49 protein-coding genes, 2 tRNA genes and 2 pseudogenes (2 of these 53 running past the window's edge) are annotated in these 57,671 nt (G+C 33.3%); 27 read left to right on the plus strand and 26 right to left on the minus strand.

Features of this window, described 5'->3' with window-relative positions; translation table 11 throughout:
* Positions 1–56, plus strand: the end of a protein-coding gene (locus QLQ94_RS08550; RefSeq protein WP_271336786.1) for a gamma carbonic anhydrase family protein. Its footprint begins 463 nt before the window's first position; only the last 56 of its 519 coding nucleotides appear in the window; the start codon falls outside the window, past its left edge; it ends in the stop codon at positions 54–56.
* A gap of 93 nt (positions 57–149) precedes the next feature.
* Here QLQ94_RS08550 and QLQ94_RS08555 read toward each other — a convergent pair whose 3' ends face one another.
* The 6 genes from QLQ94_RS08555 to QLQ94_RS08580 form a co-directional block, all read right to left on the minus strand.
* Positions 150–866, minus strand: a complete 717-nt coding sequence (locus QLQ94_RS08555; protein ID WP_271336785.1) for a LytR/AlgR family response regulator transcription factor — start codon at positions 864–866, stop codon at positions 150–152.
* A gap of 102 nt (positions 867–968) precedes the next feature.
* The gene (locus QLQ94_RS08560) at positions 969–1,679 is read right to left on the minus strand and encodes a dioxygenase family protein (protein ID WP_482499517.1); all 711 of its coding nucleotides are present in this window, start codon (positions 1,677–1,679) and stop codon (positions 969–971) included.
* Between the two features lie 11 nt (positions 1,680–1,690).
* A complete protein-coding gene (locus QLQ94_RS08565) occupies positions 1,691–2,797 on the minus strand; it encodes a sensor histidine kinase (RefSeq protein WP_271336783.1) in 1,107 nt (368 codons plus the stop codon).
* Complete coding sequence (locus tag QLQ94_RS08570) at positions 2,798–3,130, minus strand: DUF4907 domain-containing protein (RefSeq protein WP_271336782.1); 333 nt, start codon at positions 3,128–3,130, stop codon at positions 2,798–2,800.
* Positions 3,120–4,127, minus strand: coding sequence for a Kelch repeat-containing protein (locus tag QLQ94_RS08575; protein ID WP_271336781.1), 1,008 nt, complete (start codon positions 4,125–4,127; stop codon positions 3,120–3,122). Before QLQ94_RS08575 ends, QLQ94_RS08570 begins: the two co-directional genes overlap by 11 nt.
* A 16-nt stretch (positions 4,128–4,143) precedes the next feature.
* A complete protein-coding gene (locus QLQ94_RS08580) occupies positions 4,144–4,989 on the minus strand; it encodes a DUF6268 family outer membrane beta-barrel protein (protein ID WP_482499518.1) in 846 nt (281 codons plus the stop codon).
* A gap of 230 nt (positions 4,990–5,219) precedes the next feature.
* Here QLQ94_RS08580 and QLQ94_RS08585 point away from each other — a divergent pair, with 230 nt between their 5' ends.
* Positions 5,220–6,548 (plus strand): DUF4270 family protein, encoded by a 1,329-nt coding sequence (locus tag QLQ94_RS08585; RefSeq protein ID WP_271336779.1) that lies wholly within the window; start codon positions 5,220–5,222, stop codon positions 6,546–6,548.
* Positions 6,549–7,784 (plus strand): BamG family beta-barrel-assembly machinery protein, encoded by a 1,236-nt coding sequence (gene bamG, locus QLQ94_RS08590; RefSeq protein WP_271336778.1) that lies wholly within the window; start codon positions 6,549–6,551, stop codon positions 7,782–7,784.
* A gap of 12 nt (positions 7,785–7,796) precedes the next feature.
* On the opposite strand, the gene murI is transcribed toward bamG, so the two are convergent.
* The 8 genes from murI to QLQ94_RS08630 form a co-directional block, all read right to left on the minus strand.
* Positions 7,797–8,573 (minus strand): glutamate racemase, encoded by a 777-nt coding sequence (gene murI, locus QLQ94_RS08595; protein ID WP_271336776.1) that lies wholly within the window; start codon positions 8,571–8,573, stop codon positions 7,797–7,799.
* Between the two features lie 156 nt (positions 8,574–8,729).
* Positions 8,730–9,233, minus strand: a complete 504-nt coding sequence (locus QLQ94_RS08600; protein WP_271336775.1) for an OmpH/Skp family outer membrane protein — start codon at positions 9,231–9,233, stop codon at positions 8,730–8,732.
* A gap of 14 nt (positions 9,234–9,247) precedes the next feature.
* Positions 9,248–10,249, minus strand: a complete 1,002-nt coding sequence (locus tag QLQ94_RS08605; protein WP_271336774.1) for an OmpH/Skp family outer membrane protein — start codon at positions 10,247–10,249, stop codon at positions 9,248–9,250.
* A gap of 47 nt (positions 10,250–10,296) precedes the next feature.
* Positions 10,297–13,044, minus strand: coding sequence for a BamA/OMP85 family outer membrane protein (locus QLQ94_RS08610; RefSeq protein ID WP_482499520.1), 2,748 nt, complete (start codon positions 13,042–13,044; stop codon positions 10,297–10,299).
* On the minus strand, positions 12,977–13,717 hold the full coding sequence (locus QLQ94_RS08615; protein WP_271336772.1) for an isoprenyl transferase: 741 nt from the start codon (positions 13,715–13,717) through the stop codon (positions 12,977–12,979). The genes QLQ94_RS08610 and QLQ94_RS08615 overlap by 68 nt, the downstream gene beginning before the upstream one ends.
* 4 nt (positions 13,718–13,721) lie before the next feature.
* Positions 13,722–14,405 carry a type IX secretion system protein PorG gene (porG, locus tag QLQ94_RS08620; RefSeq protein ID WP_271336771.1) on the minus strand — a complete coding sequence of 228 codons (684 nt, stop codon included), beginning with the start codon at positions 14,403–14,405 and terminating at the stop codon, positions 13,722–13,724.
* 173 nt (positions 14,406–14,578) lie between these two features.
* Positions 14,579–15,466 carry an NAD kinase gene (locus QLQ94_RS08625; protein ID WP_271336770.1) on the minus strand — a complete coding sequence of 296 codons (888 nt, stop codon included), beginning with the start codon at positions 15,464–15,466 and terminating at the stop codon, positions 14,579–14,581.
* A 136-nt stretch (positions 15,467–15,602) separates the two neighbouring features.
* Positions 15,603–16,262 (minus strand): CBS domain-containing protein, encoded by a 660-nt coding sequence (locus QLQ94_RS08630; RefSeq protein ID WP_271336769.1) that lies wholly within the window; start codon positions 16,260–16,262, stop codon positions 15,603–15,605.
* 116 nt (positions 16,263–16,378) lie between these two features.
* Here QLQ94_RS08630 and QLQ94_RS08635 point away from each other — a divergent pair, with 116 nt between their 5' ends.
* From QLQ94_RS08635 to QLQ94_RS08645, 3 genes are all read left to right on the plus strand, one after another.
* Entirely contained in the window at positions 16,379–17,092 is a 714-nt protein-coding gene (locus tag QLQ94_RS08635; RefSeq protein WP_271336768.1) for a pyridoxine 5'-phosphate synthase, read from the plus strand.
* A 343-nt stretch (positions 17,093–17,435) separates the two neighbouring features.
* Positions 17,436–19,712 carry a TonB-dependent receptor plug domain-containing protein gene (locus QLQ94_RS08640; protein WP_482499521.1) on the plus strand — a complete coding sequence of 759 codons (2,277 nt, stop codon included), beginning with the start codon at positions 17,436–17,438 and terminating at the stop codon, positions 19,710–19,712.
* Positions 19,713–19,715: 3 nt separating this feature from the next.
* Positions 19,716–20,567 carry a DUF4249 domain-containing protein gene (locus QLQ94_RS08645; RefSeq protein ID WP_271336766.1) on the plus strand — a complete coding sequence of 284 codons (852 nt, stop codon included), beginning with the start codon at positions 19,716–19,718 and terminating at the stop codon, positions 20,565–20,567.
* A 51-nt stretch (positions 20,568–20,618) separates the two neighbouring features.
* Here QLQ94_RS08645 and QLQ94_RS08650 read toward each other — a convergent pair whose 3' ends face one another.
* Entirely contained in the window at positions 20,619–22,028 is a 1,410-nt protein-coding gene (locus QLQ94_RS08650) for a hypothetical protein (RefSeq protein WP_271336765.1), read from the minus strand.
* Positions 22,029–22,243: 215 nt separating this feature from the next.
* Here QLQ94_RS08650 and QLQ94_RS08655 point away from each other — a divergent pair, with 215 nt between their 5' ends.
* The 8 genes and pseudogenes from QLQ94_RS08655 (at position 22,244) to QLQ94_RS08690 (ending at position 30,320) form a co-directional block, all read left to right on the plus strand.
* The gene (locus tag QLQ94_RS08655; protein ID WP_271336764.1) at positions 22,244–23,008 is read left to right on the plus strand and encodes an alpha/beta fold hydrolase; all 765 of its coding nucleotides are present in this window, start codon (positions 22,244–22,246) and stop codon (positions 23,006–23,008) included.
* A gap of 132 nt (positions 23,009–23,140) precedes the next feature.
* Entirely contained in the window at positions 23,141–23,485 is a 345-nt protein-coding gene (locus QLQ94_RS08660) for a phage holin family protein (RefSeq protein ID WP_271336763.1), read from the plus strand.
* Positions 23,486–23,603: 118 nt separating this feature from the next.
* Positions 23,604–24,926 (plus strand): trigger factor, encoded by a 1,323-nt coding sequence (locus QLQ94_RS08665; protein ID WP_482499523.1) that lies wholly within the window; start codon positions 23,604–23,606, stop codon positions 24,924–24,926.
* A gap of 248 nt (positions 24,927–25,174) precedes the next feature.
* On the plus strand, positions 25,175–25,849 hold the full coding sequence (gene clpP / locus QLQ94_RS08670) for an ATP-dependent Clp endopeptidase proteolytic subunit ClpP (RefSeq protein WP_271336761.1): 675 nt from the start codon (positions 25,175–25,177) through the stop codon (positions 25,847–25,849).
* Between the two features lie 188 nt (positions 25,850–26,037).
* Entirely contained in the window at positions 26,038–27,270 is a 1,233-nt protein-coding gene (gene clpX / locus QLQ94_RS08675; RefSeq protein ID WP_271336760.1) for an ATP-dependent Clp protease ATP-binding subunit ClpX, read from the plus strand.
* Positions 27,271–27,418: 148 nt separating this feature from the next.
* Positions 27,419–29,023, plus strand: coding sequence for a hypothetical protein (locus tag QLQ94_RS08680; RefSeq protein WP_271336759.1), 1,605 nt, complete (start codon positions 27,419–27,421; stop codon positions 29,021–29,023).
* Positions 29,024–29,124: 101 nt separating this feature from the next.
* Positions 29,125–29,343 (plus strand): annotated as a pseudogene (locus QLQ94_RS08685) (ATP-dependent Clp protease ATP-binding subunit ClpX); the annotation flags it as partial.
* Positions 29,344–29,654: 311 nt separating this feature from the next.
* Positions 29,655–30,320 (plus strand): murein L,D-transpeptidase catalytic domain-containing protein, encoded by a 666-nt coding sequence (locus QLQ94_RS08690; protein ID WP_271336758.1) that lies wholly within the window; start codon positions 29,655–29,657, stop codon positions 30,318–30,320.
* Positions 30,321–30,484: 164 nt separating this feature from the next.
* Here the strand turns inward: QLQ94_RS08690 and QLQ94_RS08695 are convergent, their stop codons facing one another.
* Positions 30,485–31,450 (minus strand): GlxA family transcriptional regulator, encoded by a 966-nt coding sequence (locus tag QLQ94_RS08695; RefSeq protein WP_271336757.1) that lies wholly within the window; start codon positions 31,448–31,450, stop codon positions 30,485–30,487.
* Positions 31,451–31,593: 143 nt separating this feature from the next.
* Here QLQ94_RS08695 and QLQ94_RS08700 point away from each other — a divergent pair, with 143 nt between their 5' ends.
* From QLQ94_RS08700 to serB, 6 genes and pseudogenes are all read left to right on the plus strand, one after another.
* On the plus strand, positions 31,594–32,004 hold the full coding sequence (locus QLQ94_RS08700; protein ID WP_271336756.1) for a VOC family protein: 411 nt from the start codon (positions 31,594–31,596) through the stop codon (positions 32,002–32,004).
* Between the two features lie 11 nt (positions 32,005–32,015).
* Complete coding sequence (locus QLQ94_RS08705) at positions 32,016–32,420, plus strand: SRPBCC domain-containing protein (RefSeq protein ID WP_271336755.1); 405 nt, start codon at positions 32,016–32,018, stop codon at positions 32,418–32,420.
* A 42-nt stretch (positions 32,421–32,462) separates the two neighbouring features.
* Positions 32,463–32,867 (plus strand): annotated as a pseudogene (locus tag QLQ94_RS08710) (SRPBCC family protein).
* Between the two features lie 175 nt (positions 32,868–33,042).
* The gene (locus QLQ94_RS08715; protein WP_271336753.1) at positions 33,043–33,450 is read left to right on the plus strand and encodes a VOC family protein; all 408 of its coding nucleotides are present in this window, start codon (positions 33,043–33,045) and stop codon (positions 33,448–33,450) included.
* Between the two features lie 57 nt (positions 33,451–33,507).
* Positions 33,508–33,954: a VOC family protein gene (locus tag QLQ94_RS08720; protein ID WP_271336752.1), complete on the plus strand. Its 447-nt coding sequence runs from the start codon at positions 33,508–33,510 to the stop codon at positions 33,952–33,954.
* Between the two features lie 276 nt (positions 33,955–34,230).
* The gene (gene serB / locus QLQ94_RS08725) at positions 34,231–35,460 is read left to right on the plus strand and encodes a phosphoserine phosphatase SerB (RefSeq protein WP_271336751.1); all 1,230 of its coding nucleotides are present in this window, start codon (positions 34,231–34,233) and stop codon (positions 35,458–35,460) included.
* Positions 35,461–36,140: 680 nt separating this feature from the next.
* On the opposite strand, the gene QLQ94_RS08730 is transcribed toward serB, so the two are convergent.
* A complete protein-coding gene (locus QLQ94_RS08730; RefSeq protein WP_271336750.1) occupies positions 36,141–37,649 on the minus strand; it encodes a GH3 auxin-responsive promoter family protein in 1,509 nt (502 codons plus the stop codon).
* Between the two features lie 247 nt (positions 37,650–37,896).
* Here QLQ94_RS08730 and QLQ94_RS08735 point away from each other — a divergent pair, with 247 nt between their 5' ends.
* The gene (locus QLQ94_RS08735) at positions 37,897–38,691 is read left to right on the plus strand and encodes a DUF2797 domain-containing protein (RefSeq protein ID WP_271336749.1); all 795 of its coding nucleotides are present in this window, start codon (positions 37,897–37,899) and stop codon (positions 38,689–38,691) included.
* 257 nt (positions 38,692–38,948) lie between these two features.
* Entirely contained in the window at positions 38,949–40,028 is a 1,080-nt protein-coding gene (locus tag QLQ94_RS08740) for a glycosyltransferase family 9 protein (protein WP_271336748.1), read from the plus strand.
* Positions 40,029–40,103: 75 nt separating this feature from the next.
* Here QLQ94_RS08740 and QLQ94_RS08745 read toward each other — a convergent pair whose 3' ends face one another.
* From QLQ94_RS08745 to sppA, 4 genes are all read right to left on the minus strand, one after another.
* A complete protein-coding gene (locus tag QLQ94_RS08745) occupies positions 40,104–41,738 on the minus strand; it encodes an IS1182 family transposase (RefSeq protein ID WP_072959494.1) in 1,635 nt (544 codons plus the stop codon).
* 106 nt (positions 41,739–41,844) lie between these two features.
* Entirely contained in the window at positions 41,845–44,472 is a 2,628-nt protein-coding gene (locus tag QLQ94_RS08750; protein ID WP_271338245.1) for an AsmA family protein, read from the minus strand.
* Positions 44,473–44,646: 174 nt separating this feature from the next.
* A complete protein-coding gene (locus QLQ94_RS08755) occupies positions 44,647–45,594 on the minus strand; it encodes an alpha/beta hydrolase (RefSeq protein ID WP_271338244.1) in 948 nt (315 codons plus the stop codon).
* A 13-nt stretch (positions 45,595–45,607) separates the two neighbouring features.
* Positions 45,608–47,365, minus strand: coding sequence for a signal peptide peptidase SppA (sppA, locus tag QLQ94_RS08760; protein WP_271338243.1), 1,758 nt, complete (start codon positions 47,363–47,365; stop codon positions 45,608–45,610).
* Between the two features lie 270 nt (positions 47,366–47,635).
* Here sppA and folK point away from each other — a divergent pair, with 270 nt between their 5' ends.
* Positions 47,636–48,769 (plus strand): 2-amino-4-hydroxy-6-hydroxymethyldihydropteridine diphosphokinase, encoded by a 1,134-nt coding sequence (gene folK, locus QLQ94_RS08765; RefSeq protein WP_271338242.1) that lies wholly within the window; start codon positions 47,636–47,638, stop codon positions 48,767–48,769.
* 91 nt (positions 48,770–48,860) lie between these two features.
* Here the strand turns inward: folK and QLQ94_RS08770 are convergent, their stop codons facing one another.
* The 3 genes from QLQ94_RS08770 to QLQ94_RS08780 all read right to left on the minus strand — a co-directional run bounded on the left by QLQ94_RS08770 (position 48,861) and on the right by QLQ94_RS08780 (position 52,202).
* Positions 48,861–51,047, minus strand: a complete 2,187-nt coding sequence (locus QLQ94_RS08770; protein WP_482499527.1) for a T9SS type B sorting domain-containing protein — start codon at positions 51,045–51,047, stop codon at positions 48,861–48,863.
* 107 nt (positions 51,048–51,154) lie between these two features.
* Positions 51,155–51,697, minus strand: coding sequence for an RNA methyltransferase (locus tag QLQ94_RS08775; RefSeq protein WP_271338240.1), 543 nt, complete (start codon positions 51,695–51,697; stop codon positions 51,155–51,157).
* 79 nt (positions 51,698–51,776) lie between these two features.
* Positions 51,777–52,202, minus strand: coding sequence for a DUF1573 domain-containing protein (locus tag QLQ94_RS08780; RefSeq protein ID WP_199002571.1), 426 nt, complete (start codon positions 52,200–52,202; stop codon positions 51,777–51,779).
* A gap of 158 nt (positions 52,203–52,360) precedes the next feature.
* On the opposite strand from QLQ94_RS08780, the gene mutS reads away from it, so the two are divergent.
* The 4 genes from mutS to QLQ94_RS08800 all read left to right on the plus strand — a co-directional run bounded on the left by mutS (position 52,361) and on the right by QLQ94_RS08800 (position 55,814).
* Positions 52,361–54,967 (plus strand): DNA mismatch repair protein MutS, encoded by a 2,607-nt coding sequence (gene mutS / locus QLQ94_RS08785; protein WP_482499529.1) that lies wholly within the window; start codon positions 52,361–52,363, stop codon positions 54,965–54,967.
* Between the two features lie 148 nt (positions 54,968–55,115).
* Positions 55,116–55,188: transfer RNA gene (locus QLQ94_RS08790), tRNA-Gly, on the plus strand.
* Between the two features lie 14 nt (positions 55,189–55,202).
* Positions 55,203–55,288: transfer RNA gene (locus QLQ94_RS08795), tRNA-Leu, on the plus strand.
* A gap of 139 nt (positions 55,289–55,427) precedes the next feature.
* Complete coding sequence (locus tag QLQ94_RS08800; protein WP_271338238.1) at positions 55,428–55,814, plus strand: DUF1508 domain-containing protein; 387 nt, start codon at positions 55,428–55,430, stop codon at positions 55,812–55,814.
* Between the two features lie 119 nt (positions 55,815–55,933).
* On the opposite strand, the gene QLQ94_RS08805 is transcribed toward QLQ94_RS08800, so the two are convergent.
* Together QLQ94_RS08805 and QLQ94_RS08810 are read right to left on the minus strand one after the other, a co-directional pair.
* On the minus strand, positions 55,934–56,146 hold the full coding sequence (locus tag QLQ94_RS08805; protein WP_055095081.1) for a PG1828 family lipoprotein: 213 nt from the start codon (positions 56,144–56,146) through the stop codon (positions 55,934–55,936).
* Positions 56,147–56,495: 349 nt separating this feature from the next.
* Positions 56,496–57,671, minus strand: partial view of a 3-deoxy-D-manno-octulosonic acid transferase gene (locus QLQ94_RS08810; protein ID WP_427401947.1) — the 3' portion only. It continues 54 nt past the right edge of the window; only the last 1,176 of its 1,230 coding nucleotides appear in the window; its start codon lies beyond the right edge, outside the window — the gene reads right to left on this strand; its stop codon occupies positions 56,496–56,498.

Below are 57,671 nucleotides of genomic sequence, written 5' to 3' on the forward strand. Positions count from 1 at the left end.
AACGTATTTCGAACAATTATGTCATGTATTCAGGTTGGTTTAAAAACGAAGAATAAGCTAAAATCTCCAAAATAAAAAAATCCCAAATTCCAAAGATGTTTGACTTCTTATTGGAATTTGGGATTTTTTGTTTATTGGAATTTGACGATTTATAAATTGATTCTTTCGAAAAAAGAATTTTTATAGCTTTCGCTTATCGGAATTCGTTTGTCGCTAATCAAAACTTTATTTTTTTGTATTGATTTTACGTGTTTTATATTAATGATATAAGACCTGTGAATTCGGGAGAACCCTTTGCTTGAAAGTAAATTTTCCAGCTTTATTAAACTAATTAAAGTTAATGTGAATTTATTATCTGTGGTGTAAATTTTGACGTAATCTTTTAAACCTTCGATAAATAAAATATCCGAAAAATTCATTTTTACATTTTCGTATTCAGCCCTTACAAACATAAAATCCTGTTCCAGTTCAGGTGCAGTAGTACTTTCAGAAATGGCTTGGATGTTTGTTGACGGATTTAAAACCTGCTGCGCTCTGACAACTGATTTTAAGAAGCGGTGAAATGGAATTGGTTTTACCAGATAATCAACAGCTCCAAGATTAAAACCTTCAACGGCATAATCAGAATAAGCTGTTGTAAAAATTACTAAAGGTTTTTTCTCGATTGTATTCAGGAAATCAATTCCTGAAAAATGAGGCATCTCAATGTCAAGAAAAATCAAATCGACACTGTTCTGATTGATAAAGGAAACAGCATCAATAGCATTATTAAAAGTACTTATCAGTTCAAGTGAATCTACCTTTCGAACAAAATCTTCTAATAATTCAACTGCTAAAGGCTCATCGTCTATAATTACACATTTCATTTGCTAAGGTTTTGAATTTAAATTTTGCTTTGGCAGTCAAAAGTAGTTTTAAACCAGTAAATTAAGTTTTAAAATTATCATAAAATACTGATTAAGCCTTAATTATGTGTTTACCGTGATGGTTTTGCTTAGTGTGTAACCGTCTGTAAGATTGCCTGTTAGCGTCGCTAATTCATCGGCTAAACTATCTGAGAAAACATTGTCTCTTGTGTTTGATGTGTCAGCCTGACCGTGTGCAACATAGTTTTCGCTCGAATAAACAGTACTCGAAACGGTTTCAGGAAAAGCAATTTGTGTTACTAAAAGTGATGTGCCGTTAGTGCTTAGAACTTCAATATGCACATGAGGTGCCCTGCCCTGATACCAACCCGGGAAAATCGAAATAAACGAAACTTCTCCTTTTGAATTGGTGGTTTGTCTTCCTCTCAAAAAATGAACCGATGTATAATCTTTTGGCTGCATTGATGTCCCGCCATATTCAGAATAATTACCATCTTTATCACAATGCCAAACGTCAACTAAAACGCCTGATAGTGGTGAACAGTTATTATTTTTATTCTCGATTACTAAGTTTATAAGTAAAGCAACTCCAATTCGGTCTGATTTTATATTTTCTAGAACCAACTGACTTGGGGTTTTGATAGGGAATGGGCCTTTTGTTTCTGATGGGGAAACAGTGCAGCTTCCGTCTTCTGAAGAGCTGGAGCCGCTATCATCATGATCGTTTTTAGAACAGGATTCTAATAGTTTAGAAGCTGTTGCTAACGAAGCAATTCCTAAAATACTATTTCGGATAAATTTTTTTCTGTCCATAGTCAGCTTAATTAATTTATTGCAGTTTGAATTTTATCTAATTTTAAATTCAGATGTACACGGTAATATTGATTGTCCTGTGTTATGCTAAGTTCGTGAGCGTTTGGATAAAGCAAGTCCAGTCGATTTTGAATATTAACAAGTCCAATTCCCGAGTTTTCAGGATCTTTAACATAATTTTCGATCGTATTTTCGATCCAGAAATCAAGCGTGTTTTCGAGAATAAAAATTTTGATTTTTACATGGGCGGCACCTTTGTAATCCGTTCCATATTTAAAAGCATTTTCAACAAACGAAATCAATAACAAGGGTTCGATAAACTTGTTCCTGGTATCGCCATGAACATTGATAAAGATATCTTCGATATTGTTAAGTCTGAGCTTTTGTAACTCTATATAATTCTGAATATAATTGACTTCTTTTTCTAAAGCCACCGTTTTATTGTCAGTTTCATACAGCATATAGCGCATCAATTCTGATAATGTAACAATGGCATCAGGGACCAAATCAGATTTTTTGTGTGCCAGAGAATAGATACTATTTAATGAATTGAATAAAAAATGCGGATTAGTTTGTTTGCGTAAATAGATCAATTCAGTATTTGTTCGATGTGTTTCGGCAATTAACTTGTTTTGCTGATTGTTATAAAACTCTGTAAGCGTTCTAATAACGGCACTTATGGTAATAATTAAAATATAGAAAAATGAAGGGCCAATTTTAAAGAATAAAGGTGGCCTTGTTGCCAACGACATTGGTTTGAATCTTTTGTTTTTTAAAAACAGTTTAAGTTCTTCCGGAGGCGGCATCATTCGTGTCCTTGCAAACTTAATTTCAGGAATAAAATAATTAATTCTGATAATCATAAACAGCAGGATCACAGCAAAAACAAAAGTAAAATAAAGCCAGTATTTTTTCTCTAAAAGCAAGACAGGTACCAAATAAAAATAGTTCAGATAAAACAAAATAATTCCAGTAGTCCATTGTACATAAAAATCATTGTTGATCGCAAACGGACTTTCATAAAATTCAATTAATGAAGTCAGGATAAAGAATAACCAGATGATACTATGGAATAGAATTTTATTTGAGCTTGTATTTTTGATAATGTCTAGTGTCATTTATAATTTAATTTTTAATAAAATTAAATCATTTTTGGTTATGGTTGGTGATATGTTGTTGTTGAGTTTCTCTACAACTAAATGACCTACTTTTAAAGCATCACTTTCTGTCGAAAAACTTTTGTTATCGTTTATGACTGGAATAATAGCCTGCTTGATGATGATTTTGTTCTTTGTAGCGATCGAATAACCCCAACCTGACGTAGTTTTGAAGGCTTCGATTTTAAAAGTTTCATTTTTCGCACAGGCTAAAAATTGTAAAATAAGTATCGCAAGCAATACATTCTTCTGGATTTTACCCCAGAAGAATTGTTTTTGAATGTTAATTGTCATTGTCATTTTGCTCTTCTAGAGGTTTAAATTCCCAGGTATCATCAAAGTAAGTAGAACCCACTCTGCCCAGCATATAAAAACCACGATTATTGATTGCAAACCCAACAGCATCTGTTCTGGTAGCACCTTCCATAGGAGTTCTTTCTACCCATAAATCCGTTGCAGGATTGTATTCCCAGATTGTTTTTATGCTTTCTCCACCCACAACATAACCTAATCCGTTCATTGAAAAACCAGAGGCATTCGAACGAACGATTGCATAATCGTCATTGTAAGTGTAGTCGTCATCAGTATTTTTATTGATGTCACGTTTTCTGGTCCATACTTCAGTAGCGGGATCAAATTCCCAGAAATCTTCCTGATAAACAGCATTGTTGCTTCCTGTTACTAAATAAGCTTTATCACCAATTACAAAAGTGGTAGCATTACGTCTTTTGTTTCCTCCAAATCCATTTACCAATGTCCATGAGTTTGTCAGGTCATTGTATTGATAGAAATCTTTTAGGTAATTCCCATCATATCCAGTTCCAAAATAAGCTTTTCCTCCCGCTTGAAAACCTACCGCACCAAAGCGGCCTGTTCCGGCAAAATCAGTTTTTTGAGTCCAGCTATTACTGGTAGGATCGTATTGATAAAAATCTTTCAATCTATTTGTTCCATCATATCCAAGACCAACATAACCTTTCTCGTTAAGCGTAAAACTAGATGCAGAACTTCTTCCAACTCCTGAAAAATCCGCCTTTTGTTCCCAATAGTCTCCAGAAGAATTATATGACCATAAATCTTTTAAATATACATCTCCCGTGTAACCTGTCGCTACATAAGCATAATCCCCAATAACAAAACTGGTTGCACTAGATCTGGCAGGTCCGTCAAATGCTGATTTTTTTACCCAGTTCCCCATTAAATCATCATCATCATTGTCGTTACTGCAGCCTATAAAAAAAAGACCGGAAAACAATGCCGAGAATAATATTCCTTTTTTAAAATTATTCATAGTGTATTAAATTTATTTATTGTTTGTATTTGATGCCAATTCCTAAAACACAACCATTACCGGTATTAAAATCATATACTTTATGATTGTCATTATCGATCAGATTGTATTTTTTATTAAAATCATACCCAGCTTTAAAATTTAGAAACCAGTTTTTGTCGACATTTCTTTCGTATTCAAGCGCTGACGTCATTTGTGATAAGCTAACTTTTGTGGCGTTCATATTTAGATCGCTTTGAGAATCTAAATGATAAAAATTACCATTGAAGCTATTGCTCAGACTGAACTTATTTCGGATATTATTAGAATATGAAATCTTTGAATCCGGAAATCCAATCATCAAAGAACTTGCATTGCTTATTTGATAGTTTAGAGACAAAACAGGCATGAATTTAGGAGATCCAAAAACAGTTGTTCTGGCTGCCCCAATGTTGATAATTGTATTTGAATTTAAACGCTGCTTAATCTCAAAACTTCCCAAAACTGAAAATGCATCCATGTCTAAATTGCTTTGAAAATTTACTGTCGGGGTAATTGAAAAATTCAGACTTGTTGCATTTGAAATTTCATGAGAAAATTCAACCTTGTTTTTAATCTGATTAAATCGATCCAAATTCTCATACGGATTATTATAATGGTCTATTTCATAATTCACTTTCAGATTCGAATACTCTAGTGTGTTTGTTATCTTGTTTTTTACGCCTATTTTCTTGTTAAACGATATACCGATATTGGTTTCGTTAAAATCAATTTTGTCAGTTGGTTCTGTTTTTACATTCATGTTAACTGAAAAGCTCTCCTGAGCTTTCATGTTGAAAATTGAAATCAAAAAAATCGACCAAATTAAAAACCTTGTTTTCATTACTTGTTTATTGGTTCAAAAGTAGGAGGGTAATGGTTTTAAAAAAAAGAAGATATATGTATGCCACTTTTTGATAGACTAAACAGCCTTTTTTAAGGTTGAATGAATTATTAAGGAGCATTTATCTATTGTAGATCGTTTTTTGCTGTTTATAGGGTAAAAAGGCGTGACTGTATATGTTATAGTGTAGTGCAGAAGAGTGCATTTTATATTTGTTCAAAAAATTGATTATGCACAAGTTTATATTGATGATGTTTTTGGCTGTGACCGCAATTTCATGCGGAACAGATGCTGATGCCGGCGAATTTGTTGTTGGATCTGATTATCTGGCTGTTGGTAATAAAGTTATTTTAATTGATACCCTGACAGTCGAAATGTCTACGATTAATTTTGATTCTCTTGTTACTTCGAATCAAAATCGAATTTTGATTGGGAATTATGAAGATCCAATTTATGGGAAGGTAAAATCGAACAGCTATTTTCAATTATCAGGAGAATCATATCTGTTAAAAAGTAGTGGATCTGATACAGAAACGACCAATTATGTTTTTGATTCGATTGCAATGATTCTAAAATATGATAACTATTATTATGGTGATACTACAAAGGTGCAAACGTTCGATATTCATCGAGTGACTCAACGGGTAAGACCCAATACTGATGATTATAGTTTTTATAATAATTCGACTTTAAGTTATAGTGATGAAAGCCTCGGAACAATTTCATACAAGCCAAGGCCAACCGAAAAAGACTCTATTAATATTAAAATGAGTGATGTGTTTGGTGCGGCACTTTTTCAGAAATTAAAGAAAAAAGAAATTACAGACTTTGATACTTTTACTGAGTATCTAAAGGGTTTGGTTTTGGTGCCATCAACATCTAATTCATCCAGCGTTACGGGTTTTCATGTTGCAACAAGTAAGATACGAATGTATTATTCAAAGTATCAGGCAGGGGCAGAAGAAGTTCCTTTTATTATAGATTTTACGATTCTGGATGCCGGAAAGCAATTCAATTCAATTTCATCAGATAAAACCGGAACCTTACTTGAAAACTTACCTATTTCGACTGGTAAGTTGTCAAGCTCATTAACAAACCGGCAGGGATTTATTCAGTCAGGAACAGGAGTAGCCTGCAGGATTGATTTCCCCAATATTAAACAGCTCAAACATATTTCAGCAAACGGAGCAATTGTAGATGCTCAGATATTCCTGAGAGCCGTTAATAATACCTATTCGCAAAAATATCCTCTAGCAGATTCCCTACAGGTTTATGTAGGCGATAATTTAAATAGAATTAGTGCCTCATTAGTAAATTCTGCGGGCAAAACGATTTTTGGTACTCTGAATAAAAAAAGTGATGAGTTTAATGAGAATGTTGGTTATACAATTCCAATTGGTGCTTTTTTACAGAAAGAAATGCTGAAGCAATCTGATTCCAGATCTTCTCTCATTCTAACATTACCGGGGCTTTCTAAATCCGTAAACCGCGTTGTTTTAGGAGATCAGAAACATGAGAACAATAAAATCCAAATTAAAATTTATTACATCTCCTATTAAATGAAAAGTAAAATAGCATATTTAGGTGGCGCCATTTTGATGTCGCTAACTTCATTTTCTCAAAGTATTTCAAGTTCTCCTTATTCATTATACGGAGTTGGTAGTGTCTATGATGCTGATTTTGGAGTAATTCCTTCAATTGGTTCCTCAGGAATGGCTTTACCTTCAGATACTTTTATAAATAATCTAAATCCGGCATCTTTGGGCTATTTGCCCCAAAATCACTTTATGTTTGATATTGGTGGAAAAGCGATTTCAACAACTTACGAAAGTGGTTCAAAAAGTGAAAGCCGTAATAACTTTCAATTCTCACATATTGCTCTTGCTTTTCCGGTTACTAAAAATTCCGGATTTAGTGTTTCGCTTCGACCGTATTCAAGTGCTGCATTTAAAATTTCTAATTTAAAATTACCAATAGAAAATAGTCAGGATTTTTATTATTTAACTGCCGTAGGTTCAGGAGGATTAAATAATTTTGATTTTTCATACGGATACCGATTCGGGAAAAAATTAGCTGTAGGAGCATCCGCAGCTGTGTTGTTTGGAAATACCACTGATGATAGACATTTTTTGATAATGAATTCTATTACCAGTATTCAAAAAAAGACAACTTATAATGGTGTAAGAGCGACATTAGGAGCACAGTATAAAATTGATTCTACATTTACTATTGCGACAACATTTAAGCTTCCAACTCAAATTAAGGCGGCTAAAGTTCAAACGGTTCAAACAATTACTGATGAGGTCGTAACAACCGTAGAGTCTAATGTGGCTTCTGATACAGATGATTATTATATGCCTTTAGAAATGGGTGTTGGGATTAGTAAGCGCTTTAAAAACAATTTGAATATGACACTGGATTATGAGAAGAGTTTATGGAGTGATAGTAATCAATCTGAATTATATGGAAATTTTGTGAACCAGGATCGATTTGCACTTGGATTTACATATAGTAGTAAAAAGAATATTCGAAAATATTGGGATAGGGTTCAATATGCAACAGGTGTGAATTTTGATACCGGCTATCTTGAGGTTGACGGAAAAAGGGTGAATAACGCAGCGATTTCTGTTGGACTTACCTTGCCAATAGATAATACGTATTCGGCTTTGCATATTTCATATTCATACGGACAAAAAGGAAGGGTTTCAGATAATTTGATCAAAGAAAATTATCATAAAATATCACTTAATTTATCATTGGATGGGATTTGGTTCATCAAACGAAAAATAGACTAGGACACCTAATATCTAAAAGTCTTTTTCGATTACAGGATATTTATAACCTAAGATTGATTTTAAAACTTCAGGATTCGAATTGACATAAAATACAGGATCACTTTTTTGCTGGTCTGTAAAACCAACTTTTTCACGCAAAATATTCTGAGTCTGTCTTGCTACAGCCTCTCCGGAATCTATAATATGAATATGCTCCGGCAGGATTTTTTTAATCTGAGGGATTAAGTAGGGGTAGTGGCTGCACCCTAAAACAAGATAATCAATATTAGCATCGATCATGGGTTGCAAATAGGATTCTAATAATTGCGTCATTTCTGGCGAATTCAGATTACCATCTTCAATAAGCTGAACAAGTCCATAGCCAACTTGTTCAATTATTTTGGTGTTTTGAAACATTTCTGCTGTCTTATTAAATAGCTCACTATTCAGTGTTCCTTTTGTGGCTAAAATGCCAATAACTTGTGTTTTCGAATTATTAGCGGCAGGCTTTATTGCAGGTTCAATTCCTATAAACGGAATATCATAATCAGCACGAAGTTCCAGAATTGCATTTGTTGTGGCAGTATTACAGGCGATAACGATCAGTTTGCAATTCATGTCCAGTAAAAAATCAACATTCTTTTTGCTTAACGCAACAATCTCTTCTTTGGTTCTCTGACCGTAAGGAGCATTTTTACTATCGGCAAGGTAAATAGTTTTTTCGTTTGGAAGTAAGTTATGAATGGCATTCCAAATGGAAGTTCCTCCAATACCGGAATCAAAAACGCCTATAGGATTGTTATTCGTCATAATGCAAATTTAGTGTTTTTTGAAATAAATCTATATTCCAATTTACGTGAAATGTGCGAATTTTTCGGTTTTTTAGTTTTAATTTAATGTAAAAAAAAAACTGCTTAAAACTTTTGAAAGTTTAAGCAGTTTTTTTTATTTTAAGGAAACTGTTTTTTAGAATCCTAAATCTTTTTTTACATCAGCAGTAATGTTTGGACCATCAGCTAATAAAAGAGTAGAACCATCTAATACATATTGGAAACCTTTAGCTTTTCCAACTTTTGAGATAGAAGCTCTTACTTTTTCCATTAATGGTTTTACGATGTCAGTTTCTTTTTGTTGTAATTCTTTTTGAGCGTTGTCTCTGTAATCAACGATTCTTTTTTGCATGTCCTGAACTTCTTTAGAACGTTCTCCGTTTACAGCATCAGTTACAGTTGCAGCTTCACCTTCATACTTTTTGATTTTTACTTGGTATTCGTCAACCATTTTTTTGTATTCAGCATCGTATGTACCACTTAATTTTTGTAGTTGATTTTGTGCATCCAGCATTGCAGGCATTTTCGACATGATCTCGCTAACATCAACATGAGCTACCTTAGCTTGTGCGTTCATTGTGTTACTTGCTCCTAAAATTAGTAGTGCAGCAATTAGTAAAGTTTTGATTTGTTTCATCATTTTTAAAATATTAATTAATTATTGGTCGTATTTGCTTTTTGTGTTTCGGCCTCTTTTGCTTTTTTAGCCGCTTCGCGTTCTTCTAAAATTTTCTTTCTTCTTTCTTCTAACTCTTTTTTACGCTGTTCATAAAGTTTTTGTCTTTCTTCAGCTTTATTTACTGCCGGATCAGCGGTTGTTGTTTCAGTAGATGTGGCAGCAGGTTTTGCTGTTGCGTCAGTTTTAGTTGCATCTGTTTTGGCTGGTTCAGAAACCGTGCCATTTTTTTTAGCTTCCCTTTCTGCTGCAATTGCTTTCCTTCTGTCGTCGTATTCTTTTTTCTTGGCTTCCTGTTCTAATCTTCTGTCCTCAATTAATTTCTCTCTGGCCGTTCTTTTCTCTTCTAGTGCTTTTTGTCTGTCCTGTAATGCCGGATTTTCATCAATGGCATTTTCGATACTTTCTTTAGCTTCCTGATCTTTCAATTGTTTTTTAGTCAGTTGCTCTCTCTTATCAGTTCTGTTTAAAACACGTATTACCTGATCGCTTATGTCAAATCTTTTGTTACTGAAAAGCATTGTCAGATCAGATGATTTGTCAAAGATAAAATCATAATTTTTAGCTTCAGCAATATCCTGAACAGCAGTAAAAACCTGATCTTGTATTGGTTTTGCCAACGAAGCTTTTTGATGCATTAAATTTCCATTAGCTCCAAATTGCTTTTCCTGATAAGTCAACATTTCATCTTCAAGAAATTTAATCTCTGTTTCCCTTTCATCAATAAGCTCTTTAGTAAGTAAAGCTCTTTCTGCTTTTAGACCTTCTTTAAGAGTTGTAATGTCTAGTTTTTTAGCTTCTATTTCTTGTTTCCACTTTTGGGCTTTAAGCTCCAACTGAGATTTTGCTTCTTTATAATCAGAGACATTCTCTAAAATATACTCCATGTCAATGTAACCAATCCTTGTCGTTCTAGTCTGAGCGTTACTTGTATTTACAACAATCACGGCCAAAAACATAAATAAAAATTGCTTTCTCATAACATTAGTATATTTTAAATTTTTAAACAAATGTATTAAAAATTCTACTAAAATTGTTGTCCAATGATAAAGTGAATTTCTTTACCGTGTGCTTTTGTTTCTCCTGGTTGAGGATCGAAACCGTAACCCCAGTCAATACCTAATAATCCAAATGCAGGCATGAATACACGTAAACCAACACCAGCAGAGCGGTAAAGGTCAAAAGGGTTATAATCTTTAAAGGTTGGATATGATGATCCAGCTTCTAAGAAAGCCAACGCATAAATAGATGCAGATGATTTTAATGTAATTGGGTAACGTAATTCCATAGAGAACTTATTATAAATAGTTGCTCCAATTTGCTCATTTCTTGAATTTACAGGGGTTAGGGAATTATTTTCATAACCTCTTAATCCAATAGTTTCTCTACCATCCATTGAGTACATAGCCATTCCGTCTCCTCCTAAATAGAAACGCTCAAATGGTACATCACCTCTTGCCTGGTCATAAGCACCTAAGAAACCAAATTCAGTTAATGTTCTTAGAACTAATTTACCATATAGTTTAGTATACCAGTCTGCTTTAAATTTAATTTTATAATATTCTAACCAATTGTATTTCTTTTGATCGACTTTCCCCTGATCAGTATCTGCACTTGCATAATCAGATCCAACACTTACAGTACCTGATTGTCCGTTGATAGTTTCCGTTTTAACGTAGTCTCCAGTGTTAAGTGGTTTACCATCTACTCCTGAAGTTGGAGCTCCCGTATATTGTGATTTGTATTCTTTTTGATTTTGTAAGTCTCCGTATTTAACTCCATTAAATAATGAATATGGAGGTGTAAGTTTTGCAGAAACACTAAAATCAGAACCGTATGTCGGGAATATTGGGTTAACCCCTTTATTACTTCTTGAAAGTCCAATTGTATACGCTAAGTTTCTTGACGCTCCGTTACCAAAGGTAAATAAACCTGTATTATAGTTATTTAAATCATAATGTTGGTAACTCACAGATTGTGATAATACAAAATAATCATCCGGCACAGTAAGACGTTTTGCTAAACCAACTTGTAATGTCAGGATGTTAAAACTCTTGCTTTTATCTACAGTTCTTGTAGCATAGTTGTTTAAGAACTGCTTACTATACGAGATAGATGAACTAAATTGTACTGGTTTTTTTCCTCCAAACCATGGTTCTGAGAATGATAAACTATACGTCTGGAAATAAGTACTTCCTTGTAAACGAAGTGCTACTTTTTGACCATCTCCCATTGGTAATGGTTTATAAGATTCCTTGTTGAATATGTTTCTTGCCGAGAAGTTGTTGAAAGATAATCCTAAGGTTCCAATGAAACCTCCACCACCGTAACCTCCCTGAAGTTCAACCTGGCTTGATCCTTTTTCTACAACGTGATATTCAATATCAACAGTTCCTGCTGCAGCATCTACATTTTTGAATTTTGGATCAATAGCTTCAGGATCAAAGAATCCTAATTGTCCAATTTCACGAATAGTTCTAACCAATTGTTCTTTACTGTACTTTTCTCCCGGTTTAGTTCTAAGTTCACGGTATATAACGTGGTCATTGGTTTTATCGTTTCCTACTACAGATATTTTGTTGAAGTAAGCGATAGGACCTTCTGTAACTCTAATTTCAAAATCGATAGTATCGTTTACCGTTTTTACCTCTACAGCATTGATGTTAGAGAACAAATAACCATTGTTTTGGTATAAGTTTGTAATGTCTTCTGCGTCAGGTTTTGTTTTGTCAGCAATACGTTTTTCAAGTAAAACACCATTATAAGTTTCCCCTTTTTTGATTCCTAAATAACGATTTAACAGCTGATCAGAATAAACAGTATTTCCTAAGAATTTAATATTACCAAAGTAGTATTTGTTTCCTTCTTCCATATTAATTTTGATGGCAAGCATATTCTTCTTCTTGTTATAAGTAACAGAATCATAAATAATTCGTGCATCACGATATCCTTTTTCTTTATAAGAAGCTACAACCTTCTCTAAGTCAGTTTTGTATTTTTCAGGAATAAATTTTGAAGATTTTAAAATGCGGAGTACATTTTTTTGCTTAGTATCTTTCATCGCAGATCTTAATTGGTTACTGCTAAGTTGCTTGTTGCCAATGAAGTCGATACTGCTAATTTTTACTTTATCACCTTTGTCTACCCGAACAAGCATATTTACATGATGCCCATTAATGGTGTCAGGAGTATTTGTAATAGTAACTTTGGTGTTATAAAAACCGTCTTTTTTGTATTTGTTTTCTATGTAATTTTTGGTAGTCGTAACTAAGTTTTCGTTTACAATTTTGTTTTTGGTCAAATTGTTGTCCTTAATTAATCCTTCGATTTTGTTTTTCTTAATACCAACAAATTTTACTTCATTTAGTTTAGGAAGTTCAACAATATTCAGATCCAGATAGATACTGTCATTGTCTATTTTATTTACATAAAAGGATATTTCATCAAATAGGCCAAGTTTACCTAATTTTTTGATAGCACCACTTATTTCTTCTCCGGGTACAGTTATTTCCTGTCCTTTTTGAAGGCCTGAAAAGGTAACTACAGTTTGTTCATTGAAGCTTATTTTACCAACAACAGAAACTTTAGCAAGAATATATTTTTTTCCCTGATCAAAAGGAACTCTTTCTTGTGCTTTTATTTGTGAAAAACTACCCAAAAGAAGTAGGGTAAGGACTATTTGTACTCTTTTTTGTAACACTAAAATATTATTTAATTTGTTCACTGGTTTTTCCAAATCTACGTTCTCTTTTTTGATAACTAATAATAGCCTCATATAAATCTTGATCTTTAAAGTCTGGCCACAAGACATTAGTAAAATATAATTCTGCATAGGCAATTTGCCACAGCAAAAAATTACTTATTCTATGTTCTCCACTTGTTCGTATTAATAAATCTACGTCAGGTAAATTTTGCGTGTAAAGATGCTCATTTATAATTGAATCGTCAATACTGTCTATTGAAATTATATTATTTTTAACTTTATCACTGATGATTCTCACGGCATTTACCAATTCTTCTCTTGATCCGTAACTTAAAGCAAGAGTTAGCGTAAGACGTGTGTTATTTTTTGTTTTGTCAATTACATCCAGCAGCTCTTTTTGAGCTGATTTTGGTAATTTGTCAAGGTTTCCAATTGCATTAAGTTTGATATTGTTTTCTTGTAAAGTACCAAGCTCTTTTTTTAATGAATTGATTAAAATTCTCATTAATGCTTCGACTTCAAGTTTTGGACGATTCCAGTTTTCTGTAGAAAAAGCATATAGCGTTAAATACTCGATGCCAAGTTTAGCACAAGTAGTAATTGTTTTTTTTACAGATTTTGTTCCGTTCTCGTGACCAAATGCTCTTAAAAAACCTTGTTGTTTTGCCCAACGTCCATTTCCGTCCATAATAATGGCCAGATGTTTGGGTAAGTTTGTTTGATCTATAGAGTCTAGTAAATTCATTTTATTATTCTGCGCAATAGCAAGGTTTTTCTCCAAAGGTATAGGTTAAAGTGATTCCTGAAAACACATACCAGTCATTATTATTTAAATTTCCAAAATGCAATTGCTTATAATTGCCATTACTCGGATTACTTCCGTCAATATTATCTGTAAAAGTATAGCGAAGACCAACTTCGGCAGCTAAAACCCAACTAGGTGCTATATTCGATTTGATTCCCAATATCATTGGTATGGCAAATGATCCTGAACTTTTGTCTTTTTTTGTTTGTCCTCCTGTTACATATAATTCATCGTACATAAAGTAGCTCAAACCTGAATATATATAAGGAGTAATTTTTGGATGATAATCATGAAGATTAAAATCAAAGAAATTAAACTCTAAACCCGCAGAAAGCTCTTTTACGGTATTTTTAAAACTATAACCTCGTTGGTTTCTTCCCGATTCATCTGAATCGAGATCGTTTCCTGTAAGAGTTGATTGTGTATAAGAGAAGCGATACGAATGACGCGGGCTTTTATTCCATTTATACAAGATACCAAAGGCTAGTTTTTCAGGAGCAATATAAGTTGTATTTCCTACGTCACCAACAAAGTTGCTTCCGCCTAAAAAAACACCAATCTCATTAATCTGAGCGTTTAGTGTAATAAAGGGAAAAAAGCATAACAATAAATTAAAAATTTTCTTCATTTAATTAAAAATTGCGTGCAAATATAATAATTATCAATACGAATCAACGTTCCTTTAGTTAAATGTGCTTTTTTTTCAATTTGTAATATGATTTTGAGACATTTAATGATGATTCGATACATGCAGAACGGGAAAAAGTAGTATTATCGTATAGTAAGGAATCATAAAAGGACTTAATTTCTCTTATCTTCTCCCCAAAGTAATTTGTTTCGTAACGTTTTCAAGAAAGTTTCACCTGGAATTTCTATCATCTTTATTTTAAAATTTGTTTTGGTAATTGTTAATACAGATTCATTTCTTACCGAAGCAATTCTGGAATCCAGCGAAACTAAATATTGATCTTCTCTTCCTGAAACACGAAGCTTTATCTCGGTATTATCCGGAATAACAAGCGGACGTGCGTTTAGATTATGTGGTGCAATGGGCGTAATAACCAAACTTTCTACATTTGGGGTTAATATTGGTCCGCCACAGCTTAAAGAATATCCTGTTGAGCCAGTTGGTGTAGAGATTATTAATCCATCTGCCCAGTACGAATTCAAATATTCATTATTCAAATAAGTGTCTACCGTAATCATCGAAGTAGTATCTTTTCTGCTTACTGTAACTTCGTTCATGGCAAAATTAAGATCTTCTTCGATAGCGTCATTTTTAGGATCGCAACTTAAACTGAGTAAGGTTCTTTCAGAAATAGTGTAGTTTTTATCAATTACAAACTGCAAAAAATTATCAATACTTTCTTTAGGTACAGTTGCCAGAAATCCTAATCTTCCAGCGTTGATTCCTAAAATTGGTACTCCGGAATTTCGGACTAAAGTAGCAGCTCTTAAAATAGTTCCGTCACCACCAATACTAATCAACATTACAAAACTATCATCTAAAGAAGTACTTGCTGAAAAAGTTTTGTATTCCTTTGTGATAAGTTGCTTTTCATAAAGCATTTTTAAAAAGTTCTCTTCAATAACCATTTCAACATTATTTGAATTGAAAAATATAAAAATATCTTTAATAATAGGCTCTGTACTATTTTGATAATATTGTCCGTAAATGGCTACTTTCATTTTTTAAAATTAGATAATGTGTCAATTAGATAATGTGTCAATGTGTCAATGTTTCAATTAGAAAATTACAAAATGTGTAAATTAGATAAAATTAAGAAATTATCTAATTTTCTAATTGGCATATTTTCTAATTGTATTATATATTAAGGTATTTGTCTAAATAATCTGAACGCTCTTTTAAGCTGTTGATATAAGCGTCTTCCTGATGTTCTGAAATAATCTCATAACCATATCTTCTATAAGTCTGGATAATTTCATTCATTGGTCCAATACCGATCTTTATGGTGATCTGAACATTTTCAAGATCAGCTTCAGAAACAAAACAGCCAAGGATTTTTCCGTTGTTACTTTCTACAATCTGAGTTACCTGACCCATCGAATAATCTAAAAGACCTTTCTGAACGATAATTATGCCGCCTTGTTCTTTCAAAAATGGAGTTTCCTGAAAAAACTTCATGATATCTTCCATTTCATAATATCCAATGTAAGCATTGTTTTCGTCAAGAACCGAAACTACATTGGTATGGTTCTTAGCAAAAACTTCTAAAACATCTAGCCACATCATTGATTTTCGGGCAAAAAAACGTTCGAGAGTATATTTGTAATCAATAACTTTTTTGTCAGTGTCAAAAGTTTCAACATCATCTGAAGCAATGCTTCCAATGAAAATTCCGTTTTCCAAAACCGGAAAATGCGAAAAATTCAAATCGGCAAAAAAGTCCTGAACCGATGCTATCGTTTCCTGGCTATCTATCGCTCTGAAATCATTGGTGATATAGTTTGTAATTTCTGTCATAAATCTCTTAAGGATATTTGATGCAAAATAATCAAAAAATAGCAAAAACTGCTACGTTTTACTTTGTATTTTTGTCGTAACAAATATAGTGTTACTAGAATTAATTATCTATTTATATGACAAAGTTAAGTGTAAATATCAATAAAATTGCAACCCTTAGAAATGCACGAGGAGGAAATGTTCCGGATTTACTAAAAGTGGCGGCCGATATTCAGAAATTTGGGGGACAAGGAATCACAATTCATCCACGTCCGGATGAGCGTCATATTCGTTATCAGGATGCACGCGATCTAAAAGCAATTGTTTATACCGAATATAATATTGAAGGAAATCCACAACATAATTTTATTGATTTGGTTTTAGAATGCAAGCCAACCCAAGTAACATTAGTTCCGGATGCAATTGGGGCTATTACTTCTTCTGCTGGTTGGGATACTATAAAAAATCAGTCTTATCTGACCGAAGTGATTCAGGAATTTCAACGTAACGGAATCAGAACTTCAATTTTTGTTGATCCGGTTTTAGATATTATCGAAGGCGCTAAAAAAACAGGAACAGATCGTATCGAATTGTATACGGAGGCTTTTGCACATCAATATGATTTAGGAAATAAAAATGGAATCGATCCGTATGTGAAAGCTGCAGAATTGGCTAATGAATTAGAGTTAGGAATTAATGCCGGACATGATTTGAGTTTAGATAATATTCAGTTTTTTAAACAAAATATTCCAGGATTGCTGGAGGTTTCTATTGGTCATGCATTAATTGCAGAAGCACTTTATCTTGGTTTGGATAATGTGGTGAATATGTATTTGAATAAGCTGAAGTAAAAATAAAAATGAATAGGGCATGACCCGCAGTCCCGAAGCTCAATGTCATTAAGTTAAGGAAAATCTATAATGCTTTTGCCGAATGGATCTCGCGCGGAGTCGCAGAGCCGCCAAGTTTACATCTGTTTTCTTTGCGACTCTGCGACTTTGTGCGAATTTTTTTAGCCATAATTGTCCTTAAAAAAAGCTTAACTTAATAACATTGCCTTCTATACCTCATGCGGCATTCAGGTAATAATAAGAGTTTTCGGGGCATGAATTTTAAACAATAAATAAAAATATTTACTTCCTCTAAGAATTGATTTTTAATTGTTTACTTTCGCACTTTTCTTATTAAAATCAAGTGTCAAAACCAATTTTATTCTTTTTTTTATTCTGTTTTTCTACTGTATTTGCGCAATCTAAAGCCACTATAACAGGAAACATACAATCTTCTGAAAACGAAAGCCTTCTTGGTGCCAGTATTTCTTTAGATGTGAACAATCAACACTACTACGCAATATCTGATATTCTGGGTAGCTTCTCAGAAAACATCCCTTTAGGTCAGGTCAAAATAACGATTAATCAAATTGGGTATCTTGCAAAATCAATTCATCTTGATTTTGTAAAAGACACTTTAATTTCAATTGTACTGGAAAAAGACATTTCACTTTTAAAAGAAGTCATAATATCCAATGATAAAAAAAGCGGTTTTACTAATTTGTCAGGAGGAAGACTATCGTTCAATTTAAAAGAATTGTCCTCTGTTCCCACAGTTTTAGGAACCACAGATATCATTAAACTTTTACAACTCACGCCAGGGGTTCAGAATTCAGGAGATGCAAACGGATATTTGTATGTACGAGGTGGAGATCCCGGACATAATGCCATATTATACGACGGCACTCCTATATATGGTATGTCACATTTATTAGGTATTTTTCCTTTTTACAATACAGACCATATTAAAGGTGTAGAATTTGATAAATCAAGTTCGAATGCTAAATATGGCGGACGTTTAAGTTCAACAACACTTTTAGTTCCCAACAAAAAAATACCGTCTGAATTGGGTATTCAGGGAAATATTGGGATTTTAGCTTCGCAACTTACCCTTGCTATTCCTGTAAATGATAAAACGGGTTTTTATATCTCCGGAAGAAAAACTTATATCGATGAAGTTGTAGCGCCATTATTAAATTCGGGTTCAAATAATAAAGATGATCAGGATATGAAATATGGTTTTTCTGATGGGAATATGACCTTTATTTCTCAGATTTCTAAAAATAATTTACTTTCTGTAGATGCCTTTATTAGCGGAGACGTATTAAGAATAAAGGACAGTAATCTGGCTTTGAAAACAGATTTAAAATGGAGTAATTTTACGGTTTCCCCAACATTAGCAACTACATTTTCGCCTAAAATAAGTATGAGTAACTCTGTTTATTTTAGTAAATATTCTAATGAATTGAATATGGAACAAGCCACAATCGAATTTGGTGTTTCATCGTATGTCAAAGATTTTGGATTTAATAATGCCTTTCGTTACTCGATAAAAAGCGTTCCTGTAGAATCGGGAGTGCAGTATGTACATCATAATTTACAGCCTCAAAAAGTAAATATTGAAAATCTGACCGATAATAATACAACTCAAAATAATATAATAAATGCTGATGAAGCTGCGGTTTTTACTACCATAAAACCAAAACTTACGAATCGTTTAAATGCTGAGTTAGGGCTTAGGATTAATTACTATACTTCAGGTTCTAATGATTCGTATTTACATTTTCAGCCACGTGTTTTACTAAATTATATCGCAAACGAAAAGTATTCTTTTTACGGATCTTACAACAGGCAATATCAATATTTGAGTTTAATAACTACTTCGAGCGTCGGGATTCCGACTGATTTCTGGATTGCCAGTTCAGAGGGAATAAAACCGCAATCTTCAGATGAGTTTTCGATTGGTTCAAATCAAAATATTTCGAAGAATATTTCTTCATCTTTAGGAGGGTTTTATCGTTCGATGAAAAATTTACTTGAATATCCGTATGGAATAACGCAGTTTAACGAAATCACAACTTTAAAGAATGATCTATTAGTTGGAAAAGGGAAAGCGTACGGATTAGAAATGATGTTGCGCAAAAACAACGGAAAATTTACAGGTTGGTTAAGTTATACGCTGAGTTGGTCTGATCGAAACTTTGATGAACTCAACAATGGGAAAACTTATTTTGCAAAATACGACAGACGTCATAATCTTTCAGTGGTTGGGATGTATGATTTAAATCCAAAATGGAATTTTGGTATTACTCAGATATTTAGTTCAGGAAATCGATTTACGATGCCCACTTCCTGGTATTTTATCAACAATAATCCCGTCAAAGAATATTCAGAATATAATAATGCACAAATGCCTAATTATATCAGGACAGATCTTTCTGTTAATTATTTCTTCGTAAAAACAAATAAAAAAGAGAGCGCCTTGAATTTCTCGATTTACAATACTTTCAATATTGATAATCCAATTTATGTGATTTTAGATGTTAAAGTCAATAATGATAAAAATACTGTAATTGTAAAACAGGAAAAAAAGGTCTTGTACCGCATTCTGCCTTCAATAAGCTGGAGGTTTAAATTTTAAACAATGAAAAAATATATATTATTTCTTTTTACTCTCGTTGCTGTAAGTTGTTCTAAAGATGATTTTAGCGAAAAAAGTATTGAATCTAAAATTGTAGTCGAAGGATGGATTGAAGAAGGTGATTATGCCCAGGTTTTATTGTCAAGCAGTATTCCTGTTACAGATGCTATAGATTCTACAAATGTTTTGAATCATGTTATTCGTTCTGCAAAAATCACTATTTCTGATGGTGAGACATCTGAGGTTTTAAGAGTTAAAAATGACAAAAACAGAGTGCCACCGTTTGTGTATTTTGGATCAACTCTAATGGGTGAGGCGGGAAAAGAATACTCCATTAAAATAGAATATTTAAATCGTGTTGTTCAAGCCGTAACAACAATTCCAAAATCAGTAAAACTTAAAAGTGCCGAGTATATAAAAAAGAATGCTGCAGATACAACTGGATATATTTTTGTAAAATTTGATGATCCCGTAAATGAAAAAAACTATTACCAGATTGCTACAAAAATAGACAAAGAAGAGCCTGTTTTTGTGCCTGTATTTTATGGTAATCTGGATGATAAAAATTTTAAAGAATCTTCAGTTACCGTACAGGTTAATCGTGGGATTTTGCTTTTTCCTAAAACTAAATTTACACCTTATTTTGCAGATGGGGATTTGATTCATGTAAAATTAAGAACCCAAAACAAAGACGCCTTGGATTTCTGGAACAGCTGGCAAAACGAAATCGTAAACAGCAAGAATCCAATTTATCCATCAAATACAAGTTTAAAATCGAATATTAAAGGCGGAATTGGTATTTGGGCAGGATATGGTCAGAGTACTTTAACTGTTAAAACACCTCCTACAAAATAAAGCCGATTTGAATTGTTTCAAATCGGCTTTAAGTAAAATTTTAATTGCTGTTTATTTTTTAAAAGATGCTGCGAAATCAGTGAATTTGGTTGACAATTTTTCAAATCCTTCTGAGAAATAAACGCTCATAGCTACTTCAGTGTTGTCGTTGAATTTTAAGTAGTATACTTCTTCAAGATAAGGTTGATTGAATTCTTCCCCTTTCTCACTGTATGTCCAGTATTTGTATTCTGCATTCCAAACTGGTAATCTATAAATATAATCGTCTCCGCTTTTTTCTGAATGTTGAACAATATCAGCTATTTTAGTTCCGTCTTTTTTAGAAACTAAGATTAGTTTTAAGTTTTTATTAGAAATTGCGGCCAAGCCTTCAGATTGCTTTTTTTCGTATACATTTAAGGCAGTGTGATATGCCTTGTAGTCATTATTAGGGTTGTTATTATCATATAGTGGCGTAGGACGTACCAAGCTTTTTTCTAAAGCTACTTTATCAGCCGCTTCAGTAGCTAAATCCATATCTGCTACAATCACAAAATTGTCCATTAAATTGATTAATCCATTCGCTTTACCTCTATATTGTATAAGGGCCTCACTACCCATTAGGCCATCAATATTAGAATTGCTTCCGCCATTAAAGTCAAGTAAGATTTTTCCATTATAAGAAAAAACAGCTTTTGAGGTGTTTTCAGCGCCTTTTTTACCACTCATTTCCCAGGCATATCCGTCGTTTAAAGTCATTTTATACGCAAATTCGTTTGGAACTTCTTTTCCATTAGAATAACTGGCTGTCTGAGTAAAAACTGCAGCCTGAGCGTTATTAATTGTTAAAACTGCATCTGCCGATGAAGGTAAAAAGATTTGATCATATATTGATTCTTTATGAATGTAATTATCGGTTTTTTCATCATAAATATAACTTCCGTCTGTATCTGTAAATTTTATTTTTACAGTAGAAGATACACTTTTGGCAGAAAGTATTGCGCTGTTTGATGTTTCTGATTCTTTAGCAGGGAAGATAAATTTTAATTCAGAAGTTGAGGCTGTTTTAGCCCATATTTTTCCGGAATTATTCCAGGTATAAATGCCATAAACATCAGAAACATTCAAAATATCTTCTATTTCATTACCATTTTTTCCGTTAAAAATATCAACAGGATTGATAACTAATAATCTATGTAAATTTTCTATTGCTTTAAGAGCACTAGAGCTTTTTGATTTGTCCAGTTGAACTAGCATTTCATTAGCTTCAGCTTCAAGTTTTAGTTTTTGCTGTGCCGGAGTTAAAGTTGAATATGGTTTTTTAACAAGTTCTGCAATTTGTTCAGCAAGAGTTGGGTCTTTTACTGGTTCTTTGGGCTCTTCTGTTGTAGGATCCTTAGTAGGGTCTGTGTTGTCATCGCTTGAACAAGAGATGGCAAATTGCGAAAGAACTACCGCGCATAAAAGGAATTTTTTAATCATGGTTAAAGTTTAAATTAAATAATTAATCAAAAAAAACGTTTTGATTTTAAGAAGGCGCAAAGTAGTTTTTATATTTGTTCTTTCTTTACGGGAAACCGTATTTTGTAAACTTTTTTCTAATAAAACAACTAAAATCCAGAGTGTGGACTTTATTAATTTACAGATTAATATAGAACTTTTTTACCTTTGTCATTAGTTTTAAAACCATAATATAAATGTTATACTCAAAAATAGAAGGCGAAGGAAAGCCGTTCATCATCATGCACGGATTTTTGGGAATGTCTGATAACTGGAAAACTTTGGCAGGACAATACGTAGAGGCCGGATTTCAAGTTCATATTTTAGATTTACGAAATCACGGCCGTAGTTTTCATTCAGACGAATGGAGTTATGAAGCCATGGTACAGGATGTTTTCGAATATTGTCAGGCGAATCATTTAGATAAAATAGATATTCTTGGGCATTCGATGGGAGGGAAAGTAGCCATGCTTTTTGCAACTACTCATCCTGAGATTGTAGATAAATTGATTGTGGCAGATATTGGACCTAAATTTTACAAACAGCATCATCAGGATATTTTGGCAGGATTAAATGCAATTGATTTTTCTGTAAAACCAAGCCGAAATGATGTCGAAGAAGTTTTATCACAATATGTTCCCGATTTTGGAACACGACAATTTTTATTAAAGAACTTGTATTGGCAGGAACCGGGACAATTGGCTTTTAGGTTTAATCTTTCAGTCTTTAATAATAACTTAGAAGCAATTGGAAAAGCTTTACCGGATGGCTTAGCTTTTGATAAACCTACTTTATTTATTCGTGGAGGAAATTCAGGATATATTCAGGATTCTGATTTTGATAGTATACGTCAATATTTTCCAAACGTGAAGTTCGAGACAATTCCAAATGCCGGACATTGGCTTCATGCCGAAAACCCTAAAATGTTTTTTGAATTAACAACTGAGTTTTTGAAGCAATAAATAAGTTCAATTTTTTATAGCCACAGATTAAAAGATTTTCACAGATTTGAAAATCCCTTCTAATCTTTTTAATCTGTGGTAAAAAAATAATATAAATTTCCTTACTTTTATTAAAACTTTAAATCAATAATCATGAAAATATTACTTAGACTCCTTGTTACTGCAGCTTTGGTGTTGTTAATCGCTAATTTTTTAACTGGGGTACATGTTGCTAGTTTTGGTACGGCAGTAATTGTTGCGGTTGTTTTAGGATTACTGAATCTTTTTATAAAACCAATATTGGTTATCCTGACATTACCTGTAACCTTTATAACTTTAGGTTTGTTTTTGCTGGTGATTAATGCGATTATTATTTTATTGTGTACCAACATTGTCGGAGGTTTCAAAGTCGATTCATTCTGGACCGCATTGCTGTTTAGTGTTATATTGTCTATCCTTCAGTCTATTACTTATAAAATACTTGGCGACGACAAATAAAATAAATATTGAAAGCGTGTTTTAAACGTCTTCAAATACAATAGATTAAAAACTTGGTTGGGTTGCAAAAATTTTATAATTTTGCAACCCAATTTTATTATGTAAATTAAAGAAGAAGATGGATATTAAAAGAGTAGCAATAAACGCTGTGAATGAAACAATCGTAATGACAGTTGTTCACATGGATTATAAAGGTCAGGTAGCAAAAAGAATAAACGAAAAAATGCCTTTGGCTACCGTTAAAGGTTTTAGAAAAGGACAAGTTCCTAAAGACCTTGTTGAAAAACAATACGGAAAATCAATTAAGCAAGAAGAAGTTCAAAAAGTTGTTGATTTGGCTTTAGAGCGTTTTGTTCAATCTGAAAGATTAAATCTTTTAGGAACTCCTCTTGCAAAAGAAAACGAAAACTTTGATTGGGATGCTGAAGAACTAACTTTCGAATACGAAATTGGTTTAGTACCTAACTTCGAAATTGATTTAGAAGCTAAAAATGATATCGTAAAATATATCGTTACTGCTGATGATAAATTAATCGACGGACAAGTAGAGCGTATCCAAAAACAATTTGGAAAAGCAATTCCACAAGAAGTGGTATCTGCAGATTCTGATTTGACAGGAACTTTCTCTAACGAAGAAAAAGGAATCAGCAATACAACTACAATTTCATTATCTACATTCAATAAAACTGCTGCTGATAAATTCATTGGTAAAAAAGTTGGAGATGTTGTTACAGTAAGCACAAAAGGTTTATTTGCAGATGATCACCAATTAATGGATTACTTAAAAGTAGGTCATGATGATGTTCATGGTTTAGATGTTGAAGTAAACTTTACTATCGAAGCAATCAACGGTGCTGAATTAGCTGAATTAAACCAAGAGTTATTTGATAAACTTTTTGGTGAAGGAAAAGTAGCTTCATTAGAAGATTTGAAAGCTAAAATTAAAGAAGATGCTGAAGCTCAATTCGCGCAGCAAGCAGATCAAAAATTATTATTAGACGTTCAGGATTTCCTTATCGAAAATACAAAATTTGATTTACCGGCTGAATTTCTTAAAAAATGGTTACAAACTGTTGGAGAGAAAAAACTTTCTCCGGAAGAAGCTGAAGTTGAATACGCAAGATCTGAAAAAGGATTACGTTTTCAATTGATCGAAGGAAAAGCAATGGCACAAAGTAATATCCAAATTACATTTGAAGATTTGAAAGCTTTTACAACAAACGCTATCAAACAACAAATGGCTCAATTTGGACAAACAAATCCAACTGACGAAGAAGTTCAAGCAATCGTGGCTAGAGTTTTATCTAACCAGGAAGAAGTGAAAAGACTTTCTGAGCAAGTTGTTGCTGAAAAATTGTTAGAAGTGTTTAAAGAAAAAGCAAATCCGGCAACTAAAGAAGTAACTTACGAAGAATTTATTGCTGCGTCTTACGGAGAATAATTTCTAAAAAAATAAGTATATTTGAGCGTCAGGAGATTTTTTTCCTGGCGCTCATTTTTTTGTTTCAAGTTTTTTACTTTTTGTTTCAGGTTTCAAGTTTTTATTTGAAACGCACGTGGAGCAACCTTAAACTTGAAACCTGAAATTTTTAAAACAAAAAATAAGACAAATTGACATCCTTTAGAAAGAGGTACAACCTTTGATGAAGAGTATAAACAGATATTACGTAAAACTTAGAACACTTAAATATGAACTACGGTAAAGAATTCAAAAAATTTGCTACAAAGCACCAAGGAGTAAATGCAATGTACTACGACAAAATCGTAGCAGCAATGAATCCAACAAATATGACTCCATATATTATTGAAGAACGCCAGTTGAATATTTCTCAATTAGACGTTTTTTCTAGATTAATGATGGACAGAATTATCTTTTTAGGAACAGGTATCGATGATCAAATCGCTAATATCGTTCAGGCGCAGTTATTATTCTTAGAAAGTGCTGATGCTTCAAAAGACATTCAAATTTATCTAAATTCACCTGGAGGAAGCGTTTACGCAGGATTAGGAATTTATGATACCATGCAATACATCAAACCAGACGTAGCGACAATTTGTACAGGTATGGCAGCCTCAATGGGAGCTGTATTATTATGTGCAGGAGCAGCAGGAAAACGTTCGGCTTTGCCACATTCAAGAGTTATGATTCACCAACCATCAGGAGGAGCACAAGGTGTTGCAACAGATATGGAAATCAACTTGCGTGAAATGTTGAAATTAAAAGATGAATTATACAACATCATTTCTCAGCATTCAGGACAATCTTTTGACAAAGTGCACAAAGACAGTGAGCGTGATTACTGGATGAAAGCTGACGAAGCAAAAGAATACGGAATGATCGACGAAGTATTGAGAAGAAGCTAAAAAAAGGTTTATTTTGTTTCAAAGTTTCAGGTTTCAAGTTTACTGTTGTTAACTTGAAACCTGAAACTTGAAACCATTTTTTTAAACTTGAAACAAAAATAAAAAGTTAATAGGTTGCTAAGTTTTTGAGGATTTATTGGTAAATATCAGAAACTTAGTAACTTTGCGACTTATGTAACTAAAGAAGAATGGCTAAAGTAGTATTAGAATGTTCGTTTTGTGGAAGAAAAAAGCCAGAAACCAATTTATTGATTGCAGGTATTAATGCACACATCTGTGATAAGTGTATTGAACAAGCACACGGAATTGTATTAGAAGAATTAAAATCAAGTGGAAGTGCTAAACTTGTTGGCGACTTAATTTTAAAGAAACCAAAAGAAATCAGAGCTTTCTTAGATCAATATGTTATTGGTCAGGATCAGACTAAAAAAGTAATGTCAGTTGCGGTTTACAATCACTACAAGCGTTTAATGCAACAGCAATTAGACGACGAAGTAGAGATTGAAAAAAGTAACATCATTATGGTAGGTCAAACCGGAACCGGAAAAACATTGGTAGCAAAAACTATCGCAAAAATGTTAGACGTTCCTTTGGCTATCGTTGATGCAACCGTACTTACAGAAGCAGGTTATGTGGGTGAAGATGTCGAAAGTATTTTGACACGTTTACTACAAGCTGCAGATTATGATGTAACCAAAGCCGAAAGAGGAATCGTATTTATTGATGAAATTGATAAAATTGCCCGTAAGAGCGATAATCCATCCATAACACGTGACGTTTCTGGTGAAGGTGTACAACAAGCATTATTGAAATTATTAGAAGGAACAGTTGTAAATGTGCCGCCAAAAGGAGGACGTAAACATCCGGACCAGAAATTTGTTGAGGTAAATACCCAAAATATCCTGTTTATTGCAGGTGGTGCTTTTGATGGTGTAGAACGTATTATTTCTAAACGTTTGAACCGTCAGGCAGTTGGATATTCAACTTCGAAAAATGTAGATAATATCGATAAAGACAATTTATTGCAATATATCATTCCAAAAGATATCAAAGACTTTGGTTTGATTCCTGAAATTATCGGTCGTTTACCAGTTTTGACACATATGGATCCTCTTGACAGAGAAACTTTGCGTGCAATTTTGACACAACCTAAAAATGCTTTAATCAAACAATATCAAAAATTATTCTTAATGGATGATGTTGAATTTAATATTACTGACGAAGCATTGGATTTTATTGTAGATAAAGCTTTAGAATACAAATTAGGAGCTCGTGGATTACGTTCGTTATGCGAAGCAATCCTAACAGATGCGATGTATGAATTACCAAGTTCAGATGATAAAGTTTTGACAATCGATCAGGATTATGCAAAACATACTTTGAATAAAAATTTATTGAAGCGAATGGAAATTGCTTCTTAGATTATCAGTAAAAAGATATTTTATAAAATCTGCTCTGTCAAAGGAGCAGATTTTTTTTGTTCTATAAGTAAATATTTAAGAAATTTCCAGTTAATTTACGTCAAAATTCAACAATAAACTTTAACCACTAATAATAACCTAAATCAAAATGAAATTCAAAATAAAATTATACTTTCTAAGTATCTGTTTAACTTGTCTAACAGCTTTTGCTCAAGACAACACCCCGAAAAAATATACAAAAAAAATAAGTGAACCTTTTAAGTCAGGTAAAAATTCAGGTGCTTTATATAATTCATTAGGAGGAAGTAGTTTTGCTTTTTCAAATGGGAAGGAAATTTTATCATGTAACTTTTATGATGGAGTGATTATGGTCAAGAAAATTGATTCTGAAAAACTGACAGTGATAAAAGAAAACAGATTTGAAAAGTTTTTTGCTAAAAATTACTTTCTTGTGAACTGTATAAAACTTAATAATAGGTATTTTGTTTTTTATTCTTCTTGGGATGGAGATGCCAAAAAAGAACAAGTTTTTAGTGCGGAAATTGATTTTGATAAATGTGAATTCGTTGGCGCACCTAAGTTATTGTTGCAAGTAGATGGTAAAGTGTCAGGTTATAATAGCGATTTTTTATATTTTAACTTAACAGAATCTAGCAATGAAAAAAGTATTGCAGTTAATTATATAAAAAATCCTGAGAATAAAAAGTCTAGTCAGATTATTGGTGTAAAAGTATTTGATGAAAATTTAAATCAAATTTCCGCAAGTGAAATTGCACTACCTTATAATGAAAATAAAGTTAATTGCAGTAATTTTAGATTAGATAATAATGGTGATTTTTATTGGGTAGCAAAAGTATTTCACGATGATAGCCGTAATGATAAAAAGAATAAGAAAGATCTTGTTGCAAATTTTCATTATGAAATTTGTAGTATAAAGTTTGAAGGTAAAACAATAAATGCTGTAAAAATTGAAGATAACGAGAATGTAATCAATAATTTAAGCCTGTTTGTAACTCCAAAAAATCTTATGGTTTGTGGAGGCACATACAGTGATGGATCTTCTGATGTGATGGATACGGATGGATATGTTGGCTTTAAGATTTCTCCTGAGGGAAAAATCTATGATAAGGTTTTCAGTGAATTTACTTTAGATGTCTTAAAAAAATATCGTAGTGAAAAGGAGCAAAAAAATATTGATAAGCCCCACACAAAGGGAGAAAGTAATGGGTTATACAAAGTGTTCTTAAAAAATGTATATATATGCGAAAATGGGGATTTTGTTTTTATTGGTGAGCAAAAATACACTTATGCACCTCCAAATGGGCGTGATATTGATTTTTATATGGATCTAATAGTTTCCAAAGTAAAAACTAATGGGAATGTTGTCTGGTTGAATAAAATTCCTAAAAAAGAAGTAGATGTAAAATCTTCTTGGTATGTAAATTCAAATAATAATTACTATTTTATTTTTGTAGACGATATTCATAACATCAATTTGCCTTTAGATAAAAATCCCGATGCTGCATTTGGTGGTCATGATGAATATATGAGTGTTGTGAAAATTTCTGATTCAGATGGTAGTGTAAATGGAGGAGAAATATTTAATAATAAGGACTTTAAAAATTATGACATTAAAAAATATATGTTACAAAGACATCGCCTTTTTAAGATCTCTGAAAATGAAATTGTGTTTGAAATTAACCAAACAAATAATAGTTCAGGTGATGTAATTGTCAAAGTGAATTTAGATTAAGTATAAGAAAATGACCTGCCTACAGACAGTAAGAACTGTTATAATTCTATGTGTCTGCTATACAAAAAAAAGATAGCTGAAAACTGTTTTGATAATCAAGTAAATTCACCATTACGTATGAAGTCCTTGACTTTATTGTAGATAAAGCTTTAGAATACAAATTAGGAGCTCGTGGATTACGTTCTTTATGCGAAGCTATCCTAACAGATGCTATGTACGAATTACCAAGTTCAGACGATAAAGTTTTGACAATCGATCAGGATTATGCAAAACATACTTTGAATAAAAATTTATTGAAGCGCATGGAAATTGCTTCTTAAATCTTGAAAGGACTTTATCAAAGTTCAAACTTTGTCGAATTTTATAAAAAAGGCCTGTTCATTTATTGAGGGCACTGAAAAAGTCCTTTAAAGTTAAAAAGGTAATTTTATAAGTAAAATAGAGGCTCTGAGAATCGTCTGTACGAAAGTGTTCTCCGTCACCTATCCGAGGATATCAAAGAAAAAGAAGCTGTTTTCATATTTGAAAACAGCCTCTTTTGATAAACGGTTACTTTTTCAGTGCCCTCCATTTATTTGAGCAGGTTTTTTTATGCCATTTTCATTTCTATATTTTTATGTAAATTGTCAGCATGAAAAAAATAATACCAGTAATAAGTTTGGCACTATTACTATCGTGTAATAAAAAGAAAGATGTTCAGGAGGTAAATGTTTTTAACGTAGAAAAAACGGCAGAAAAAATAGCCAGGGAAAAACCTCGCAGTGAGATTAAAGATATTGATTACAGCATATATTATAATGAAGCACAACTCTATTGTAAACGCAACAACCTAAATCAGGATAAATTTTTCCTGATTGATTTAGGAATGCATTCCGGATTAAAAAGATTTTTTGTTTATGACTTTAATGAGAATAAAATTCTCAAATCGTATATAGTCAGTCATGGTTGTGGCGATAATAAATGGGGCGCAACAATGTCGAAAGAGAATGCGTCAATAAGTAATGAATTTGATTCTCATTGTTCTTCGATAGGTAAATTTGTTGTTTTGGACCGTGGCGTAAGTCAGTGGGGGATAAAAGTAAATTATGTTTTGCAGGGAAAAGAAAAAACAAACTCAAAGGCCAGAAGCCGTGCAATAGTATTGCATTCCTGGGAAGCCATTTCAAATGATGAAGTCTATCCTAAAGGAACTCCGGAAGGTTGGGGCTGTCCTGCAGTTTCTAATGAAAGTATGAAAGAAATTGATAAGCTTTTGCAGGAAAATAAAAAAGTTTTAATGTGGATTATTAAGTCTTAAACGTAGTTTCAGCTTTTCTACCTGAACTTTTTATGAAAATGAAATTTCTCGTATAGCCCTGATCGAAACGGCATCCTTTTGCTGTGTGGTTCACAGCAAAAGATATAGTGGAGAGCAGGACAACTGGTGTTTTGAAAATGATTTTTTTCTGCTCCTCAAAAAAATTATTGTACCCTGAATTTTTCTCTATATTCAATAGGTTTCATTCCCACCATTTTAAAAAATACTTTTCTAAATGCTTTTGGATCATTGTACCCCGTTTTCTCAATGATCTCAGAAATTGAAAGTTGGGTTTGTTCCAGGTATTTTTTAGAACTTTCAACCCTAATATTCTGCAAATATTCAATTGGTGGAATTCCCGTTACTTGTTTAAATCTTCGTGTCATATTTCTGGCACTCGTTGGGATATCTTTTGTGATTTCTTCCAGTTTTTCGATCGTACTATATTGATTTTCTATTTTTTGCTGTAACATGGCAACCAGCGTATCATTATGCAAATGATTGGGTCTGAATGTGCTGAAATAACTCTGTTTGTATCGGTTTAAATCTATTGAGAAAATTTTGGCAATCTGAACAGCAATCTCGTTTCCGCAATATTTCTGAACCAGTAAAATCAATAAATGAAATGTTGAGGTAGAGCCACCGCTGGTATATAAACTACCGTCAGCCGTTAAAGTTTCTTCAGGTTTTAATTTGACTAACGGGAATGCTTTTGTAAAAGCACTACAGGCATCTACATGTGTTGTGGCTAATTTTTCGTTTAATAATCCTGAAGCAGCAAACAAAAACGCACCGGTACAAAAGCTTGCTAATTCGGCACCGGATTGGTGCTGTTTTTTTAACCACGGAATGAAAAGCCTGTTTTTAGCAATCATTTCATTCATATTATCAGTGGTAAAAGCAGGGATTAAAATTAAGTCCAGCATTTCATCTGAAGTTTCAATCGAATTTACTTCATATCCAAACAAAAGCTTTTCATTAATTTGTTCCGAAGATTGAAATAACATAATTTCAAAAGATTTTTTGTCACCTTTAGAAAGCTTATTGGCAGTTTCGAAAACTTCTAAAATTGCTGCGATACTCAATAATTTATAGTCGTGAGGTACAATTAAACCTACTTTCTTACTCATGATTTTGTGGTTTTTGCAAAGTTACGTTGTACACAAAAGTAATTATTTTGTCTTAAATGACCCTAAAGATGACTTCTAATGTATCATTAAGCTTGCTGTAATATTTTAAATTTGCTTTAAATAATTTGTAAATTTATATAAAAATGGAAACAAAAATTTTCTTGAATCTTGCTGTAAAAGATTTAAATAAGTCAATTGCATTCTTCACTCAACTGGGTTTCTCATTCAATCCAAAATTCACAAATGAAAAAGGAACCTGTTTGGTTATTGGTAAAAATATAAATGCAATGCTTTTAACCGAAGAGTTTTATCAAACTTTTACCAATAAACAAATTTGTAACACAGCTACAACAAGTGAAGTTATTATCTCAGTTTCACTCGAAGCACGTGACAAAGTCGATGAAATGATGGAGAAAGTCATTAAAGCCGGCGGATCAGAATATATGAAAACACAAGATTATGGCTGGATGTATCATCGTACTTTTCTGGATTTAGACGGACACCATTGGGAAGTTTTCTATATGAATGAAAGTGAGATCCCGGAAATGAGTTAATTATATAGAATATGATAACGGTACAAAATACTATAAATGCATCGATAGATGAAGTCTGGAAATACTGGACGTTGCCAGAACATATTCAAAACTGGAATATTGCTATAGACGATTGGTATACATCATATGTAGAAAGTGACTTGAAAGTAGGAGGGAAATTCAAATACAAAATGAATAAAAAAGACACAAGTCTAAGTTTTGATTTTGAAGGGATATATACTAAAGTTGAGAACTTATCTTTAATAGAATATAAACTATTCGACAACAGAACAGGAAAAGTGAATTTTGAAATAAATGAAAATAAAGTAAAAATTACAGAAACTTTTGAGCCAACAAAAGAAGATCCCGAAAGTATGCAGAAAGAGTGGTGTCAGACAGTTATTGATAATTTTAAAAAATATGTTGAAAGCGTCTAATAGCAGCAGAAAAATTAATTTGAAGAAATAAAAATAAATACAATGATAACAGTACAAAGCACGATTAATGCATCAATAGATAAAGTTTGGGAATTTTGGACATTGCCGGAACATATTACAAAATGGAGTTTTGCATCTCCGGAATGGCACACACCTTATGCTGAAAATGATTTAAGATAAGGCGGAAAATTCAAATCGACTATGGCTGCAAAAGATAGCAGTATGAGTTTTGATTTTGGAGGAGAATACACCTTAATAGAAAAAAACAAAACAATTGAATATGTATTAGAAGATGGGAGAAAAGTAAAAATTGATTTTGCAGCAACCCCAAATGGAGTAGAAGTCACCCAAAGATTTGATCCTGAAACACAAAACCCGGAAGAAATGCAACGCGGAGGATGGCAGGCAATCATGAATAATTTTAAAAGTTATGTTGAGCAGAATTAGTTTTTCTTAAGGTTCAAAAAGACAAAGAAGCAAAGGTTTTTAGTTCTTTTAAAAAAATAGAAATTACTTAAAAAACTTTGCGACTTCGGGTCTTTGCGAGCAAAATAAATTAGCCCAACTTAAATTATCTTACATCACTTATAGGGTTTAAAAAAATAATCTAAAAGCAACAAATATGACAAAACAAATTTGGCTGAATTTGCCGGTAAAAGAGGTGGCAAAATCAAAAGCTTTTTTTTCGAAAATAGGATTCTCTTTTAATGAAGAACACGACACGCCAAGTTCGACTTGCATGGTCGTTGGTGAAGGAAAATTTGTGGTGATGCTTTTTGAAGAATCGTTATTTGCCGGTTTTTCGCAAAACAAATTAACAGATACACAATCAAGTTCAGAAGTTTTGATTTCGATTGATGCCGAAAGTATTTCAGAAGTGGATGAATTGGCAAAGAAAGTACAAGAAGCGGGCGGAACTGTCTTTGCGCCTCCGGCCGATAGTCAGGGTTGGATGTACGGTTGCGGTTTTGCAGATTTAGACGGTCATCGCTGGAATGTTTTATTTATGGATCATGAAGAAAGAGAATAGAGAAAAGAATAAAGAGAATAGAGAAAAGAATATAACAAAACAATAAAGAAAAATATCATGGCAACATCAGTAAACCCTTATTTAATTTTTAACGGAAATTGCGAAGAAGCATTTCTGTTTTACAAATCAGTTTTTGGAGGTGAATTTCCGTATATCGGAAAATTTAAAGACATGCCCGCAGACGAAAGCGGAAGCTGTCCGGAAGTCTCAGATAAAGATGCAAACAGAATAATGCATGTTTCACTACCCATTGGAAATACCATTTTAATGGGAAGTGATAGTAATCAACAATCCGGAGATGTCATTCTTGGAGGTAACTTTTCAGTATCTATCAATGTCGAAAGTACAGATGAAGCAGATAGGATTTTCAATGGACTTTCGGCAAACGGAACAATTTATATGCCAATGAATAAAACATTCTGGGGAGCATATTTCGGAATGTTCAAAGATAAATTCGGCGTAAGCTGGATGGTAAATTTTGATGAATCAGAACCTATGAAATAATCTTATAAATAATTTTTTGCAGCGAATTCACGAATTACAATGATTTAATTCGCGAAGAAAAAATAGTATCAATATTAATTTAGTTCCTCTTTTTATGAATTATTTCTAATTCGAGACAACTAAAAAGTTACGTTATTTTAATAGCAGAACATAATTGTTAAATTATTTCAAAAAGCACATTCTTATGTGCTTTTTCTTTTCAAAAAAACAAACAATATCCTTTTTTATCAAAATTAGATTGCCGATTTTTGTCGCTTCTTAAAATCAATAGATAAAATGGCAATAGAAGGTAAAGAGATTATTTTATTAAAAGTCTCAGGACATGATAAAATAGGAGTGACAGCAGGTTTAACAGCCGTTTTGGCAACTTATGATGCCAATATTCTGGATATTGGTCAGGCTGATATTCATGACACACTTTCTCTGGGAATTTTGTTCGAGATCGAAGCCGGTTCAAGTTCAGGGCCAGTTTTAAAAGACTTATTGTTCAAAGCTTATGAATTGGGCGTTAAGGTTAAATTTATTCCTATTTCTGTAGAAGACTACGAAACATGGGTAAAATCACAATCAAAACAACGTTACATCATCAATATTTTAGGCGAAAAACTGGCAGCTTCACAATTGGCAGCCGTAACTAAAATAATGTCAGATCAAAACCTGAATATCGATTCTATTATAAGACTAACAGGAAGAACATCTATTGTAGAAAAAGAAGAATATCCGCGTTCTTGCATACAATTGTCCGTGACGGGTGAGATTGTAAACAAGATCATCATGACAGCAAGTTTCATGGAGATTTCAAGAACCCTGAATGTTGATATTTCGTTCCAGGAAGATAATATTTACAGACGAAACCGTCGTTTGGTGTGTTTTGATATGGATTCTACTTTAATCCAGACTGAAGTTATCGACGAACTGGCAGAACTAAACGGAGTAGGAGCACAAGTTCGTGCCATTACAGAATCTGCCATGAATGGCGAAATAGATTTCAACGAAAGTTTCAAACAGCGTATGGCTTTGTTAGAAGGTTTAAGCGAAGATGTTTTGCAAAATGTTGCCATCAATTTGCCAATTACAAAAGGAGCACATCGTTTGATGAAAGCCTTAAAATATTACGGATACAAAACCGCAATTCTTTCCGGAGGATTCACCTATTTTGGAGAATATCTGCAAAAAGAATTGGGTATCGATTATGTTCATGCCAATCAGTTAGAAATAAAAGACGGTAAGTTAACCGGTAAATATTTAGGCGAAATCGTAGACGGTCAAAAGAAAGCCGAATACCTAAAAGCCATCGCCGAAAAAGAAGGAATTCACATCAACCAAACTATTGCAGTTGGTGACGGAGCAAACGATCTGCCAATGCTAAATTTAGCCGGATTAGGAATCGCTTTTCACGCAAAACCAAAAGTAAAAGAAAGTGCCTCAACCTCAATTTCAAGTTTAGGACTTGACGGAGTTTTATATTTATTAGGATATCACGACAGATATATTGATATGATGTAACGTGTCTCATAAACATACAGTTTGTCATTCTGAGGAACGAAGAATCTTCGCAAGTAACTCGACAATCAAAATAAATTAGACCTTAGTTTTTCAATAAAGCTAAGGTTTTTTTATGGGCATGTCCCGCCGAAAAAGGCGGGTCGGGCTATCTGTTTTAATCTTTTGTGCCTCCCGAAGCCTCGGGACCGGCACAAAAGGATTTCCACTTCTATCCCTCATGCGGTTTAGTGGGATTGAAGTATTAATTAAACTTTAATTTTTATAAGTGGTTTTATTCTGAATTAATAGAAATATTGATATGATGTAGAAAACAGAATTTAGAGTTTTTTGTCATTTCGACGGAGGAGAAATGACATATTGTGCTTAAATTTTACGTCTTAACGCCTTTGCGAGATTGATTTATTTTCTAAAGTACTTAGCTTAATGACATCGCGCTCGCGCCAACGTGAAGTTTTGTTTTGAATAGTCTAATGCTTTAGCTGGAGGGAAATTAATATAAATGAATTAGGCTTTAGCCAAATTATTGGGTACAAAAGAGTTTGGCTAAAGCCAATGGTAGGTGTGTTTTGTATCACTAGCTGAAGCTAGTGGCTATTCAAAGCAACATTATACATTCGCGAGCTTGCGCCGGCAATATATAATTCGTGAAAATTTGTGAAATTCGTGGCAACATAAAAGATTTACATCTCCTTCAACTGCTCCAAATAATCCCTTTGATTCGAGAGTCTCGGGATTTTATGCTGTCCTCCTAATTTATCACGTTCCTTTAGCCAGTCATAAAATAAGTTTTCACGAGCGACATTAATCACCAGAGGATTCAATGTCATATTGTTCTGGCGTTTTGCTTCGTAATCAGAGTTTAAAGTCTGCAACGTTTCATCCAGAACTTTCTGGAAAAGACCAACATCAGCAGGTTTTTTCTTGAATTCGATCATCCATTCGTGAGCGCCTTTTTCTTTGTCCTGCATAAAAATAGGAGCAACCGTATAATCGATAACTTCTGTTTGGGTAAGCTGACAAGCTTTAGCAATCGCCTGATCCGTATTTTCGACCATTAATTCTTCCCCAAAAACATTAATATGATGTTTTGTTCTTCCGGTAACTCGAATTCTATAAGGATTTAAAGATGTAAAACGAACCGTGTCACCAATCAAATAACGCCACAATCCTGAATTAGTCGTAATAACAATCGCGTAGTTTTTATCCAATTCAACATCGGCCAGACGAATCACTTTTTGATTAGGAGTTCCGAAAGTATCCATTGAAATAAATTCATAGAATATTCCGTAATCCAGCATCAACAACAAATCACTCGAATTATTCAGATCCTGAATGGCAAAGAAACCTTCTGATGCATTGTATATTTCGTAATATTTAAAATCCTTGCTAGGTAATATTTTTTTGTATTGTTCTTTATAAGGAGAAAAACTCACGCCTCCATGAAAGTAAACTTCCAGATTGGGCCAGAGTTCCAATAAACTTTGCTTCCCTGTATTTTCTAAAACCTTATTCATTAAAACCAACATCCAGGACGGAACCCCTGCAAAGCTGGTTACATTTTCGTTTTTTGTTTCGTTTATAATGGCAGCGATTTTAGCTTCCCATTCGCTCATTAACGAAGTTTTATTGCTTGGTGTACTGCTAAATTCAGCCCAAATAGGCATATTCTCAATTAAAATAGCAGATAAATCTCCAAAAAAAGTATTGTTGTTTTCGTAAATCTGAGAGCTTCCGCCCAGGCGAAGACTTTTTCCTAAAAACAATTCAGAATCTTCATTGTTATTCAAGTACAAACAAAGCAAATCTTTACTTCCTTTATAGTGGCAATCTTCCAGCGCCTCAGTACTTACCGGAATAAATTTACTTTTGGCATTTGTAGTTCCGCTAGATTTGGCAAACCATTTTATAGGAGTTTCCCAAAAAACGCCTTGTTCTCCCTGACGCGTACGCTCGATCAAAGGCTGTAATTCCTCATAAGTCGCAATAGGAACTCTTTCAGCAAAAGTTGCATACGATGTTATCGATTCAAAACCATATTGTCGTCCTATAACCGTATTCTCAGACGCCGTCAATAAATTATGCAATAGTTCTTCCTGGACTTCATTGGGATATTTTAGAAAAAGTTCTATTTGATGTATCCTTTGTTTCAGGACCCAAGAGGCAAACGAGTTGATTATTGATAACGGCATGGGTAAATTTTAGATTTTAGATTGCTTATTTTAGATTTTAGATTTACGATTAAAGCGAAAATCAAAAAATATAAAATTTGAATATCGATCGACAAATACTAACTTTGCCGTTGTATCAAAAATAGTGTTTTTTTGTAAAAAAAACCATTCTATTTTTACTAAAGATTCTTAATACTATTGAATTCTAAAATTAGAATTCGCAACCCATGTAAGAATCTGTAATCTAAAATCAGCAATCTAAAATATAATGACATACCAAGGCGTACTTACAAAAATGCAAACTGAAATAGGAAACCCAATTCAATATTATTTGGTTTTCGAAGATAGTTTTCTCAACATGAACCAACTTTTGAACAAAGAGATTGAGATTAATTTTGCAGGATATGAATGTTTAAATTGTCATAAGAAGAAAAAGATATTCCGCCAGGGATTTTGTTATGATTGTTTCTATTCAAGTCCCGCTGTTGGTGACTGGATTATGAGACCTGAATTGAGTACAGCTCATTTAGGAATTGCTGATCGTGATCTTGAATATGAGCAAAAGGTACAATTGCAGCCTCATGTTGTATATCTGGCTTTGGCTAGTGAAGTAAAGGTAGGTGTAACACGTAAAACTCAGGTTCCAACACGTTGGATCGATCAGGGAGCAACACAAGCCATTGCAATTGTAGAGGTTCCTAATCGATATTTGGCGGGAATTACTGAGGTGGCTCTAAAAGATCATTATACAGATAAAACCAATTGGAGAAAGATGCTCCAAAATACAAGCGGCAGTTTTGACTTACTTGCTGAAAAAGTAAAAGTAGAAAGTTTAATTCCGGATGAAGCCAAGGAATATTTCTACTCGCAAAAAAATGACTTATATGAGCTGCATTATCCGGTGTTAAATTATCCGGCAAAAGTGGCAAGTTTAAACTTGGATAAGACTCCGTCTTTTCAGGGAAAATTAACAGGAATCAAAGGTCAGTACTTAATTTTTGAAGACGGAACTGTTTTTAATGTTCGAAGTTCAGAAGGATATGTTGTTACAATTAACGTCTAGGTTTATGGGGCAGTCGTCTATTGTTATTGCCTAACTGTCTAATATTCTTTTGTTTATGATATAGTTTTTGTATTTTTAAATCTCATTTAAGTAGTTGAAGATGTGAATGTTGATACATTTGATTACAATTTTGTAATAATTGCTTATTGAAAGAATTTAATTTTAAAAAATAAAAGAAGCTAGTTTTGAGCTAGTTCAATTTTTTAATTTTTTTAAAATTTAAAGGAAGATTTAATAATCTTAAATTATTTATCAGGATGGGTATCTTAAAAAAAATAAATGTTTTCAGGCGTAGCTTAATGCGCAATCTTACTAAGAATATTGGAAAAGCAAGTTCACAAGAAGATATCATTTTAGTTGATAAAACCGATATTAAAAGAATTTTGATTTGCAGGCCAAACGGAAGATTAGGAAACTTATTATTGATTACACCACTCGTTCAGGAAGTCACAGAAATATTTCCAAATTGTAAAGTCGATTTGTTTGTTAAGGGAACATTAGCTCCAATTATTTTCGAGAACTATGATAATATTGATAAAATAATCGACCTGCCCAAAAAGCCATTCAAAAATTTATTGAAATATCTTAATGTATGGATTTCAATAAAAAGACAAAAATATGATATTGCGATCAACGTAGATCAAAACTCTTCTTCAGGACGTTTAGCAGTTCAATTCTCTAATGCTAAATATAAATTTTACGGAGACTCTGCTGAGGAATCTCAAAATGTAAAAAATGATTACGACCATATCGCGAAATACCCCGTTTACAACTTCCGATATTATTTAACCAAACTCCGATTTCCAAAAAGTAATAAAATAGTAGCTCCGCTCGATCTTAAATTATCGTCGGCTGAAATTATTAATGGCAAGAATATTATAAATAGTATCGTACACAATACTAAGAGAACAATTTGCATATTTACGTATGCAACCGGAGAAAAATGTTTGTCAGAAGAGTGGTGGGAGAATTTTTATGCACAACTCAAAGATGAATATCAAAATTATAATATCATTGAAATATTGCCTGTAGAAAATGTTTCGCAAATTGGCTTTAAAGCCCCTACATTTTATAGTAAAGACATTCGTGAAATTGGAGCTATAATCGCCAGTGCCGATTTATTTATAGGAGCTGATAGTGGTATCATGCATTTGGCAAGTTCAGTTCAGACCCCAACAATAGGATTATTTTCGGTATCAAACATCAAAAAATATGAACCTTATGATAATTCCAGTATCGCAATAGATGTTAATTTGTCTACTAAGAAAGAGTATTTTAAAATTATAAATTCAATTTTAAACAACGGAAAATTAAGTATCTATTCTGATGCTATGTAATTATACCCATATAAAGTAAAAGAAAGAAGAGGTTGTCTGAAAAGACGACCTCTTTCTTTTATTATACTAGTAAATTTACAGAGTGTTTCTTGAAAAATGTAAATTTGGGCTAAAATGGTCTTCTATAAACTTTTCTAAAGCTTCTACGAGATCAAAAATGAGGTTAAAATTGCCCAAACGGATTTTAGCGATCCATTTAGAAAAGTTGTGAGCAATAGCAATCAGGCCAAATTCAGTATTTACTTTGGCTGTTTTGGTAAGTGTAAATCTTTTAAATCCTTTGTTTTGCTTGATGTTACCAAAAACCGGCTCTGGTTCAATACATCTTTTACTATAAATTTCCCTGCCCAATTCACTTTCTAAATTCTCTCTTGCCTTGAATTTCAGTCTTTGAAGATTGTGATTAATTTCTATCCGTCTGTTCCCCTTAGCTTTAAAGCATTGCCCCCGCAGAGGACATCCTGCGCAATTTAAAGCCTCATATACCGAATGATACTGTTCAAAACCAGTTGTAGTTTTTGATTTCTTAGTAAAGATACGAGGCATTTGCTGCCCCATTGGACAAACCAAAAAGTCTTGCTCATTATTATGAAACAGGTTTTGTGCGTGGAATAAATTGTTTTTATGCTTACGGGTCTCTTCGATACGGTACATGTTGTAGGGAACAAAAAAATCAATTTCTTTGTCTTCAAGGAGTTGATAATTTTCCTCACTTCCATAGCCCGCATCGGCTATAACTTTTGCAGATTGTTTGCCGTAGTTGCTTTTGAATCCTTCTAAGTGAGTCTTTAATGTGGTAAAATCAGTAGAAGTCTGGTGGGTGGAGTAATGTGTAATAATTTGATTTTCTGTAGAAATCTGAATATTATAACCCGCTTTTAATTGTCCGTTGCCCATATGATCTTCTTTCATGCGCATAAAAGTAGCATCGGTATCGGTTTTCGAATAACTGTTTCTATCCCCCAGAATTTCGAGATGTTTCTCATATTCTTTAAGTTTTACAAGCTGTTCTTTCTCGAGTTTTTGAAGTGATTTGTTCTGCTGTTTACTCAGCTTCTGCTTTTTTTCACTTTGGTTGATCTCGTGTATTTTTTCTTCTAATTTCTTACTGTCTACCTTGGTATCAGTTTGGTTATCAGTATGCATAATGTCTGACTCGATAGCCTGACCAATATCTGCCAGAACAGCATCGATTTTTCCCTGAAGCCTGTCTTTATGTTTTTCAACTGCTTTCTTCCACACAAAGCTGTATTTATGTGCGTTGGCTTCTATTTTAGTACCATCAATAAATTGTCTCTCCAGGCTAATGAGCTCTAAATCTACCATCATCAGAACGACCTGGCTGAAAAGTTTTTCGATATTCCCTTTTAATTTTTTTCCTCTAAAGTCATTGATAGTTCTAAAATCCGGCTGAAGTCCTCCCGAGAGCCACATAAAATATATATTCTCCTTCACGGCTCTAGCCAGCTTTCGGCTGGAATAGGTATTATTGAGATATCCGTAAAACAATATTTTCAATAACATCTTAGGATGGTAGCTGGATCTTCCACCGCCTTTAAACTGTGATATAATCTCGGAAATTTCCAACTGTTCAACAACACTGTCTATTAATCGGGCAGAATGATTCTCTGGGATCAGATCATTTAAATTCAATGGAAAAAGATCTTGCTGGTGAACCGAATGAGGCTTAAAAACTGGCTGCATAATCATTGATTTTAGTACTTAAATATAAGAAAAATCAATGTGTAAAACAAAAAAAAACTGCCCGAAATTACTTTTCGGACAGCCTCTTCTTTTTTTTTATTCTGGTTCAGTTCTAGTTTTTCTTCTTGAACAAGCCATTTATTAAGTCACTTGCTTTTTTGGTAACTTCCTGTGTTTTCTGTTCTTTTTCAGTTTCAGCTGCTTTTGTGGTATCTTTTGCTTTTGTATTCTTATTGATCAGATCATTAAGAGCCGAAGTACCTTTTTGCGTAAGCTTGTCTTTTTGCTGATTTACTAATTGAGTTGTCAAAGCAGTTACGGCAGTTTTCATATCTGTAGAAACTTTCGGATTAGAAAAGTTACCCGTAATCATTGCGTTTATCGGAATGTTTTGCAGTTTTGCAGCATCGGCCGGAGACATTTTTGCAATAAAAGCATTAGCTTCAGTTCCTAAATATTTGGCAGGAACATCTAATTTTAAGTTGTAATTCATTGTTTGATCAAAACCATGAGTTCCGCCCACAGTAATTTTAATGTCCTGATATTTAATATCAAATGGTTTTACATTTACTTTTCCGTTTTCAAAAGTCAACGCAGCTTTAATATCATTCAGATTCACCTTGTTCATATCAATAAACTTAATGTTTGAAGTTAAGGCATTTAAAACAGTTGAATTTTTAGTATTCACAGTTGTAGAAAGCAATTGCCCGATCAAATCCCCTGAGATAGATTTTAAATCCGGAGTCAATTCGTTAGCATCAAGATTTCCGTTTAATTTTATAGTAGAATTTAATTTTCCATTGATGATTCCGGCAATTGGCGCAATTTTTTTCATCATGTCCAATTGCGTAAAAGTTTGCGCAATATCAACTTGATTAAAACCTAAATTCATGTCAAAAGTAGGAACCTTTGTTTTGGTAGAAACCGTTCCTGTTAAACCAATTGTTCCTCCAAAAATAGATGTTTTAAAGTTTTCTAAGGTTGCTTTTTCATCCTTCACAATCAATCTGCCTGAAACATCTTTCAGTTTCAAATTGTCATATAAAACCGTAGTTGCTTTTGCATTTATGGTACAATTTAAAAATGCTGGAATCTTCATTGCTTCAGCAGGTTTTGCTGATGTTGCTTTTGTTTCTCCTTCTTTCTCAGTTGCAGTTCCGGTTTTAGCAGGTTCACCTGCAGTCATAAAATCATCTACCGCCAACTGGTTTGAACTCATATTAAAGTTTCCTCTCAGTTCTTGTTTTTTAAACATAAAACCATAGAAATTCTCTAAAACGCCATTAATGCTCAGGTCACTTTTTCCGGTTGTAGCATCAAACTTTTTCAGGTTAATCGTACTCGGATTAAATTCTACCAAAGCCGTACTAATATTCATTGATTTATTATTCTCATCAGTATATTTAAATCCTGATAAACTCATCGTTCCGGCATTTTTAATGTTTTGATATTGGCTTTTTTCTACAGATGCCATATCGAATTGTGTCGTTACATCAGCTTTCAAAATTCCAGCTAAAGGTTTATCCATTTTAATTGGATATGCTTTTGAAAGATTAGCCAAATTTATAGTTCCTTTTAAAGCCGCATCAACAAAAGGATTTACAGTTATGTTTTTAATGTTTGCTTTAGCATTAAAAACGTCCTGATCAATTCTAAAAGACAGTTTGTCTAAATTAACATAAGTATCATTTAGAATCCCTGTTTCATTGATGATTTTTGTATCGATTACAATATTCTGAACTGATTTTGGTAAGTTAGGATATTGAAAAGAAGCGTTGTTGGATGCAATTGCAATATTAAATTTAGGAACCGTAGTATCTGTCAGTTGTCCTTTTGCAAAACCGGCAACAGTAAAATCGCCAGTTGTTTTTACACCATCTAATCCTGAAGCATATGCCGAAGGAATTAATCCTAAGAAGTTTGTAAACGATGAAGTTGGCGTTTTGAATTTCAAATCATAAATCTGACCTGCATCAACCATCTGAATAAAACCATCAAATTCTAAAGGCAATTGGTTAATTAAAGCCTTGTTTTCTTTAAATGTATATTTACTTTGTTCTAAATCAATTCCTAAAACAGCATCTAAAGTCAGTTTTACATTTTTCATGTAATTGATTTTATCCATGTCCAAAGAAACTTTAGCAGTAGACTTTGTAGTCAAATCTAATTTTGAATTTGTAAAATCCCCAGTTCCTTCGTGGTTTAAGCTATCAATAACCATTTTTATTTTAGAACGCTGATCAATATATCTAAAAGTGAAATTCTCGATTTTATAGCTCTGGATTTTTAAAGAAAGAGGTTTACTTGCATCATCTTTTTTTGTCTCTTTCTTGTCTTTTATAGCAATATCAAAATTCCCAACACCGTCTTGATTAAAAATGATATTAATCAAACCGTTAGTAGAACTTATCCCCTGAATGCTCAAAGGTTCATCTTTTCCTTTAAAAAGTTCTTTAATGCTCATTTTCAAATTCAATTCGCCCAGCGAAACCAACGTATCGCCTTCAAAAGGAGCTTTGTTGATGATTACCAGTTTATTGATTCCAACAGTTGCGTTAGGAAAGTTCTTGAACAAACTTAAATCAGCATCTGCAAAACTTACTTTGGCATCAACACTTTCGTTAATCGCATCAGCAATTTTAGCTTTTATTTGATCTTTAAAGAAATACGGAATGGCAAATAATGCGGCAACAATCACCACGAGAACAATGGCAGTAATTTTTAAAATTTTCTTTAACATATAAATAGTTTTGAGTGTTTGAAATTGCTAATTGACCCGTGCAAAAATAGTTTTTTTTGACTGAGTTCGTTAATAAAGTTTTTGTAAAATATAAGAATATACTTTAATCTGTTAAAAATAAAAATCCGTCTGAATATAGATTCAAACGGATTTTTAATGATTTTATGATTTTGATTATTTTTTAATAAAAGAAACAATCTTATTGGTCATGATTTCTGAGATAGGCAAAGTCTCATTATTATAGCTTTCTATATTGGCCTGATTGTCACCTGTGATTGTTTTCATGACATGATTCATATTTTCAACAATCAAAAGTTCAGCATTTTTATTGGCTTGCGATAAAAGCTCTGCATCCTTAACAGTTACTTGCAAATCCTTGTTTCCTTGCAGAATTAAAACAGGAATAGTTAAGCTTTTTATTTCTGCTTGCGGATTGTATTTAAACCACGAGATTAAATACGGTTGAATGCTTGGTCTGAAAAGAGAGTTAAGCATTGGGTTAACTTTTTGTGCATAGTGACCGCTTTTTAAACTGTCAATAATCGGGAAAGTCATTTCCTCTATTTGTTTATTAGATTTAGAAGCAATTTGCGCTTTAATCAATTTATCAGCAGATTCTCCAGGGCCGGCAATAGAAATAAATTTGTTTGCTTTTACTCCGGCAATCATTCCTATTAATGAACCTTCGCTATGTCCAATTACAATTACCTCAGAGAAACGTTTGTCCTGTTTTAATAAATTAATCCAGCTTTTGGCATCTTGAGTATAATTTTCGAATACCAGCGTTTGTTCAGAAGCAGCAGAAGCTTTGCTTTCGCCAATTCCCCTTTTGTCATATCGCAAAGATGCAATTCCGTTTTTTGCCAGAGCTTCAGCCAACATTTTCAACGAATTGTTTTTCATCATCGGACTATTTCCATTTCGATCTGTTGGTCCTGATCCTGAAATTATTAATGCCACCGGATATTTTGTTTTTAAATCCGGGGTAGTTAACGTACCAAAAATCTGATCGATATTAATTTTTAAGATCAAAGGAGATTCTTTAAACGTGATTTCATTTTTATTCTGAGCATTTACAAAACTCAAAAACAAAAAGGCAACAAGAGCAAATATCTTTTTCATTTCTAGAATAAAATTATTTAATGTTTAATCCAAAAGGAAGTATCGCCTGAACTCCTTTTTGTTTTTGAAGTCTTTTTACCTGCTCAATAAGCATATAATTCTCCTCGCCAATTTCTTCTTTTATAAAAGCTTCTTTCGATTGTGTAAAAGGCAATCCGGAAAGGATATCGTTAAAAGTTTTTTCGTATTCAGGATAATTTTGTGTACTGTATGATTTTACTTTAGCAATCTTAGCTGCTTCCGCAATAGCATCATTTAATCCGCCAATTTTATCTACCAAACCAATCTTCAAAGCTTCAGTTCCTGACCAAACCCTTCCTTGTGCAATAGCATCAACCTGAGCAAAAGTCATTTTTCTACCTTCTGCGACATGCGTTACAAAAGTGTTGTAAATATGTTCAACTCCTTCTAGAGTAAAAGCTTTAAATTTTTCATCAACAGGAACAAACGGACTGTAATTTGCTGAGTTTTCGTGTGTTTTTACCTGCTCAGTATTAATTCCTAATTTATTTGCCAAAGGACTAAAGTTAGGCAAGATTCCAAAAACACCAATAGAACCCGTAATTGTATTGCTTTCTGCAAAAATTTTGTTCGCATTACAAGCAATATAATAACCACCTGATGCAGCATAATTACCCATAGAAACTACAACGGGTTTTACTTTTTTGGTAATTTCGATTTCCCTCCAGATCAGGTCCGAAGTTAAAGCGTTTCCGCCCGGACTGTCGATTCTAAGAACAATCGCTTTTACATCTTCATTTTTACGGGCTTCCTGCAGCGAACGACGCATAGAACCTTCGCCAATTACGGTAACATCACCTTCGCCGCTTTGTATTTCGCCCTGAGCGTAAATAATAGCAATTTGATCTGTTGCTGAATTGGTTAAAGCTGTCGTAATATTATTTTGGGTATAATCTGAAATTGAAATTTTGTTATAATCATCATCTCCAGTTACCTTTAATGCTTTTTTGATGGCATTGTGGTAAACATCTTCATAAGCAATAATATCTACTAAATGTTGTGCTTTTGCCATTTCAGGAGTTCTTGCCAATAAACCGTTTGCAATTTCATTTAATTTATCAAGAGGAATATTTCTGCTTTTAGAAATGTCAGTAGAAACCGTTGTCCAGATAGAATTTAAAAGAGCCGTTACCTGCTCCCTGTTGGCATCACTCATTTTGTTTTCTAAAAATGGTTCAACCGCACTTTTGTATTTCCCGTGACGGATCACTTCCATATGAATACCGGATTTATCCTGAAAATCTTTAAAGAACATTACTTCAGACGAAAGTCCTTTAAAATCCAGATCACCTGCCGGATTGATATAAACTGTATTAGCAACAGAGTTTAAATAATACTCTTTTTGAGAATAAGTATTGGCGTAAGCCCAAACAAATTTCCCTGATTTCTTGAAACTTTCAAGTGCATTTCTTAAATCTTTATATTGAGCCAATCCTAAAGAAGATTCATCGTTTAGAATTGAAATTCCTTTAATATTATCATCCGTTTTTGCAGCTTCGATCGCATTGATCACATCTGTTAAGCCAATACCTTTTTTGTCTGAAAAAACAGTTACCCAGGGATCTTTGTATTTTCCCGCATAATCATTTTGAATTTGTTTTAAATTTAATTCTATAACAGAATCACTTTTGACTGAAACAGTACTGTCTCCTCCAAAAATAGCTCCGATAAGAATTATTCCAAAAAAGAAGAACATAATAAATACAAAAATACCAACAACTGTGGCAATTACATTTCCTAAAAACTTCATAAGTGTATTTTTTTTAATAAGTAGCTAAAAAGGCTGATTTGTTACAAATGTACTCTAAAAACAAATTATTTCTGATATACAATTAAGTGAAATACTTGTGGTTTTTACATTTTTAAACTTCTAATTAAAGATAGGTTATTTTTGTAAGATGTTTCAAGTTTTTTTAAGAAGATAAAGAAAATAAAAAAGCCAAAACAGTTCGAAACTTCTGATTCTTGAATCAAATAATGTGAGTAATTCTAAAATAGTTTTAGTTAATTTGCATTAATTATGAAGTCACAGCATCAAGTCGTTTTATCAATAGGGAGTAATCAGGGAAACAGGTTAGCAAACATCGAAAGTTGTATCGATTTGATACATCAGGAAGTAGGGACCGTAATCAGGGTTTCAAAACTGTACGAAACTCCTGCATGGGGGTTCGAAAGCGATGCTTTTTATAATTGCGCATTAGTTTTGCATACTACTTCATCTGCGCAAAAAATACTGAACCAGGTTTTAAAAGTCGAAAAACATTTAGGACGAATCAGGTCAAATCAGTCAGGATACCAATCCCGAATTATTGACATTGATTTGATTGTTTTTGATGATGAAATTATTGATTCAGAAAAACTAAAAATTCCACATCCTTTAATGCAAAACAGAAATTTTGTTTTGTTGCCAATGCAGGATTTAAAATTAGATTGGAAACATCCTGTTTTTCAGAAATCTATTTCAGAGTTAATTGCCATTTCGCCAGATGACAGTATTTGTACTGTAGTTCAGGATTTAAAGAATCCATTGCGCGAAATTGCATTGGAAAACTTTAATTATATTGCTTTTGAAGGGAATATCGGAGCAGGTAAAACAACTTTAGTACAAAAAATTGCCGAAGATTTTAATGCAAAAACAGTCTTGGAGCGTTTTGCAGATAATCCTTTTTTACCCAAATTTTACAAAGATCAAAACCGATATGCTTTTCCGTTAGAAATGTCTTTCCTTGCAGATCGTTATCAGCAATTATCAGATGATCTGGCGCAGTTTGATCTTTTTAAAGATTTCATTGTAGCGGATTACCATATTTTTAAATCGTTGATTTTTGCTAAGATTACTTTAGCAGAAGATGAATATCGTTTGTATCGAAACTTGTTCGATATTATCTACAAAGAAATGCCAAAACCTGATCTGTACGTTTATCTGTATCAGAATTCAGAGCGTTTACTTCAAAATATTAAAAAACGAGGACGCACATACGAACAGAATATTGAGGCAGAATATTTAGATAAAATCAATACTGGTTATCTCGATTATATTAAATCCCAAACAGATTTGAATGTTCTGATTATAGATGTTTCGGATCGGGATTTTGTCAAAAAACACGAAGATTATCTTTTTATATTAAATGAAATCCAGAAGAAGATTGGTTAATGAGATAATTAGAAAATGTGCGAATTAGATAATTGTTTGTACTCTATTTTTAATTATCAAATTCTCTAATTGGCACATTCTCTAATTTATTTCACCTTTTCAAAGAAAAATGTCCTCTTAAAACAGGTTTGGTGTCATCAATCTTCAAGGCATACCAATAATCAGAAGCCGGCAAAGGTATTCTGTTTAAAGTTCCGTCCCAATTCATTTCAGAAGAGTTAAGCTGTGCGATTAATTTTCCGTAGCGATCGAAAATAGTAACTTGTGCCTGCGGATAATTTTCCATTCCGGTTACCTCCCATAAATCATTATAAGAATCATTGTTTGGAGTGAAAAATGCAGGAAATACAAGAACGACAAAGTTCTGTATGGTTTGTCCGCAACCACTTTTTTCTCTTACATAAGCGGTTTGCAAGCCACCTGGTACATCAAAAAAAGTATTAGAATTCTGAAAATTTGTACCGTCTACAGAATATTCAAAATAGTCAGCTTCTTTTTTAAGATAAATCACAGCCGTAGTCCCGTTTACATCAATTCTGTCTATTTGAGGAACCTGATGTTCATTAACGATGATTGTTTTTCGGCTCGTACAATTTTCAGGAGCAGGACTTGTAACGTCTACAGTATAAGTTCCGCCGGCAGTAACTTCAATAGTTTGAGTTGTTGCACCAGTATTCCATAAGTAAGACATTCCGGTAATTCCCGCATCGAGAGTAACTTTTTGAAATTGGCACAAAGGCAAAGTTTCATTCGTTACAACAGGTGGTGTGTATAATATGATGTTTACAGGCGTGCGATCTGTGTTGATACAAGTGCTGTAGGAAGCTTGAGCATAATAAGTGGTGTTGGCTGAAATAGTTGGTGTAAGAAAACGATTTCCCATAAAAACACTCGTTCCGCCAATAGAAGATGTAAACCAATTAATAACACCAATGTTAGAATTAGCTTCAATAGTTACGGTTCCCGGGCCACAATTATAAACAGTCGAAGAAATGGCTATTGGTGTTGCAGGTGTTGGGTTTACAGTAGCGATAACCGCTTTTCGGTTCGATTCGCAACCAGCATCAACATAATAGGTAGTTGTTGTATTTAAGACAGGAGACGTATAAGAATTTCCTGTTGCCAATAAATTTCCTCCAATTGCTGCGTCGTACCAATTAATTGTTGCTCCCGTTGTTGCAGTAGCATTCAGTGTAAAACTTCCTGAATCGCAAACTGAATTTGGAGTAGTTGTTGTGACAGTTGGAATTGTGATTTTAGTACTTGCTGCAATTTCCAGAGGCAATTCGCCCGGCATTCCGCCATATTCTACAACATAACCTTTAGGTTGGTAATTGCCACTTGAATCCCCAGTATTTGCTAGATCATTCCATGATCCTCTTATTCCAACACCAGGCTGTGTAATGTGTGCGTAGTTTTCATTTCCGCCTTGATTATTAGGTTCTCCGGCATTCCAGAAAGCATAATTGGGTGTTGTGCCATTTGCGCCCCCATTCCAGAATACTGTTCCGGCTTCAGGTCCTGTAACCCATTTCCAGACCCCTTCAGTTTCGGCATCGCTCCCGCCAATCCATCCTGTTCCTGATGCCTGTTCGCCAATTAATTTGGCTTCATCAGCTGATAAAATAGTGGCGAGATAACCTTTTAATCCATAATAAGTGCTTGTTTCTGCGGCAGCTTTTGCAGCATTCCAGGTAATGCCAATACTTGGAATATATAAATAATAATGTTGTGTAGAGGGTAAATAATTAGCCTGACCAATTGTTATCGAAAAAGTTTTAGTTCCTGATGCTGCAGCTGAAGTATTAGAGAACACAACATCTTTAATCGCAGCTTCCAGGTCAGAATATAAAACAGTGCCTCCTATTGAATTTGACAATGTTAATTTTCCTGCAGTACCGTCCCAGCTTGTTATGATCGAAGGATGTGATGCTGGGTTTGAAAGTACTAACCGATCCAAACCGTTAGAATAACCTGAAGAAATCTGAATATACCCTGCTACTGTTCCTGATTCTAGCGGATCGTGGGTAATTGTAATATTAGTTACAATATTTATGGTGTTTTGCGGGCAATAGAATTGATCTCCACTTGCTTTAATTACAGGTGGAGTAATAGCAAAATTAATTTTTGTATTGTTGTTTTTGTTTGATTTGAGAGTGTCTTTTGCGGTCGTAATTAAATTTTTATCTCTAGTGCTAATTTTCTCATTTGCATAAGATTGACTGAAGATTAAAATAAAAAATAATGTGGTTGTTTTTAAAAAATTGATATTTTTCATTTTATAAAAGTATCAATTTTATAATCACAAAAAAATATATTTTAATTTCTAACATTTAAAGCTAAAATCTACTGTAAAATAACATTTTAGAACAGTAGATGGTTTTCTTAAATTGTATTTGGCCAGTTTAATTTCTGGAATAAATCCCAAACAACAATTCCTGCGCTCACGGCAATATTTAAGGAATGTTTGGTTCCTAATTGAGGAATTTCGATACAGCCATCACAAATTGCTACAGCTTCCTGAGCTACGCCATGAACTTCATTGCCAAAAACAAGAGCATATTTTTGATTTTTCTCAACTTTAAAATCCTGAAGAAAAATAGCACTTTCAACCTGCTCAATAGCCAATGTTAGTACATTTTCTTTTTTAAGATTTTCAATAACTTCCAATACATTTTCATGATGTTCCCAGGCAACAGTGTCAGTTGCGCCAAGAGCAGTTTTATTAATTTCTTTATTGGGAGGAGTAGCCGTAATACCGCACAAAATTATTTTCTCTACTAAAAAAGCATCCGAAGTTCTAAACACAGAACCAATATTGTGTAAGCTGCGAATGTCGTCTAAAACTATTATTAGAGGTGTTTTGTCTGATTTTTTAAAATCTTCGATTGATTTTCTGTCTAGTTCGCTATTTTCGAGTTTTCTCATTTTGTGTTGTATTCAGGTCATAAAAAAAGCTTCCAAAGATAAGGAAGCTTTTTCGATTTATTTTATTTTGTTTTTCAGATTAGCTTTTAACAGGATCTGGTAAAACTGTACCTTTAATAGTAAGTACTTTTGTAGGTTGTCCTTCAGCATTAGAAGTAACAGTTACAGTTTTTGTAAAAGCACCAACTCTGTCAGTAGCGTATTTTACACCAATAATACCTTTAGCTCCCGGAGCGATAGGCTCTTTTGGAGTTGTTGGTACAGTACAACCACAAGATCCTTGCGTATTTGTAATGATTAATGGTTTAGTTCCGTTGTTTACAAAAACGAATTCACGTTTTCCATCAGCGTTGTGAGCGATAGTTCCGTAATCAATAGTTTCTGTTTCAAAGGCCATTCCGGCTCCTTCAACCTTAGCAACTTTAGCCGTTGCTTTTTTAGCTTGAGCGTTAGAAGCAGTAATTCCAACTACAGCTAACATAGCGAATAAAATTATTTTTTTCATCTTTAGAATCTTTGTTTTAATTATGAACAAATCTATATAAAAATCTTATATCTTAATATAAAAATTTCTTAAAATATTTTAATTTTTGAACCACTTCGATATTCCTTCAAAATATTATAAATTCGCTGTCTTATATTTTTCATTTAAAACACAATAATTTGGCAGCGAAAGAGAAAGTGGTGAAAGAAACACCGTTAATGAAACAGTACAACGAAATCAAGAGAAAATATCCTGATGCATGTCTGCTTTTCAGAGTAGGTGATTTTTACGAAACCTTTGGGGAAGACGCAGTTAGAGCATCAAAAATCCTTGGGATAACATTGACTAAAAGAGGTGCTGGTTCTGAAACTGAAACTGCATTAGCAGGTTTTCCGCATCATTCTATTAATACGTACTTGCCAAAATTAGTTAAAGCCGGACTTCGTGTAGCGATTTGTGATCAGCTTGAAGATCCAAAAATGACAAAAACTATCGTGAAACGTGGCGTTACAGAACTGGTAACCCCGGGAGTTTCTTTGAATGATGAGGTTTTACAATCAAAAACAAATAACTTTTTGGCATCTGTTTATTTTGCCAATAAAAATATCGGAGTTTCCTTTCTGGATGTTTCTACCGGAGAGTTTTTAACTGCTCAGGGAAATGCGGAATACATTGATAAATTATTGCAGAATTTTAATCCTAGTGAAATTCTGGTTCCAAAAAATAATAAAGGAGATTTTAAAGCTGCTTTTGGAGAAGACTTTCATACTTTTTATTTAGAAGATTGGATCTACAAAGAAGATTATGCGCTGGAAACGTTGACCAAACATTTTCAGACCGTTTCTTTAAAAGGTTTTGGTATCGAAGAATTAAAAGATGGTATTGTAGCTTCCGGAGCAATTTTATATTATTTATCCGAGACACAGCACAATCGTGTTCAGCATATTACGGCAATTCAGCGTATTGCAGAAGATGCTTATGTGTGGATGGATCGTTTTACTATTAGAAATTTAGAATTATACCATAGTTACAATCCAAATGCAGTAACTCTTTTAGATGTTATCGACAGGACGCTTTCGCCAATGGGCGGACGTTTATTGAAACGTTGGCTGGCTTTACCATTAAAAGATGCTAATAAAATAAAAGGACGTCATGATGTAGTTTCATACCTGAAATCAAATCCTGAAGTTTTATACAATATTCAATATCAAATTAAGCAAATTTCAGATTTAGAGCGTTTGATTTCTAAAATTGCTGCCGGAAAGGTTTCGCCACGTGAAATTGTTTATCTGAAAGAATCTCTTGATGCCATTATTCCAATTAAAACCTTAGCATTAGAAAGTCCGCAGGAAGCAGTGAAAATTATTGGAGATAGTTTGCATTCCTGCGATTTATTACGAGAGAAGATTAAAACGACTTTGAATCAGGATGCACCTGTAGCTATTGCAAAAGGAAATGCGATTGCAAAAGGGATTAGCGAAGAGCTGGATGATTTGCGTGCTATTTCTACATCAGGGAAAGAATACCTGGAAGGAATTGAAAAAAGAGAATCGGAAAGAACGGGAATTTCTTCTTTGAAAATATCTTTCAATAATGTGTTTGGATATTATATCGAAGTTAGAAATACGCACAAAGATAAAGTCCCGACAGAATGGATTCGTAAACAAACCCTGGTAAATGCGGAGCGTTATATTACCGAAGAATTAAAAGAATACGAAACAAAGATTCTAGGTGCTGAAGAGAAAATTCATAAAATCGAATCAGAACTTTTTGAGCAATTAATAGCCTGGATTGCGACTTATATCAAGCCAGTGCAAATAAATGCGAATTTGGTTGCGCAATTAGATTGTTTGTGTTCGTTTACGCAATTGGCCGTAGAGAATCTATATGTATGTCCGGAGATTGATGAAACCTTTGAGCTTGAAATCAAAAACGGAAGGCATCCTGTTATCGAGAAACAATTGCCTGTAGGAACGCCTTATATTGCTAATGATGTTTATTTAGACAGAGAAACGCAACAGCTTATTATGATTACGGGACCCAATATGTCCGGTAAGTCGGCTATTTTAAGACAAACGGCATTAATTGTGTTATTGGCTCAAATGGGAAGTTTTGTTCCGGCTGATAGTGTAAGAATGGGAATTGTGGATAAAATTTTTACCAGAGTAGGAGCATCAGATAATATTTCGATGGGCGAATCTACTTTTATGGTAGAAATGAATGAAACGGCTTCGATCCTCAATAATATTTCTGATCGTAGTTTGGTTTTATTGGATGAAATTGGAAGAGGAACAAGTACATATGACGGAATTTCGATTGCGTGGGCTATTGCCGAGTTTTTACACGAGCACCCGGGAAAACCGAAAACATTGTTTGCAACGCATTATCATGAACTGAATGAAATGACAGATTCGCTGCCAAGAATCCAGAATTATAATGTTGCAGTAAAAGAATTAAAAGACACCGTTCTTTTTATCAGAAAACTGGTAAAAGGAGGAAGTGCGCATAGTTTTGGAATTCATGTAGCAAAAATGGCGGGAATGCCTCAAATCGTAATTTTGAAAGCGCAGAAGTTATTGAAGAAATTAGAAAAAAATCATTCCAGCGATGCGTTAAACGGAGTAAAAGAAGCAGCTGACGAAATGCAGATGAGTTTCTTTAATCTGGATGATCCTTTATTAGAAGAAATAAAAGAAGAGATCATGAGTCTTGATATAAATGCAATAACACCGGTTGAAGCATTAATGAAGCTTAATGAGATTAAAAGGATGTTAGTTAAAAAATAATTCAGATTTAAAGTTTAGGTTATCAGAAAGTTATAAAATAAGCTAAATATTTTTTCAAAAAAGGCTTGTGTAATTGAATAAATGTCCTAAATTTGCACTCGCAATACAGAACAATTCAGGTATTGCGGTTCTTAGTAAAATTTGAAATGCGAAAATAGCTCAGTTGGTAGAGCGCGACCTTGCCAAGGTCGAGGTCGCGGGTTCGAGCCCCGTTTTTCGCTCAACATCATATAATGCTCGGATGGTGAAATTGGTAGACACGCTGGACTTAAAATCCAGTGAACAGCAATGTTCGTGCGGGTTCAAGTCCCGCTCTGAGTACTAAAGCCTCTTCTTTTGAAGAGGCTTTTTTTATGGTGTAAACTCTGCGTGGTTTAAGGTAAATTTGCAAGGTAAATTTATTTGTAAAAGAATCTAAGAATCTAGTTTAAAAACAACAATCTAAAATCTAAAATAATAAATGGGTGCTTTTGTAATAAGTAAGCGATTTAACGATGAATATAAATTCGTATTTACTTCGAGGAAGGGTAAAGTGATATTTACAAGTTTGAGTTATGAATTAAAGTTTGAAGGCGAAGAGGATATTGAAAAGTTTAAAGCTAATATAGATCAGGCCCGTTTTTTAAAATTTAAAGGCTCTGGCGGAAAGTATTTTTTTAAATTGATGTTAGGGGAGGTTCATTTCGCAACGAGTCGTAAATACACTACAGAGTTGCTTTTGCAGAAAGGAATTAAAGAAATTGTGACTTACGGTTCAAGGTCTGAAATTTTGGATTTCTCATCGAGTGAATCGATTTTTGAAGATGAACTGGTCGAGGATGAAGTTGGAGAGGAAATTGAAGGATAGAAAAAAAAGCGATCACTGTGGTGGTCGCTTTTTTTTATGCTGAGTGTTTAATTTTAAAATTAAGCACAAAAAAAACCATCTCAAGGATGGTTTTAAAATTTTTAGAAACTAGGTTCTAATTATTTTTTTACTTCTTCTACTTTAGCAGCAGCAGAGTCAACTTTAGCAGCAGCAGAATCAACAGTTGCAGCAGCAGAATCAACTACAGCAGCAGCAGAATCAACAGCAACAGCAGTAGAATCTACAGACTCAGTAGCTGCAGCGTCAGCTTTTTTACAAGATACAACAGTTAAAACAGCAACAACAGCTAAACTTAAAAATACTTTTTTCATCTTACTTTATTATAAAAGGTTAATTATTAATTCGTGGCAAAGATATAAATTTTTTAATATGTAAAATATTTTTTTATTTTTTTTTTTAAATATTTTCAATTGCTCACGATTATCTTAGTTATCAAATAATATGCCACAATGCTAAAGTTATGTTATATTATTATATTTTTTGAATAAATTATTTTTGTCTGAATATTCAATAAGATAATTGGCTGTTTTATTCCTTTGATTACGATTTGTTTTGGTTTTTATTCATTATTTAGTAAGATAGAGAAAGCAAAAAAAGAGCTTCTTGAAGTTCTTATGCAATTAATAACGAAAATAATAGAGGAATGTTAGTGTGAATTGCTTAAAAAACGACATTCATAATAGTGTCTGTTGCTCCTTTATTGTCCTGAATATATGTTTTACAGATCTGACTTTTTTCTTTTAAGAAATTTTCATCACTAAGCAGACGGTCCAGATTCTGCTTCAATTCATTAGTATCAGAAATTACAATACAGCCTCCAAGTGCAACAAGTTGAATAGCTTCGGCAAAATTGGAGTAATTTGGACCAATCACAATGGGGATTCCAAATGTTGCAGGTTCAAGAATATTATGAATTCCCGGGTTGCCAAAACCTCCGCCTACATAAGCGATCGTTCCGTAACTGTAAATTTTAGTCAGCAACCCTATCGTATCAATAATAAAGACATTGAAGCCTGATAAGTCCAGGTCTTTCTTTTCTGAAAATAATACAGTCGATTTTTTAATTTCGGATTTAAGGCTTGTTATTTGATCAGCTTTGATGTTGTGAGGTGCAATAATGAATTTTACATTATCCGGTGCCTGATTGATGTATTCAATTAACAGGGCTTCGTCTTTTGGCCATGAGCTTCCTATTATTATAACAGGCTGGTTGTTTTTGAAGTTTTCAATAAAATCAAGAGAGTTGTCTCTTTCCAGGATGGCATTGACACGATCAAACCGGGTATCGCCGGAAACAATAACATTGTGAAAACCTATCCTTTCGATTTTTTCTTTCGAACTTTCATTCTGAACAAAGAAATAAGTAAATGCTTTTAGTGCTTTTCTGTAAAAACTACCGTACCATTTAAAAAACATCTGATTGTCCCTGAAGATACCGGAAATCAAATAAGTAGGAGTCTTGCTCGTTTCAAGTTCTTTTAAATAGTTCAGCCAAAATTCATATTTAATAAAAAAAGCCAATTCCGGATTTGCCAGTTTTAAAAATTTCTTTGCATTGTTTTTAGTGTCCAAAGGCAAGTAAACAGTTACATCGGCAACTGTGTTATTTTTACGCACTTCGTATCCGGAAGGAGAGAAAAAAGTAACAATGATTTTATGATCAGGATATTTTTCTTTTATTTTTTCGATTACAGGTAAGCCTTGTTCGTATTCGCCAAGTGAGGCAGCATGAAACCAGATTGTTTTGTCTGAAGGTTTTATTTTTTCTTCTAAAATGTGGAAGACATTTTTACGTCCTTCAACAAAAAGCTTAATTTTCGGACTAAAAAGAGCTAC

The organism is Flavobacterium sp. B114r, from assembly GCF_056824125.1.

Excerpts from the sequence above, each read along its gene's own strand:
- QLQ94_RS08615 (WP_271336772.1), bottom strand. The coding sequence starts at position 13,717 with ATGAATTTACTAGACTCTATAGATCAAACAAACTTACCCAAACATCTG.
- QLQ94_RS08580 (WP_482499518.1), bottom strand. The coding sequence starts at position 4,989 with ATGAAAACAAGGTTTTTAATTTGGTCGATTTTTTTGATTTCAATTTTC.
- QLQ94_RS08740 (WP_271336748.1), top strand. The coding sequence starts at position 38,949 with ATGGGTATCTTAAAAAAAATAAATGTTTTCAGGCGTAGCTTAATGCGC.
- QLQ94_RS08610 (WP_482499520.1), bottom strand. The coding sequence starts at position 13,044 with ATGAGGCTATTATTAGTTATCAAAAAAGAGAACGTAGATTTGGAAAAA.
- QLQ94_RS08745 (WP_072959494.1), bottom strand. The coding sequence starts at position 41,738 with ATGATTATGCAGCCAGTTTTTAAGCCTCATTCGGTTCACCAGCAAGAT.
- bamG (WP_271336778.1), top strand. The coding sequence starts at position 6,549 with ATGAAAAGTAAAATAGCATATTTAGGTGGCGCCATTTTGATGTCGCTA.
- QLQ94_RS08560 (WP_482499517.1), bottom strand. The coding sequence starts at position 1,679 with ATGGACAGAAAAAAATTTATCCGAAATAGTATTTTAGGAATTGCTTCG.
- clpX (WP_271336760.1), top strand. The coding sequence starts at position 26,038 with ATGGCTAAAGTAGTATTAGAATGTTCGTTTTGTGGAAGAAAAAAGCCA.
- QLQ94_RS08585 (WP_271336779.1), top strand. The coding sequence starts at position 5,220 with ATGCACAAGTTTATATTGATGATGTTTTTGGCTGTGACCGCAATTTCA.
- QLQ94_RS08695 (WP_271336757.1), bottom strand. The coding sequence starts at position 31,450 with ATGAGTAAGAAAGTAGGTTTAATTGTACCTCACGACTATAAATTATTG.
- QLQ94_RS08565 (WP_271336783.1), bottom strand. The coding sequence starts at position 2,797 with ATGACACTAGACATTATCAAAAATACAAGCTCAAATAAAATTCTATTC.
- QLQ94_RS08650 (WP_271336765.1), bottom strand. The coding sequence starts at position 22,028 with ATGATTAAAAAATTCCTTTTATGCGCGGTAGTTCTTTCGCAATTTGCC.
- QLQ94_RS08730 (WP_271336750.1), bottom strand. The coding sequence starts at position 37,649 with ATGCCGTTATCAATAATCAACTCGTTTGCCTCTTGGGTCCTGAAACAA.
- sppA (WP_271338243.1), bottom strand. The coding sequence starts at position 47,365 with ATGAAGTTTTTAGGAAATGTAATTGCCACAGTTGTTGGTATTTTTGTA.
- clpP (WP_271336761.1), top strand. The coding sequence starts at position 25,175 with ATGAACTACGGTAAAGAATTCAAAAAATTTGCTACAAAGCACCAAGGA.
- QLQ94_RS08630 (WP_271336769.1), bottom strand. The coding sequence starts at position 16,262 with ATGACAGAAATTACAAACTATATCACCAATGATTTCAGAGCGATAGAT.
- QLQ94_RS08645 (WP_271336766.1), top strand. The coding sequence starts at position 19,716 with ATGAAAAAATATATATTATTTCTTTTTACTCTCGTTGCTGTAAGTTGT.
- serB (WP_271336751.1), top strand. The coding sequence starts at position 34,231 with ATGGCAATAGAAGGTAAAGAGATTATTTTATTAAAAGTCTCAGGACAT.
- QLQ94_RS08770 (WP_482499527.1), bottom strand. The coding sequence starts at position 51,047 with ATGAAAAATATCAATTTTTTAAAAACAACCACATTATTTTTTATTTTA.
- QLQ94_RS08780 (WP_199002571.1), bottom strand. The coding sequence starts at position 52,202 with ATGAAAAAAATAATTTTATTCGCTATGTTAGCTGTAGTTGGAATTACT.
- QLQ94_RS08570 (WP_271336782.1), bottom strand. The coding sequence starts at position 3,130 with ATGACAATTAACATTCAAAAACAATTCTTCTGGGGTAAAATCCAGAAG.
- porG (WP_271336771.1), bottom strand. The coding sequence starts at position 14,405 with ATGAAGAAAATTTTTAATTTATTGTTATGCTTTTTTCCCTTTATTACA.
- QLQ94_RS08555 (WP_271336785.1), bottom strand. The coding sequence starts at position 866 with ATGAAATGTGTAATTATAGACGATGAGCCTTTAGCAGTTGAATTATTA.
- QLQ94_RS08805 (WP_055095081.1), bottom strand. The coding sequence starts at position 56,146 with ATGAAAAAAGTATTTTTAAGTTTAGCTGTTGTTGCTGTTTTAACTGTT.
- QLQ94_RS08655 (WP_271336764.1), top strand. The coding sequence starts at position 22,244 with ATGTTATACTCAAAAATAGAAGGCGAAGGAAAGCCGTTCATCATCATG.
- QLQ94_RS08700 (WP_271336756.1), top strand. The coding sequence starts at position 31,594 with ATGGAAACAAAAATTTTCTTGAATCTTGCTGTAAAAGATTTAAATAAG.
- QLQ94_RS08575 (WP_271336781.1), bottom strand. The coding sequence starts at position 4,127 with ATGAATAATTTTAAAAAAGGAATATTATTCTCGGCATTGTTTTCCGGT.
- QLQ94_RS08680 (WP_271336759.1), top strand. The coding sequence starts at position 27,419 with ATGAAATTCAAAATAAAATTATACTTTCTAAGTATCTGTTTAACTTGT.
- QLQ94_RS08800 (WP_271338238.1), top strand. The coding sequence starts at position 55,428 with ATGGGTGCTTTTGTAATAAGTAAGCGATTTAACGATGAATATAAATTC.
- QLQ94_RS08605 (WP_271336774.1), bottom strand. The coding sequence starts at position 10,249 with ATGAGAAAGCAATTTTTATTTATGTTTTTGGCCGTGATTGTTGTAAAT.
- QLQ94_RS08775 (WP_271338240.1), bottom strand. The coding sequence starts at position 51,697 with ATGAGAAAACTCGAAAATAGCGAACTAGACAGAAAATCAATCGAAGAT.
- QLQ94_RS08690 (WP_271336758.1), top strand. The coding sequence starts at position 29,655 with ATGAAAAAAATAATACCAGTAATAAGTTTGGCACTATTACTATCGTGT.
- QLQ94_RS08660 (WP_271336763.1), top strand. The coding sequence starts at position 23,141 with ATGAAAATATTACTTAGACTCCTTGTTACTGCAGCTTTGGTGTTGTTA.
- QLQ94_RS08715 (WP_271336753.1), top strand. The coding sequence starts at position 33,043 with ATGACAAAACAAATTTGGCTGAATTTGCCGGTAAAAGAGGTGGCAAAA.
- QLQ94_RS08705 (WP_271336755.1), top strand. The coding sequence starts at position 32,016 with ATGATAACGGTACAAAATACTATAAATGCATCGATAGATGAAGTCTGG.
- QLQ94_RS08735 (WP_271336749.1), top strand. The coding sequence starts at position 37,897 with ATGACATACCAAGGCGTACTTACAAAAATGCAAACTGAAATAGGAAAC.
- QLQ94_RS08600 (WP_271336775.1), bottom strand. The coding sequence starts at position 9,233 with ATGATGAAACAAATCAAAACTTTACTAATTGCTGCACTACTAATTTTA.
- QLQ94_RS08720 (WP_271336752.1), top strand. The coding sequence starts at position 33,508 with ATGGCAACATCAGTAAACCCTTATTTAATTTTTAACGGAAATTGCGAA.
- QLQ94_RS08755 (WP_271338244.1), bottom strand. The coding sequence starts at position 45,594 with ATGAAAAAGATATTTGCTCTTGTTGCCTTTTTGTTTTTGAGTTTTGTA.
- murI (WP_271336776.1), bottom strand. The coding sequence starts at position 8,573 with ATGACGAATAACAATCCTATAGGCGTTTTTGATTCCGGTATTGGAGGA.
- QLQ94_RS08635 (WP_271336768.1), top strand. The coding sequence starts at position 16,379 with ATGACAAAGTTAAGTGTAAATATCAATAAAATTGCAACCCTTAGAAAT.
- QLQ94_RS08665 (WP_482499523.1), top strand. The coding sequence starts at position 23,604 with ATGGATATTAAAAGAGTAGCAATAAACGCTGTGAATGAAACAATCGTA.
- QLQ94_RS08625 (WP_271336770.1), bottom strand. The coding sequence starts at position 15,466 with ATGAAAGTAGCCATTTACGGACAATATTATCAAAATAGTACAGAGCCT.
- QLQ94_RS08750 (WP_271338245.1), bottom strand. The coding sequence starts at position 44,472 with ATGTTAAAGAAAATTTTAAAAATTACTGCCATTGTTCTCGTGGTGATT.
- folK (WP_271338242.1), top strand. The coding sequence starts at position 47,636 with ATGAAGTCACAGCATCAAGTCGTTTTATCAATAGGGAGTAATCAGGGA.